Annotated in this window: 48 protein-coding genes and 2 rRNA genes (1 of these 50 running past the window's edge); 10 read left to right on the top strand and 40 right to left on the bottom strand. The window is 74.0% G+C overall.

All coding sequences use genetic code 11. From position 1 onward, the window contains the following. On the top strand, positions 1-346 hold the end of the coding sequence (locus tag ACH5AR_RS11135; RefSeq protein ID WP_396301093.1) for an amino acid permease. Its footprint begins 1,082 nt before the window's first position; the window shows 346 of its 1,428 coding nt (coding positions 1,083-1,428); the start codon falls outside the window, past its left edge; its stop codon occupies positions 344-346. A 228-nt stretch (positions 347-574) separates the two neighbouring features. On the opposite strand, the gene ACH5AR_RS11130 is transcribed toward ACH5AR_RS11135, so the two are convergent. After that, positions 575-1,207, bottom strand: a complete 633-nt coding sequence (locus tag ACH5AR_RS11130; protein ID WP_396301092.1) for a disulfide bond formation protein DsbA — start codon at positions 1,205-1,207, stop codon at positions 575-577. Positions 1,208-1,425: 218 nt separating this feature from the next. On the opposite strand from ACH5AR_RS11130, the gene pepN reads away from it, so the two are divergent. Then, positions 1,426-3,990 (top strand): aminopeptidase N, encoded by a 2,565-nt coding sequence (gene pepN, locus ACH5AR_RS11125; protein ID WP_396301091.1) that lies wholly within the window; start codon positions 1,426-1,428, stop codon positions 3,988-3,990. 84 nt (positions 3,991-4,074) lie between these two features. Here the strand turns inward: pepN and ACH5AR_RS11120 are convergent, their stop codons facing one another. From ACH5AR_RS11120 to ACH5AR_RS11055, 14 genes are all read right to left on the bottom strand, one after another. Continuing rightward, positions 4,075-4,374 carry a putative quinol monooxygenase gene (locus ACH5AR_RS11120; protein ID WP_396301090.1) on the bottom strand — a complete coding sequence of 100 codons (300 nt, stop codon included), beginning with the start codon at positions 4,372-4,374 and terminating at the stop codon, positions 4,075-4,077. Next, entirely contained in the window at positions 4,374-5,339 is a 966-nt protein-coding gene (locus ACH5AR_RS11115) for an NAD-dependent epimerase/dehydratase family protein (protein ID WP_396301089.1), read from the bottom strand. The genes ACH5AR_RS11120 and ACH5AR_RS11115 overlap by 1 nt, the downstream gene beginning before the upstream one ends. A gap of 71 nt (positions 5,340-5,410) precedes the next feature. Next, on the bottom strand, positions 5,411-6,655 hold the full coding sequence (locus ACH5AR_RS11110; protein WP_396301088.1) for an MFS transporter: 1,245 nt from the start codon (positions 6,653-6,655) through the stop codon (positions 5,411-5,413). Further along, a complete protein-coding gene (locus ACH5AR_RS11105; RefSeq protein WP_396301087.1) occupies positions 6,652-8,001 on the bottom strand; it encodes a hydrolase in 1,350 nt (449 codons plus the stop codon). The genes ACH5AR_RS11110 and ACH5AR_RS11105 overlap by 4 nt, the downstream gene beginning before the upstream one ends. After that, complete coding sequence (locus ACH5AR_RS11100) at positions 7,998-9,251, bottom strand: ATP-grasp domain-containing protein (RefSeq protein ID WP_396301086.1); 1,254 nt, start codon at positions 9,249-9,251, stop codon at positions 7,998-8,000. Before ACH5AR_RS11100 ends, ACH5AR_RS11105 begins: the two co-directional genes overlap by 4 nt. A gap of 55 nt (positions 9,252-9,306) precedes the next feature. Then, positions 9,307-10,257 (bottom strand): transketolase, encoded by a 951-nt coding sequence (locus ACH5AR_RS11095; RefSeq protein ID WP_396301085.1) that lies wholly within the window; start codon positions 10,255-10,257, stop codon positions 9,307-9,309. Beyond that, positions 10,254-11,081, bottom strand: a complete 828-nt coding sequence (locus ACH5AR_RS11090) for a transketolase (RefSeq protein ID WP_396301084.1) — start codon at positions 11,079-11,081, stop codon at positions 10,254-10,256. The genes ACH5AR_RS11095 and ACH5AR_RS11090 overlap by 4 nt, the downstream gene beginning before the upstream one ends. Continuing rightward, a complete protein-coding gene (locus ACH5AR_RS11085; protein WP_396301083.1) occupies positions 11,078-12,931 on the bottom strand; it encodes a M20/M25/M40 family metallo-hydrolase in 1,854 nt (617 codons plus the stop codon). Before ACH5AR_RS11085 ends, ACH5AR_RS11090 begins: the two co-directional genes overlap by 4 nt. Then, positions 12,928-13,980 (bottom strand): N-acetyl-gamma-glutamyl-phosphate reductase, encoded by a 1,053-nt coding sequence (gene argC / locus ACH5AR_RS11080; RefSeq protein ID WP_396301082.1) that lies wholly within the window; start codon positions 13,978-13,980, stop codon positions 12,928-12,930. Before argC ends, ACH5AR_RS11085 begins: the two co-directional genes overlap by 4 nt. Further along, positions 13,973-15,292 (bottom strand): DegT/DnrJ/EryC1/StrS family aminotransferase, encoded by a 1,320-nt coding sequence (locus ACH5AR_RS11075; RefSeq protein WP_396301081.1) that lies wholly within the window; start codon positions 15,290-15,292, stop codon positions 13,973-13,975. Before ACH5AR_RS11075 ends, argC begins: the two co-directional genes overlap by 8 nt. Continuing rightward, a complete protein-coding gene (locus tag ACH5AR_RS11070; RefSeq protein WP_396301080.1) occupies positions 15,292-15,921 on the bottom strand; it encodes a degT/DnrJ/EryC1/StrS aminotransferase in 630 nt (209 codons plus the stop codon). The genes ACH5AR_RS11075 and ACH5AR_RS11070 overlap by 1 nt, the downstream gene beginning before the upstream one ends. A 14-nt stretch (positions 15,922-15,935) precedes the next feature. Further along, complete coding sequence (locus ACH5AR_RS11065) at positions 15,936-16,805, bottom strand: RimK family alpha-L-glutamate ligase (protein WP_396301079.1); 870 nt, start codon at positions 16,803-16,805, stop codon at positions 15,936-15,938. Then, positions 16,802-16,990: a lysine biosynthesis protein LysW gene (locus ACH5AR_RS11060; RefSeq protein ID WP_396301078.1), complete on the bottom strand. Its 189-nt coding sequence runs from the start codon at positions 16,988-16,990 to the stop codon at positions 16,802-16,804. The genes ACH5AR_RS11065 and ACH5AR_RS11060 overlap by 4 nt, the downstream gene beginning before the upstream one ends. 114 nt (positions 16,991-17,104) lie before the next feature. Continuing rightward, positions 17,105-17,263, bottom strand: a complete 159-nt coding sequence (locus ACH5AR_RS11055; RefSeq protein ID WP_396301077.1) for a hypothetical protein — start codon at positions 17,261-17,263, stop codon at positions 17,105-17,107. Between the two features lie 138 nt (positions 17,264-17,401). Between ACH5AR_RS11055 and ACH5AR_RS11050 the strand changes: the two genes are divergently transcribed. Next, positions 17,402-18,475, top strand: coding sequence for a LuxR C-terminal-related transcriptional regulator (locus tag ACH5AR_RS11050; protein ID WP_396301076.1), 1,074 nt, complete (start codon positions 17,402-17,404; stop codon positions 18,473-18,475). A gap of 85 nt (positions 18,476-18,560) precedes the next feature. On the opposite strand, the gene ACH5AR_RS11045 is transcribed toward ACH5AR_RS11050, so the two are convergent. Continuing rightward, positions 18,561-19,868, bottom strand: coding sequence for a glycoside hydrolase family 18 protein (locus ACH5AR_RS11045; protein WP_396301075.1), 1,308 nt, complete (start codon positions 19,866-19,868; stop codon positions 18,561-18,563). 222 nt (positions 19,869-20,090) lie between these two features. Next, positions 20,091-22,736: an aconitate hydratase AcnA gene (gene acnA, locus ACH5AR_RS11040; RefSeq protein WP_396301074.1), complete on the bottom strand. Its 2,646-nt coding sequence runs from the start codon at positions 22,734-22,736 to the stop codon at positions 20,091-20,093. 530 nt (positions 22,737-23,266) lie between these two features. Here acnA and ACH5AR_RS11035 point away from each other — a divergent pair. Beyond that, on the top strand, positions 23,267-23,800 hold the full coding sequence (locus ACH5AR_RS11035; protein ID WP_396301073.1) for a superoxide dismutase family protein: 534 nt from the start codon (positions 23,267-23,269) through the stop codon (positions 23,798-23,800). A gap of 104 nt (positions 23,801-23,904) precedes the next feature. On the opposite strand, the gene argF is transcribed toward ACH5AR_RS11035, so the two are convergent. The 3 genes from argF to ACH5AR_RS11020 all read right to left on the bottom strand — a co-directional run bounded on the left by argF (position 23,905) and on the right by ACH5AR_RS11020 (position 29,169). Further along, positions 23,905-24,906 (bottom strand): ornithine carbamoyltransferase, encoded by a 1,002-nt coding sequence (gene argF / locus ACH5AR_RS11030; RefSeq protein ID WP_396301072.1) that lies wholly within the window; start codon positions 24,904-24,906, stop codon positions 23,905-23,907. A 142-nt stretch (positions 24,907-25,048) separates the two neighbouring features. Further along, positions 25,049-27,763 (bottom strand): polynucleotide kinase-phosphatase, encoded by a 2,715-nt coding sequence (locus ACH5AR_RS11025; protein WP_396301071.1) that lies wholly within the window; start codon positions 27,761-27,763, stop codon positions 25,049-25,051. Then, positions 27,760-29,169, bottom strand: a complete 1,410-nt coding sequence (locus ACH5AR_RS11020) for a 3' terminal RNA ribose 2'-O-methyltransferase Hen1 (RefSeq protein WP_396301070.1) — start codon at positions 29,167-29,169, stop codon at positions 27,760-27,762. The genes ACH5AR_RS11025 and ACH5AR_RS11020 overlap by 4 nt, the downstream gene beginning before the upstream one ends. 140 nt (positions 29,170-29,309) lie before the next feature. On the opposite strand from ACH5AR_RS11020, the gene dapD reads away from it, so the two are divergent. Next, positions 29,310-30,314: a 2,3,4,5-tetrahydropyridine-2,6-dicarboxylate N-succinyltransferase gene (dapD, locus tag ACH5AR_RS11015; protein ID WP_396301069.1), complete on the top strand. Its 1,005-nt coding sequence runs from the start codon at positions 29,310-29,312 to the stop codon at positions 30,312-30,314. Positions 30,315-30,376: 62 nt separating this feature from the next. On the opposite strand, the gene ACH5AR_RS11010 is transcribed toward dapD, so the two are convergent. Next, complete coding sequence (locus ACH5AR_RS11010; RefSeq protein ID WP_396301068.1) at positions 30,377-30,676, bottom strand: DUF6087 family protein; 300 nt, start codon at positions 30,674-30,676, stop codon at positions 30,377-30,379. A gap of 64 nt (positions 30,677-30,740) precedes the next feature. After that, a complete protein-coding gene (helR, locus tag ACH5AR_RS11005; protein WP_396301067.1) occupies positions 30,741-32,948 on the bottom strand; it encodes an RNA polymerase recycling motor ATPase HelR in 2,208 nt (735 codons plus the stop codon). Positions 32,949-33,323: 375 nt separating this feature from the next. Between helR and ACH5AR_RS11000 the strand changes: the two genes are divergently transcribed. Beyond that, positions 33,324-33,560: a hypothetical protein gene (locus tag ACH5AR_RS11000; protein WP_396301066.1), complete on the top strand. Its 237-nt coding sequence runs from the start codon at positions 33,324-33,326 to the stop codon at positions 33,558-33,560. On the opposite strand, the gene ACH5AR_RS10995 is transcribed toward ACH5AR_RS11000, so the two are convergent. The 6 genes from ACH5AR_RS10995 to ACH5AR_RS10970 all read right to left on the bottom strand — a co-directional run bounded on the left by ACH5AR_RS10995 (position 33,506) and on the right by ACH5AR_RS10970 (position 39,147). Continuing rightward, positions 33,506-34,219 (bottom strand): DUF6099 family protein, encoded by a 714-nt coding sequence (locus ACH5AR_RS10995; protein WP_396301065.1) that lies wholly within the window; start codon positions 34,217-34,219, stop codon positions 33,506-33,508. The two genes, ACH5AR_RS11000 and ACH5AR_RS10995, sit on opposite strands and share 55 nt — an antisense overlap. A 166-nt stretch (positions 34,220-34,385) precedes the next feature. After that, positions 34,386-34,808, bottom strand: coding sequence for a nucleotide pyrophosphohydrolase (locus ACH5AR_RS10990; protein ID WP_396301064.1), 423 nt, complete (start codon positions 34,806-34,808; stop codon positions 34,386-34,388). After that, positions 34,805-36,253 carry an AAA family ATPase gene (locus tag ACH5AR_RS10985; protein ID WP_396301063.1) on the bottom strand — a complete coding sequence of 483 codons (1,449 nt, stop codon included), beginning with the start codon at positions 36,251-36,253 and terminating at the stop codon, positions 34,805-34,807. The genes ACH5AR_RS10990 and ACH5AR_RS10985 overlap by 4 nt, the downstream gene beginning before the upstream one ends. Positions 36,254-36,398: 145 nt before the next feature. Next, positions 36,399-37,271: a putative RNA methyltransferase gene (locus tag ACH5AR_RS10980; RefSeq protein ID WP_396301062.1), complete on the bottom strand. Its 873-nt coding sequence runs from the start codon at positions 37,269-37,271 to the stop codon at positions 36,399-36,401. Positions 37,272-37,399: 128 nt separating this feature from the next. After that, the gene (locus ACH5AR_RS10975) at positions 37,400-38,245 is read right to left on the bottom strand and encodes a RimK family alpha-L-glutamate ligase (protein WP_396301061.1); all 846 of its coding nucleotides are present in this window, start codon (positions 38,243-38,245) and stop codon (positions 37,400-37,402) included. Next, on the bottom strand, positions 38,242-39,147 hold the full coding sequence (locus ACH5AR_RS10970; RefSeq protein WP_396301060.1) for a RimK family alpha-L-glutamate ligase: 906 nt from the start codon (positions 39,145-39,147) through the stop codon (positions 38,242-38,244). Before ACH5AR_RS10970 ends, ACH5AR_RS10975 begins: the two co-directional genes overlap by 4 nt. 271 nt (positions 39,148-39,418) lie before the next feature. On the opposite strand from ACH5AR_RS10970, the gene ACH5AR_RS10965 reads away from it, so the two are divergent. Further along, complete coding sequence (locus ACH5AR_RS10965) at positions 39,419-40,330, top strand: GNAT family N-acetyltransferase (RefSeq protein WP_396301059.1); 912 nt, start codon at positions 39,419-39,421, stop codon at positions 40,328-40,330. 29 nt (positions 40,331-40,359) lie between these two features. Here the strand turns inward: ACH5AR_RS10965 and ACH5AR_RS10960 are convergent, their stop codons facing one another. The 4 genes from ACH5AR_RS10960 to ACH5AR_RS10945 all read right to left on the bottom strand — a co-directional run bounded on the left by ACH5AR_RS10960 (position 40,360) and on the right by ACH5AR_RS10945 (position 45,045). Further along, positions 40,360-40,788: a fic family toxin-antitoxin system, toxin component gene (locus ACH5AR_RS10960; RefSeq protein WP_396301058.1), complete on the bottom strand. Its 429-nt coding sequence runs from the start codon at positions 40,786-40,788 to the stop codon at positions 40,360-40,362. After that, a complete protein-coding gene (locus ACH5AR_RS10955; RefSeq protein WP_049659744.1) occupies positions 40,785-41,021 on the bottom strand; it encodes a toxin-antitoxin system HicB family antitoxin in 237 nt (78 codons plus the stop codon). The genes ACH5AR_RS10960 and ACH5AR_RS10955 overlap by 4 nt, the downstream gene beginning before the upstream one ends. A gap of 232 nt (positions 41,022-41,253) precedes the next feature. Beyond that, a complete protein-coding gene (locus tag ACH5AR_RS10950; RefSeq protein ID WP_396301057.1) occupies positions 41,254-43,944 on the bottom strand; it encodes a collagenase in 2,691 nt (896 codons plus the stop codon). A gap of 150 nt (positions 43,945-44,094) precedes the next feature. Beyond that, complete coding sequence (locus ACH5AR_RS10945) at positions 44,095-45,045, bottom strand: LysR family transcriptional regulator (RefSeq protein ID WP_396301360.1); 951 nt, start codon at positions 45,043-45,045, stop codon at positions 44,095-44,097. Between the two features lie 328 nt (positions 45,046-45,373). Between ACH5AR_RS10945 and ACH5AR_RS10940 the strand changes: the two genes are divergently transcribed. Further along, a complete protein-coding gene (locus tag ACH5AR_RS10940) occupies positions 45,374-45,568 on the top strand; it encodes a hypothetical protein (RefSeq protein WP_396301056.1) in 195 nt (64 codons plus the stop codon). Positions 45,569-45,678: 110 nt separating this feature from the next. Here ACH5AR_RS10940 and ACH5AR_RS10935 read toward each other — a convergent pair whose 3' ends face one another. Together ACH5AR_RS10935 and ACH5AR_RS10930 are read right to left on the bottom strand one after the other, a co-directional pair. Further along, a complete protein-coding gene (locus ACH5AR_RS10935; RefSeq protein ID WP_396301359.1) occupies positions 45,679-47,028 on the bottom strand; it encodes a class I SAM-dependent RNA methyltransferase in 1,350 nt (449 codons plus the stop codon). A gap of 365 nt (positions 47,029-47,393) precedes the next feature. Beyond that, positions 47,394-49,469, bottom strand: a complete 2,076-nt coding sequence (locus ACH5AR_RS10930; protein WP_396301358.1) for an APC family permease — start codon at positions 49,467-49,469, stop codon at positions 47,394-47,396. Positions 49,470-49,717: 248 nt separating this feature from the next. Between ACH5AR_RS10930 and ACH5AR_RS10925 the strand changes: the two genes are divergently transcribed. Together ACH5AR_RS10925 and ACH5AR_RS10920 are read left to right on the top strand one after the other, a co-directional pair. Then, entirely contained in the window at positions 49,718-50,386 is a 669-nt protein-coding gene (locus ACH5AR_RS10925) for a potassium channel family protein (RefSeq protein WP_396301055.1), read from the top strand. Beyond that, a complete protein-coding gene (locus ACH5AR_RS10920; RefSeq protein WP_396301054.1) occupies positions 50,386-51,057 on the top strand; it encodes a potassium channel family protein in 672 nt (223 codons plus the stop codon). Before ACH5AR_RS10925 ends, ACH5AR_RS10920 begins: the two co-directional genes overlap by 1 nt. 104 nt (positions 51,058-51,161) lie before the next feature. On the opposite strand, the gene ACH5AR_RS10915 is transcribed toward ACH5AR_RS10920, so the two are convergent. From ACH5AR_RS10915 to ACH5AR_RS10890, 6 genes are all read right to left on the bottom strand, one after another. After that, on the bottom strand, positions 51,162-51,884 hold the full coding sequence (locus ACH5AR_RS10915; RefSeq protein ID WP_396301053.1) for a DUF3159 domain-containing protein: 723 nt from the start codon (positions 51,882-51,884) through the stop codon (positions 51,162-51,164). 2 nt (positions 51,885-51,886) lie between these two features. Next, the gene (locus ACH5AR_RS10910; RefSeq protein ID WP_396301052.1) at positions 51,887-52,294 is read right to left on the bottom strand and encodes an OB-fold nucleic acid binding domain-containing protein; all 408 of its coding nucleotides are present in this window, start codon (positions 52,292-52,294) and stop codon (positions 51,887-51,889) included. Between the two features lie 65 nt (positions 52,295-52,359). Next, positions 52,360-53,040: a response regulator gene (locus tag ACH5AR_RS10905; RefSeq protein ID WP_396301051.1), complete on the bottom strand. Its 681-nt coding sequence runs from the start codon at positions 53,038-53,040 to the stop codon at positions 52,360-52,362. A 120-nt stretch (positions 53,041-53,160) separates the two neighbouring features. Next, a complete protein-coding gene (locus tag ACH5AR_RS10900; protein ID WP_396301050.1) occupies positions 53,161-55,749 on the bottom strand; it encodes an ATP-binding protein in 2,589 nt (862 codons plus the stop codon). A gap of 262 nt (positions 55,750-56,011) precedes the next feature. Beyond that, positions 56,012-56,128: ribosomal RNA gene (rrf, locus tag ACH5AR_RS10895) — 5S ribosomal RNA — on the bottom strand. 79 nt (positions 56,129-56,207) lie between these two features. Beyond that, positions 56,208-56,300, bottom strand: a 23S ribosomal RNA gene (locus tag ACH5AR_RS10890); the annotation flags it as partial.

Raw genomic sequence — 56,300 nt, 5'->3', positions numbered from 1 at the left:
CGGCTTCGGCGCCGTGCTGGCCGCCAAGTTCTGGCCGGACACCGTGTTCACCTGGCTGATGAACACCACCGGCGTGGCCATCCTGGTGGTCTGGCTGTTCATCTGCCTCGTCCAGCTGCGGATGCGCCGCCGGCTGGAGCGCGAGGCGCCCGAGCTGCTCACCGTGAAGATGTGGGGCTACCCGTACCTGACCTGGGTCGCGATGGCCGCCGTGGCCGGCATCCTCGCCCTGATGACCACCACCGAGGGCAACCGCGAGCAGCTGTACGCGGCCGGCGTGCTGGTCGCGCTGCTGACCGCCGCCGGGCTGCTCAAGCAGCGCCGGAACGCCGCCGCCGCGCGCTGACCTCCCGGCACGCAAAGCGGCGGGGGGGCGGGGCCCGGCGGGGGCGGGGCCCCCCCCCCCCCCCCGGCCGCCCCCCGGGGGGCCGGGGCGCCCGGGGGGGGGGGGGGTTGAGGGAGGATCCCCCCGGGGGGGCCCCCCCCCCGGGCGGGGGGGGCCCCCCCCGCCCCCCCCGGGGGGGGGGGCGGGGGGGGGGGGGGGCCCCCCCCCCCCCGCCGCTCCCCGGGGCCGCTACTCGAAGGACGGGCCGGCCGTGCGGGTGCGCTTGATCTCGTAGAAGCCCGGCGTGGAGGCCACCAGCAGGGTGCCGTCCCACAGCCGGGCCGCGGCCTCGCCCTTCGGGGCGGGGGTGACCACCGGGCCGAAGAAGGCCACCCGCTCGCCGTCCGCGCCCTCGACCGCGATCACCGGGGTGCCGACGTCCTCGCCGACCAGGGTGATGCCCTCCAGGTGCGAGGCGCGCAGGGCCTCGTCGTGGGCGTCCGTGTCGGCCGCGTCGGCCAGCCCGACGGGCAGGCCCGCGGCCACCAGGGCGGCCTCGACCGTCTCCCGGTTCTGCGGCAGGCCCTGGTTGTGGAAGCGCACGCCCAGCTCGGTGTAGAGCCGGCCGAGCACCTGCGGCCCGTGCTGCTCGGCGGCCGCGATGCAGACCCGCACCGCGCCCCAGGCGTTGTCCAGCAGCTCCCGGTAGTTCTCCGGGAGGTCCCGGTGCTCGTTGAGCACCGACAGGCTCATCACGTGCCAGTTCACGTCGACCGGCCGCAGCCGCTGGACCTCGATCAGCCAGCGGGAGGTCATCCACGCCCACGGACAGGCCGGGTCGAACCAGAAGTCGGCGGTCTTGCGCTCGGCGGCAGTCGTCACTGCGAGGCCCTTCGTGAGGTGGTCCGGGAGGGGCGGTGCTCCGCCCCCGAACGCCAACACCCGCCCGACGGCACTGATTCCGGCGCATCGGCACGGTCTGTGCAATGGTACTGACCCGGCGTGGCGTGAAAGGATGGCCCCGCGCGGAACACACCCCGCGCCGAGACCGCACCACCCACAGGCGCACCACCGTGCGAGCCGGACAAAGGAGTACCGCCGTGCCGGGCAAGAACCTCAGCCGCGACGAGGCGCAGCAGCGGGCCAGCATCCTGGCCGTGGACGGCTACCGGGTCCGGCTGGACGTGACCTCGGCCCCGGACCGGGCGGCCGGCACCTTCCGTTCCACCACCACCGTCACCTTCCGCTGCTCCCAGCCCGGTGCGGCCACCTTCCTCGACCTGCTCGCCCCCGCCGTCCGCTCGGTCGTCCTCAACGGCCGCGCCCTCGACCCGGCCACCGCCTACGACGGCGCCCGGGTGCACGTCGACGGCCTGGCGGCCGAGAACGTGCTCACCGTCGAGGCGGACTGCGCCTACAGCCGCACCGGCGAGGGCCTGCACCGCTTCGTCGACCCGGTGGACGGCGAGACCTACCTCTACACCCACTACGAGCCGGCCGACGCCCGCCGGGTGTTCGCGAACTTCGAGCAGCCCGACCTGAAGGCCCCGTTCACCTTCACCGTGACCGCCCCGGCCGCCTGGGACGTGTGGTCCAACGCGCCGCACGAGGCCGTCACCGCCGAGGACGGCTCGCGCACCTGGGAGTTCGCGCCGACCCGGCCGATCTCCACCTACCTCACCGCCGTCGTCGCCGGCCCGTACCACGTCGCCCGCGACCACTACCGCCGCGAGCTGGCCGACGGCACCGCGCTGGAGATCCCGCTCTCCGCGATGTGCCGCAGGTCGCTGGCCCCGTACTTCGACGCGGACGAGATCCTCGGCGTCACCAAGCTCGGGCTCGACTTCTTCCACGAGGAGTTCGACTACCCGTACCCCTTCGGCAAGTACGACCAGGCCTTCGTCCCCGAGTACAACATCGGCGCGATGGAGAACCCCGGCTGCGTCACCTTCCGCGAGGAGTTCGTCTTCCGCTCGAAGGTCACCGACGCCGCGTACGAGGGCCGGGCCAACGTCATCCTGCACGAGATGGCCCACATGTGGTTCGGCGACCTGGTCACCATGCGCTGGTGGGACGACCTGTGGCTGAAGGAGTCCTTCGCCGACTTCATGGGCTCCTACGGCTTGATCGGCGCCCGCACCCGCTACTCCTCGGCCTGGGTCACCTTCGCCAACCAGCGCAAGGCCTGGGCCTACCGGCAGGACCAGTTCCCGACCACCCACCCGATCACCGCGGACATCCGGGACCTGGAGGACGCCAAGCTCAACTTCGACGGCATCACCTACGCCAAGGGCGCCTCCGTCCTCAAGCAGCTGGTGGCGTACGTCGGTTCGGAGGCCTTCTTCGAGGGCGCCCGCCGCTACTTCAAGCGCCACGCCTTCGGCAACACCGAGCTGGGCGACCTGCTGGAGGTGCTGGAGGAGACCAGCGGCCGGGACCTCGGGGCCTGGGCCGCCGCCTGGCTCCAGACCTCCGGCGTCAACGCGCTCACCCCGCAGGTCACCACCGACGCCGAGGGCCGGATCACCGAGCTGGCCGTGCTCCAGGACGGCGACGTGCTGCGCCCGCACCGGATCGCCGTCGGCCTGTACGACCGGGACGCCGACGGCGCCCTGGTGCGCACCGCGCGGATCGAGCTGGACGTCACCGGGGCCCGGACCGTCGTCACCGAGGCCGCCGGGCTGGCCCGCCCGGCCCTGGTGCTGCTCAACGACGACGACCTGACCTACTGCAAGGTCCGCTTCGACGAGGTGTCGCTGGAGACCCTGCGCACCGGCCTCGGCGACATCCGGGAGGAGCTGTCCCGCGCGCTGGCCTGGTCGGCGGTCTGGAACCTCACCCGGGACGGCCTGGTGCCGGCCCGCGACTACGTCGCCCTGGTGCTGCGCTTCGCCGGCCAGGAGGGCAACATCGGCGTGCTCCAGTCGCTGCACGCCCAGGCCAAGACCGCCGTCGACCTGTACGCCGACCCGGCCTGGCGCGGCGAGGGGGGCCGGCTGCTCGCCGACGGCGCCCTGCGCGAGCTGCGCGAGGCCGTCCCCGGCAGCGACCACCAGCTGGCCTGGGCCCGCTTCCTCGCCCAGACCGCGGGCGGCGCCGAGCACCTCGGGCTGGTCCGCGGCCTGCTGTCCGGCAGTGCCCGGATCGACGGCCTGGAGGTCGACCAGGACCTGCGCTGGGCGCTGTGGCTGGCCCTGGCCTCGGCCGGCCAGGCGGGCGACGAGGAGCTGGACGCCGAGCTGGCCGCCGACAACACCGCGAGCGGCAAGCGGCACCACACCCTGTGCCTGGCCGCCCGGCCCACCGCGGAGGCCAAGGCCGCCGCCTGGTCGGCGGTGATCGACTCGGACGAGCTGCCGAGCGCCCTGGTCGAGGCCAACACCGCGGGCTTCTCGATCCCCGCCCAGCGCGACCTGACGGCCCTCTACGCGGCGCCGTACTTCAAGCTGCTGGAGCGCGTCTGGGCCGACCGGACCATCGAGATCGCGATGCGGATCGTCGGCGGCCTCTTCCCGATCGCCCAGACCGACGAGCAGACCCTGGCCGAGGCCGACGCCTGGCTGTCCGGGCACCCGCAGGCCGCGCCGGCGCTGCGCCGCCTGGTGCTGGAGCGCCGCGACGACCTGGCCCGCGCACTGCGGGCGCAGGCCTGCGACCGGGTCTGACGGCCCGTACGCCGCGACGGCCGCGGGCCCCGTCGCTCCTGGATCCCAGGGGCGGACGGGGCCCGCGGCCGTCGTGCGGGGGGGTCAGCCGGCGGTCCCGGAGACCGGGACGCTGGGGTGCACCTCGCGCTCGACCCGCGGCAGGATGTCCGGGATGTAGACCTTCTGGATCGCGTCGCCGCCGTCGTGCGCCTCCCAGGCCTCGCGGCTCGCCCAGCGCTCCACCAGGACGAAGCGGCCCGGGTCGTCCTGCGAGTGGTAGGCCTCCCAGCTGACGCAGCCGTCCTCGGCGAGGCACAGCGGGCGCATCCGGGCCAGGGCGTCGGCGACCGCCGGGACGCCGTCCGGCTCGGTGACCCTGACGATGACGATGAGGTCGAACATCACTGCTCCTTGGCGGTGGTGGGAACGGTCCCGGCGGCCGCGGCCCGGCCGAGCGCGGGCAGCCACTCGGCGATGGGGGTGAACCGGTAGCCGAGCGAGGCGGCGCGGTCGGCCGACATCGCGAAGTCGGCCGGGCAGGAGAACGGGGACAGGTCGGGGTCGCCCGCCGGGTCCTCCTTCTCGATGACCTGGGCCGTCAGCCCGGTCGCCCCCTCCACCGAGGCAACCACATCGTAGACGGAGGCCGTGTCCGGGGAGGCCACGTTGACCGCGCCGGTCACCTCGTTCACGGCCGCCCAGGCGAGGAAGCCGGCCGCGTCCTCGGCCCGTACCAGCGAGGTCCGGCCCGGCCGGGCGTGGGCCACCACGGGGCGCCCCTCCCGGATCCGGTCGACGTGGAACCGGTAGCGGCCGGTGAAGTCGCCCTCCTCGGCCAGCACGTGGGCCACCCGGGCCAGCACCACCGGTACCAGGGCGCGGTCGGTCACCGCGGCCTCGGCCTGGCGCTTGCCCTCGCCGTAGTTGGCCTCCAGGTAGTCGTCGTCCTGCCAGGGCAGGGTGAGGTCGTACGGGTACCCCGCCGGGTCGAGCTCCTCCTCACGGGCGAGCGCGCCGAACTCCGGTGCGGCGACCGCCCCGCGGAAGGTGTCCTTGTTGTAGACCTCGATCGTGCTGGTCAGCACCAGCTTCCCGGCCCGGTCGCCGAAGGCCTCGCAGGCCTCGACGGCGGCGTTGGGCGTGTAGCACATCTGGTGCACCACGGCGTCGAACCGCTCCCCGGCGACCGCCCGGGCCAGCTCGCCGGGCCGGTTGACGTCGGCGCGCAGCCGTCGGACGGAGTCCCCGAACGGGTCCGGGGTCCGGCCCCGGGTGACGAGGGTGACCCGGTGGCCGGCCGCCAGCAGCCGGCGCACCAGCAGCTTGCCGAAGTAGCGGGTCCCGCCGATGACGCAAATGTCTGCCATCTGCTCTTTCCTGTCTCTTTCTCTCTCTCGTTCCGACCACGGCCCCGCGACGCGCGACCGCTCGGGTCCTGTCAGGCGGACGCCGCGCCCACGGCGTCGTCCGGGGTGTCCGCCGGGGCCGGGGCGGCCGCGCCCTCGGCCCGGCCCACCAGGCAGACCACCGCGCAGCCGGCGGCCACCACCGCGTCGACGTACCAGTTCGCGCCCGGCACCCCGGCGGAGCGCGACAGGTCGAACAGCACGCCGGCCAGCACCGAGCCGGCCATGTTCCCGGCGCTGCGGAAGAAGTGCATCGCCCCCATCGCCTTGGCGAGCTGACGCTCGGGGACCTTGCGAGCGATCCACATGTCGAAGGACGGCACGAAGAGGATCTCGCCCAGGACCACCGTCAGCGCCCCGACCACCACCCAGGGCGCGCCGCGCCCGGCGCCGAGGGCGGTGAACGCCACCGTCATGCCGGCGAGGCCGACCGCCATCACCACGGCCGGGCTGAACCGGCCGATCAGGAACCTGAACACCGGGTACTGGAGCACCAGGATGCTCAGGCCGGTGATCCAGAACGGCGCGGAGGGCGCCCACTGCGGCACGTACCGCTCCATGTGCAGCGGGATGCCGACGATGAAGCCGATCGACAGGAACCAGAACACCGCCGACAGCAGGAAGTAGCGGGTGGCGCCCCGGATGTCGATGCCCTTGAACACCGCGGTGGAGAACAGCGGCCCGCGCGCCGCCCCGGTGCCGGGCCCGGCCGGCTCCTGGGGCCGGAAGCCGTCCCGGGGGATGAAGGACGAGGCCGCCAGGCAGAACGCCAGGAAGATCGCGAACACCACCGAGAACAGCGTGCCCAGGTCGACGTCGGCCAGCACCGCGCCCAGCATGGCGCCGCCGAACACGCCCACCTGGCCGGCCATCTGGAAGGTCGAGAAGGCCTTGGGGCGCTCGTCGTCCGGGTAGGAGGCGAGGACGTTCTTCAGGCCGGGGAAGGAGGTGCCGGAGCCGAAGCCGATGAAGAAGGCGAGCACGGCGTAGACCAGCACCCCGCTGCCGAAGCCCATCAGGCCGAGCGCCACCGCCTCCAGGGCGGTACCGAGGAAGACCGCACCGCGGATGCCGATGCGCAGCGCCACGCCCTCGTAGAAGAAGGTGGCGAGCAGCCGTCCGACGTACGTCATGGCCATCACGACGCCGGCCCAGAAGCCGCTGTCCACCCCGCCGAGCGAGGCCACCAGCACGGGGAACCAGATGTAGCTGCCGGTGTTCGCGAGGAGGATGCCGGCGTTGACGCCGATCAGCGCCCGCCTGCGGTCGACGGTCACAGTGCGGCCCTCTCCTTCGTGTCGTCCGTCGTCGTCCCGGCCGCCGCGGCGGCGCGCAGCCCGGCGATGGTCCGGGCGATCCCGGCGCGGTCGACCGGCGTCCCCCGCACCACGGTGGCGGTGGGCAGCGCGGAGAGCGGCCGGCCAGGCGCGTGCAGGTTGTAGGTGGCCGGCTGCCCGACCGCGAGCGGGTGGGCGGCGCCGGAGCGGCCGCTCAGCTCGTCGAAGTAGCGCCGGCCGCCGACGGTGGCCTGGTGGCGCAGCGCCCCGGCGAGCGAGGGGTCGTCCCCGCACAGCAGGTCGAGCTCGCCGAGGAGGGAGTAGCCGTGGTACGCCCCGGTGTTGCCCGAGTCGGTGCCCACCAGGAGGTTGCCCTCGCGCAGGGCGGCCAGCGCGTTGCGGCGCATGTCGCCCAGCGCGCCGGTGCGGGTCTCCTGGAGGCCGTAGGTGATCCCGAAGGGCTGCTCCAGGTTGCGGACGGCGTCCAGGTTGCGGACGTCCTGGGTCTCCGCGAAGCCCTCCCGGCCGTAGGCGGCGAGGAAGTCGTCGGCGGTCATGATCATCGGACGCAGCCCGGACAGGGTGGAGACGAACCGGGCGCCCGCGAGGTCCTTCCACTCGGCGTCGGACAGGGTGCGGTCGCGGACGGTGTGGGCGAAGAGCCGGAAGCCGCACTCGTAGGCCCAGCGGGTCTCCTGGAGGGTGTTGCAGTCGATCACCGCGGTGATGCCGCGCTCGGCGGCGATCCTGGCGGTGAACCGCAGCACCCGCTCGGACAGCCGGGAGAAGCGCACCTTGGAGCCGGGCTGCTCGGTGCCGTCGGTGAACATGACCTTGAGGAAGGTCCCGCCCCGCTCGGCGTTGTTGCGCAGCGCCTGGTCGAGGTCGGCCTCGACGGCGAGCATGTAGACCGGGGTCGGGAACTCCACGCCGTGGCCGGAGAGGCCGGCCGCGTTGGTCATCGCCGTCACCGCGTAGCCGCAGTGGACCAGTTCGGGGTACGGCAGGGGCGAGGCGTCCCGGCCGGCCTCCCAGGCGTCGGCCACCATCGGGTAGCCGAACATGTCCACCACGTGGGTGACGCCGTGGTACAGGTACTGGAGGGCGATGATCCGCGGGTCCTCGGCGGTGTCGTCGAAGTTGGCGGGCAGCGCGATGTGGGCGTGGGTCTCGGTGTAGCCGGGCCACAGCTCCGGCTCGTCGCCCCGGCGGGTGCCCGAGGGCTCGATCCGGCTGAAGACCCCGTCCTCGACCGTCACGTCGAACAGCGCCTCGGCGTCCAGGGCGGGGACGGCCACGCCCGACAGTACGGCGGGCCGCCGCTGCTCGGGGGTGGCCGCGCTCACCGGGCCACCTCGACCGACAGGCGCAGGTCGATGCGGTCCAGGCCGTCGCTGCAGCGCTTGGCGGCCTCGTCCCGGTCGCCGCCGGTGAAGATCACGTGGCCGATCCAGTCGAAGTTGCTGCGGGACAGCCGGTTGATGGCCGTACCGGGCTTCTTGTACCCGAGGGCGCTGTGGAAGCCGGGCAGGTCGGTGAGGGCGTCGAAGCCGATCGCCTCGACCGTCCCGGCGACCGGGGAGCCGAACCAGTGGCCGCTGGCCGTGGTCTCGCGGGGGAAGGGCAGCTCGGGCCGCTCGCCGAGGGCCTGCCGGATGACCTCCAGGTACGGGTCCACGCCGGAGGTGATCTCCATCAGGGTCGGCACGATCCCGCCGGCCAGGCGGCCGTTGACCTCGCACAGCACCGGGCCGTCCGGGCCGAGCAGCCACTCGGTGTGGATGAAGCCGAAGTCCACGCCGAGCTCGTTCAGCACGGTGGTGGTGGCGGCGAACAGCTCGTCCTGGAGCGGGTGGCCGCTGAAGTAGGTCAGGCCCATCTCGATGAAGTACGGGAACCCGCTGAGCGAGCGGTCGGTCAGGCCGAGGTTGACGACCTCTCCCCCGGCGAGCACGCAGGACTCGACGGAGATCAGCTCGCCGGTGACGAACTCCTCGATGACGATCTCCGGGATGCGCACCACGCCGCGGCCGTAGTCGGCGACCTGGGCCAGCTCGGCGAGGTAGTCGCGCAGGTCCGACTCGTCCTTGAGGTGCAGGACGTGGAGGCTGGCGGTGCCGTCGGAGGGCTTGGCCACGCAGGGGAAGCCGACCTCGCGGACGGCGGCCTCCACCTCGGCCGGGTCGGTGGCCACCGCGAAGCGCGGCTGGCGCACGCCGGTGCCGTCCAGGGTGAGGCGGGTGAGGTGCTTGTGGCGGGCGTTGCGGGCGCCGTCCACGCTCATGCCCGGCAGGCCGAGCGCCTCGGCGACGGCGGCGGTGTGCACGGTGTGGTACTCGCTGTAGGTGGTGACGCCGTCGATCGGCTTGTCGGCGTGCAGCTGCTGCGCCAGGTCGGTCAGCTCGTCGATGGAGAAGGCCTGCTCGCTCTTGACGACCTGGCAGTTCGGGTGGGCGTAGGCCGCCTCGGTCAGCGGCGAGACGCTGAGGTAGAAGTCGGGGTCGACCGAGACCAGGGTGACGTCGTGCCCCAGCTCCAGGGCGTTGGCGATGCCGGCGATGCCGTTGGGGTTGCACTCGATCATGAGGATGTGCATGGCTGTGCTCCTTGTCAGGCTTGGCTGTGGGGGGGTGACGGGGGCGGGCGCCGGGTCAGCGGACGCAGGCTCCGGCGGCGGCCGGCGTGCGGACGGCGCCGCCGGCCCGGGCCACCGCGGAGAGCACGGCGGGCAGCGAGAGCCCGACGGCGGCCATGACCTCCTCGTGGTCGCCGCCGGTGGAGGGCCAGGTCAGGTCCGCGCTCGCCGCGGTGACCTCGCACCCGGGCATCAGCAGGGCGAGCGCCTCGGCCGCGCCGCCCTGGGCGCGGTGCTCCTCGACCACCACGAACCGCCGGTGGTGGCGGGAGAGTTCGGCCGCGGCGCCGGCCAGGTGCCCGTGGTCCAGGTAGACCAGGTGGGCGTGGGCGGGGCCGGGGCGGGCCTCCCGCGCGGCGAGTGCCAGGCGGGTGCCCTCCTCCCCCACCGACACCAGGCAGACCTCGTCCGGAGCGGCCCGGTGCTCCCAGTTGACCAGCGGCGGCTGCGCGCCCTCCCAGTCCAGCGAGCGGTACTGGGCGTTGCGCCCGGTGCGGATGTAGTGCGGGCGCCCGGAGCGCACGGCCTCGCGGACCACCGCGCGCATCTCCGCCTCCCCGTGCGGCGCGGCGATGACCACGCCGGGGATGCTGCGCAGGACGGCGAGGTCCTCCAGGCAGTGGTGGGTGGTGCCGAACCAGGCGCCGGAGACGCCCGCGTAGGGCGCCACCACGGTGACCCCGGCGTTCAGGTAGCCCAGCGTCAGCTTGAGGCTCTCCGCCGCGCGCAGCGCTGCGAAGGGTGCGAAGGTGCTGACGAAGGGCTTGTAGCCGCCCGCGGCGAGGCCCGCCGCCATGTCGACCATCGCCCCCTCGGCGATGCCGAGGTTGAAGAAGCGGTCGGGGTGGGCGGCCTGGAACGGGTGCCCCTTGCCGCCGAGGTCCGCCTCCAGGCAGACGATGGTGTCGTCCTCGGCGGCGAGCGCGGTGAGCTCGTCGCGGTAGGCGTCACGGCCCGAGAGGGTCATCGGATCGCTCGCTTCCACTTGGCGGCGCGGGTGGCGTCGATGGTCACGTAGTGGGAGCCGGCCTTGCCCTCGACCGCGGGCACGCCCTTCCCCTTGACGGTGTCGGCGATGACGGCCAGCGGCCTGCGGGCCCCGGCGCGGTCCCCGGCGAACAGCGCGGTGAGCGCCGCCAGGTCGTGCCCGTCGGTCTCGGCGACCTCGAACCCGAAGGCGGCGAACCGCTCGGCGAGCCGGGGCAGCGGCGAGATGTCGGCCACCATGCCGTCGTTCTGGCCGCCGTTGCGGTCGACCACCAGGACGAAGTTGCCCAGCTCCTGGGCCACGGCGACCTGGCAGGTCTCCCAGACCAGGCCCTCCTGGAGCTCGCCGTCGCCCGCGACGGCGATGCCGAGCCCGCTCCTGCCGCCGAGCTTGCGGGCCATCGCCCAGCCGGCGGCGTACGGGACGCCGTGGCCGAGGCTCCCGGTGGGGAACCGCACGCCCGGGACCTTGGGTCCGGGGTGGCCGGTGAACGGCTCGCCCGCCAGGCCGTAGCGCGGGGTCGGGTCCTCCGGGAGGACGCCGCTGACGTGCAGGGCCGCGTAGAGGCCGGCGGCGGCGTGGCCCTTGCTGAGCACCACCTCCGTGCCGTCCCCGGCCGAGGCCCGGTGCAGCGCGGCGATCAGGATGTCCAGGACGGACAGGCTGCCGCCGAGGTGGCAGCCGCGCGGCCCGGCGGCCATGTCGACCACCAGCCGGCGGGCCCGGACGGCCCGCTCGGCCAGGGTGGCCAGGGTGGCCGCCAGGTCCTCCCCGCTCTGCGGCGGGGCGAGCAGCGTGCTCATCGACGGCTCCCCTCGGGCAGCGCGAACCAGCGGTTGACGGTGTCGGCCAGCAGCGAGCGGGCGGTGCGGTACTCCATGGCGCCGATCCGCTCCTCGTCGGTGTGGTCCAGCGAGGAGTCGCCGGGGCCGTACGCGACCATGGGCACGTCGCGCCAGGTGGTGGCCAGCGTGTTCATGTCCGAGGTGCCCTTCTTCACGACGAAGCGGGGCCGGATGCCGGCGTCCGCGAAGGCGCGGGTGAAGACCTTGACCAGCGAGCTGGAGCGGCCGCCCACGTAGCCGGGGGTGGCCCGCAGCACCTCGATGCGCACCCCCGGCCCGACCTGGCCGAGCGCGGCCGAGCGCAGCGCCTCCAGGTCGGCGGTGGGCGGCACCCGGAAGTTGAGGATCCCGGTGGCGTGGTGGTGCTCGCGCCCGGTGCGGCTGCTGATCTCGATGACCGCGCTCAGCGCGTCGGTCGCCTCGGCCAGCACCGCCGTCCGGATCCTGCCGAGCGCCTCGATCAGGAGGTCGGGGGCGGAGACGGCGTCCTGCGCGGCCGAGTGGCCGCTGGACACCGAGGCGGTCACTTCGAGCTTGAAGAGCCCGAAGTAGCCCAGCGTCAGCTTCTGCGAGCCACTGGGCTCGCCGATGACGACCGCGTCGGCCGGGTAGTGGTCGCGGACGTGGAAGGCGCCCTTGGAGGAGGAGATCTCCTCCTCGACCGCGCCGACCACGCACAGCTGGCCGTCCTCGGGGATGTCCGCGTGCGCGAGCACCTCCAGGAAGTTGGCCAGGCTGCCCTTGGCGTCGACGCTGCCGCGGCCCCACAGCTCGCCCTCGCGCCACTCGGCCGGCCAGCGGTGCGGCACGGTGTCGAGGTGGCCGAGGAGCAGCAGCCGGCGGGGTCCGACGCCGCGGCTGGCGACGAGGTTGCCCACCTCGTCGACGGTGGCGTCCATGCCGCGCTCGCGGCACCACTCGGCCAGCAGGCCGGCGAGTTCGGCCTCGTCGCCGGAGACGGACGGCACCGAGACCACCCGGGTCAGCAGGCTCAGGTCGGCGGAGGGCTCGCGCACCCGCCAGAACCTGGTCCAGTTCGCCGGCTCGGACATGGTGTGCGGCCCGGTGATGGCCACGTCCGCGCTGCCCTCCAGGGCGATCTCGGCGGCGCGGACCTTCTGCCGCATCCGACCCGCGGCGTACCGCGCTCCGTCGCCCGGGTAGGCGTCGGCCAGCGTGGAGCGCGGATCGTCCTTGTCGGTCAGCAGTCCGGCGGTGCCGGTGACCAACCGCAGGTGGTCGGCGTCGAGCGCGTTGGCGAGCACCGCCGCCAGCACGTCGGCGTCCACGTTGAGCGGGGCGCCGCCGTCCGGGTCGGCGACCGGCGCGGACAGGCAGACCAGGTCGTAGGTGTCCAGCAGGGCGAGCAGCCGCTCGGCGTCCACCCGGGCGGGCACCCCGGCCCGGTGGTCGCGGATGACGACCGGCCGGCCCTCGGCGGACAGCGCCTTGAGCGGCCGGTTGGCCCGGCCGGTCACCAGGGCGCCGCGGGCGGCGACGGCGGTGAAGACGCCGAGCCCCAGGGCCCGGGCCTCACGCTCCACAGCGGGCAGGGTGACCCGCTCGTAGGCGTCGACCAGGTGGGCCATCTCCTCGGGCGGGCAGTAGCGCACCTCGTCGCCGTTGGCGAGCCGCAGCTGCGGCATCGGACGGCCGATCGCCCGGTAGTGGGCCTCGATGCCGGTGGCACCGCCGGCGACCAGGAGCACCCGGGCGCCGCGGGCCACCAGCTCGGCCAGCTCCTTGTGGATCGTCCCGTGGTCGAGCGTGGCACTGCCGACCTTGACCACGTACAGCGGGCGGCTCACGGGGACACCGCCGTGGTGGGCAGTCCGGCCGTCTCGTCCAGGCCGAAGAGCAGGTTCATCGCCTGGATCGCCTGTCCGGCGGCACCCTTGATCAGGTTGTCCAGGGCCGCCACCGCGACGCACTGGTCGCCGCGCACCGCGACGGCCACCTCGGCGACGTTCGAGCCGACGACCGCCTTGAGCATCGGGAAGTCCTGCGCGGCCTTGGGGGCCGGCCGGACCCTGACGAAGGGCTTGCCGAGGTACGCCTTGGCGTAGGCCCGCTTGACGTCCAACGCGGTGACGCCGTCCCGCAGTTCGGTGTACGCGGTGACCATGATGCCGCGCGACACGTCGAGGCTGTGGGTGGAGAAGCGCAGGTCCACCGCGGCACCGGTGAGGTCGGCGATCGCCTGCTGGACCTCCGGGGCGTGCCGGTGCCCGTGCAGCTTGTGCACCCGGATGTTGCCGCTGCGCTCGGCGTGCGGCTCACCGCCGCCGCGCCCGCTCCCGGTGGAGCCGGTCTTGGCGTCGACCACGACCCGGTCGGTCGCCAGCGAGGCGGCGAACATCGGGTAGAGCGCGTAGATGGTGGTGACGGCCATGCAGCCGGGCAGGCTGATGAACCGCGCCTGCGGCACCTCGGGGCTCAGCTCGGGGACGAAGTAGGCGAACTCCTCGCTCGGCGGGTTCGCGGCCGTCTTCGGGTAGTGGGTGCGGATGTCGTCGCCGTCCCGCAGCCGGAAGTCGCCGCCCAGGTTGAGCACCCGCTTGGCGTTGTCGGCGATCAGCGGCAGCTGCTCCGGCAGGGTGCCGGTCGGCAGGCAGCCGAAGGCGACGTCGACGGGGCCGACCTCGGCGAGCTGCGCCAGCGGCCGCAGGGTGAGCGAGCCCGCCCTGGGGTGGTTGCGCAGCCACGGGTGGACGCTGCCGACGGTGGCGCCGGCGTTGCGCTCCGAGGAGAGGAACGCCAGCTCCACACCGGGGTGTTCGAGCAGCAGCCGGATCACCTCCCCGCCGGTGTAGCCGCTCGCGCCGACGACGGCGACGCGGATCTTCTCGTCAGCCAAGGCGGGCCGCCTTCTCCCACGGGCGGCGGTAGTCGCCGCTCTCGACGAGCTTGCGGATGGCGTCCGGGCGCCGGGCGACCTTGCGGAAGGCGTCCGCGTAGCGCAGGATCCGCTCGTACTCGACCGGGGAGCGCAGCTCGCGGCAGAGCACCAGGGTGCTGTCGAGCATGCCCAGGGTGACCGGGAAGTCCTCCGGCCGGTGGTCGCGCACGGCGTCCGGGTTGAGCGAGAACGGGTAGCCGTTGCCGAAGCCGTCGCGGTGCCGGAACGGCAGGTGGCACGGGATCGGGGTGTTCTGCCACTCGCGGGCCGGTACGCCCTCGGCGACCAGCAGCTCGTGCACCGCCTCCTTGACGGCGTGCACCGGCAGGTCCTCCAGGCCGACGGCCTCCGGGTGCAGGGTCGTCCGGTACATGTTGTACGCGTGCACGTGCCCGGCCGGGACGTGCGGCGGCGTGAACAGGCCGGTGCCCGACAGGGCCTCGCCGAGCAGGGCGGCGTTGCGGGCCCGGATCTCGTCGTAGTACGGCAGGCGGGCCAGCTGGCTGGTGCCGAAGGCGGCGGCCACCCAGGACATGCCGTAGTCGATGGCGTGGCGCTCCAGGTAGGCGAGCGCCCGGTCGTACGCCTCCCCGGTGGCGTAGAAGGCGATGCCGCCCTCGCCGCCGAGCGGGAAGTTCTTGTCGGCCATCAGGCTCTGGCCGGCGGCGTCGCCGAGGGAGCCGGCCACCCGGTCGCCGATCTTCGCGGAGTGGGCGTGCGAGGCGTCCTCGACGAGGGCGATGCCGTGCCGGTCGGCCAGGGCGCGCAGGGCGGGCACGTCGGCGGGCAGGCCGTGGACGTGCACCGGCATGAGCGCCTTGGTGCGGGGGGTGATCGCGGCGGCCGCGGCCTGCGGGTCCATGCAGTAGGTGGCCGGGTCGATGTCGACGAACACCGGGATCGCGTGGGCGGCCACCACGGCCTGCGCGGTGGCGATGAAGGTGAACGCCGGGACGATCACCTCGTCGCCGGGCTGCACGCCGGCGCCGACCAGCGCCATGTGCAGGCTGGAGGTGCCGCTGGCGGTGGGCAGGGCGTACTCGGCGCCGACGTAGGCGCGGTACGCCTCGGCGAAGTCGGCCACGACCTTGTCGGGCGACTGCCGCTGGGCGAGCATCAGGTTGAAGACGTCTTCCTTGGTGATGATCGGGAAGAGCGTGCGGCGCTGCGCCTTGGGGATCATCGCCCCGCCGCCGAGGGCGGCGAGCTCGTCGAGGAGGTCGGCGTCGCTGGGCAGGGGCAGTGGGGAGTTCGGGAAGTCGGTGATCATCAGCGGGCTCCGGAGCTTGCGGCGGCGGGGCGTGCCGCGTGGGTGAGGGCCATCCGTACGCAACCGGCCACCAGGGGGCTGAGCCGGTAGTTGAACTGGACCCCGGGCACCAGGTCCTCGTCGGCCTCCTGCTGCGTCCACATCGTGCGCAGGTCGTAGGCGCCGAAGATCTTCAGCCGCTCGGCCCGGGCCCAGGTCCGCTCGTCGTCGGTGAGCACGGCGGCGGCGGGGCCGAAGCCGAGCCCGCTCAGGTCCACTACCAGCGCGGGGGCGGTGGCGGCGGCGGCCAGCTCGTCCAGGCGGCCGGCGTTCTCGGGGGTCAGGGTGACGACGTCGAAGGCGGCCGGGGCCTGCCCCTCGACGGTGACGCCGAGCCAGGCCAGGAAGGCCACGGTGGCCTCGTCCGGCTCGGCCAGGGCCACGGTGTCGCCGTGGCCGATGCCCTGGCCGGCCAGGGCCGCGTGCAGGGCGCCGGTCCGGCTGTTCAGCAGGACGGCCTTGGCCCGGCCGGTGCGCTTGGTCAGCAGCCGCTCCAGGGCGGGCAGTTCACGGTCGCTCTTCTCGATGCTCATGACCACGCCCGAGGTGAGTACGCGGGTGAGCACCGTCGCGGTGTCGAACAGTTCCATGGTTCCTCTCCGGTTCACACGGCCGCGGCCGTCAGCTGCCCCGCGACGAAGGCCGCGAGGTGGCCGGCGACGTTCACTCCGTGGAGGGCGGAGGAGCGGGCGAATTCGGGATTGGCGTTCACTTCCAGGACGAGCAGTTCACCGGTGCTCCGGTCCTCCACCAGGTCCACCCCGTAGAAGCCGGGCCCCAGGACGTCGACGACCTGGCAGCAGAGCTTCTCGATCTCCGGGGTGACCTCGACGCGCCGCACCTCGGCGCCGAGGTGGGTGTTGGTGCGCCAGTCGTCGGAGACCCGTTGGATGGCCACGACCGGCGTGCTCCCGACGACGACCACGCGCAGGTCGTGGCCGGGCTTGTCGATGTACTGCTGCACGATGACGGGGAAGAGCTTCCCCGCGGCGTCGACGGACTCGCGCCCGGCGGCCCAGGCCTCCAGGCACGCGGTGTCCGCGAGCTTGGTGACGCCGCGTCCCCAGGAGCCGCTGACCGGCTTGACCACGGCGGGCATGCCCAGCTCGCCGACGATCGCGCGGACCTGGTCGTAGCTGAAGGCGTGCCGGGTGAGCGGGTGGGGGATGCCGTGCCGGGCGAAGAGCAGGGCCTGCAGACCCTTGTCGTTGCAGGTCTCGATGGTCGACGCGCGGTTGAGAGTGGTGATCCCGGCGTGTTCCAGGCGGCACGAGACGCTGATCGCGTCCCGGTGCGAGAGGTTGCGGATCAGGGCCAGGCCCGGCGGGTCGGTGTGACCCGCCACGACCTCGGCCAGATCCTCCATCAGCAGAGGGGTCGCCGTCAGGCCCTCCCCACGCAACGCCCCGAGGAGGAGCTTCTCCTCGGGGCGGAGCATGGTGGCCGACAGCAGGACGCGGCCGGAGGAGGTCACTCGCCCCAGTCCTCTTCCACCTCGGGGGCGAGGTCGAGGCGCACGCCCGCCTCGGACTTCTCGATGACCTCGTGCTCCTGGCCGCAGGCCGCGCACTCGGTCACCTCACCGCGCTCCCAGGCCTCGTCGACCTCGAAGTCGGTGTCGCACACCAGGCATTTCGGTACGGCAATCGCAGCGGTCATTTCTCTCTCCTTCTCGAATGTCGGCATGCCGGAATAAGCGAAACGTGATTCGCAGCACTCCCGCAGGCCCGGCTCGGCGCTACTGTCCAGGGGTGGCGGATTCCCACCGGTCGATCAGGCCCAGCCGGGGTCGCCCGGCAGGAGCGTCACGGCGCTGGCGGCAGCGTTGGGGGCGCTGCTGGGGGCGTCCGGCGCGGCGGAAACGACGATCACCGCGACGGCGGCCATAACGAAGGACGCAAGGATTCGACCCGGGAAGCGCATGATCTTCATTTCCACCCCTAGATAGATCTCTCCGTTTGTGCCGGGGGGTTTCCCCGCACACAGAGAGAATGCCTGGGAAAGGGTCCTTGCCAGAAGAGATCCGATGGCTCAGGATCGTGCACTGCAAGATTCCGAAGGGGGTGGCACATGTGCGACATATCAGACGCCGACGGCCCGGAGGCCCACCCCGGGCCCTGTGACGCGGGGATCACGTTCTACCGCAAGGCCGTTCTGCTGGGGAGGGCTCCGACCACGGAACCCCCCTCGTGCCTGACCGAGCTGGGGCTGCTGACGGCCGCACTGGGCGATCCCTCCGTCCTCGTCCCGGTCCCGCCCGAGGTCGCCACCACGGCCCTGCTGCACCCGTTGGAGCAGCAGATCCTCGAACAGCAGCAGCAGGTGGCCGCGATCCGGACCGCGATGTCCCAGGTCGAGAGCGTCTACCGGACGCTGCGCCGGGAGGGCGGGGACATCGTCCAGCGGCTGAGCGGCGCGGCGGTGATCGCCGCCGCGGTGGCCGAGACGACCCAGGCGACCGAGCGGGAGCTGCTCACCGCGCACCCGGGCGGCAGCCGGCCCACCGACGTCCTCGCCCGGTCGCTGGTCCTGGCCCTGGACGCGCAGAAGCGGGGCGTCAGCCAGCGCACGCTCTACCAGCACTCCGTCCGGGCGCACTACCCGACGCTGGACTACATCAAGGCCGTCACCGACGCGGGCATCGAGGTGCGCACCGTCGACGAGGTCTTCGACCGGCTCATCATCTGCGACCGCTCGGTGGCGTTCATCCCGGACAAGGAGCTCGAACACCACAACCACGCGCTCAAGATCACCGATCCCGGGGTGGTGCACTTCCTGGCCTCGGTCTTCGAGCACGCCTGGGAGCGGGCCGCCCCGGTCGTCTACGAGAGCGACCACCAGCGCCCGCCGCTGCTCACCGACGAGACCCGGCTGCGGGTGCTCCAGCTCATGGTGGACGGCTACACCGACGCGGCGATCGCCAGCCGGCTCGGCATCAGCTCGCGGACCGTGGCGAGCCACCTCAAGAAGGTGTCGGAGATCCTCGGCAGCAACAGCCGGGCCCAGCTCGCCTACCTGACGGCGCAGAGCGGCATCCTGGACGGCTCCCTGCCGCCGGCCCGCCAGCCCCGGGGGCCGCGCGAGCCGTCGGCGCAGCCCGCGACGCAGCCGGCGGCGCAGACCGCGGCACAGCCTGCGACGTGACCGGGCCCGCCGCGGATGCGTCCGCGGCGGGCCCGGGGTTCGGGGCGGCCCGGGAGCCCTTCCGGCTCCGGGCGAGGGGGAACGGTCAGTCGCGGCGCAGGCCGCGGTCCAGCGCGGCGATGGCGCTGCCCTGGGCGTCGTCGCCGTCCAGCGACCAGACCATCACACCGGCCAGGTCGTTCCAGCGCGTGTACCGCGCCTTCTGGGTGAGCACCTCGGCGGTGTCGTAGCTGTAGAACGTGGTGCCGTCGTACTTCCAGGACGCGCCGTGGTCGCGGTCCAGGTAGACCTTGCCGGGCAGCGCGTTGATCTCCTGGTACGAGCGGTCGGCCGCGGCCGCGGTGGCGCTCTGGAACAGGCCGCCGCGCCTGCCGGGGGCGACGCCGCTCCAGCCGTGGCCGTACAGCGGGGCGCCGAGGACCAGCTGCTCGGAGGGCATGCCGCGGTCCTGGTAGTGGGTGACGGCCGTGTCGGCGCTGCGTCGGCGCGGGTCCGGGTCGGCCGGGTCGGCGTACAGGTTGGCCTGGTGGTTGGCCGGGCCCTTGCCCTCCCACGGGCCGTGCAGGTCGTAGGTCATCACGTTCAGCCAGTCCACCGACCGGCTCAGCTGCGGCAGTTCGAGCCGGTCGGCGACGGTCTCGTTGGCGGCCACGGCGGCGGTCAGCAGGTAGCGCTTGCCCTTCTTCCCGCTCAGCGCGTCCAGCTGGTCGCGGAACTCCTGCATCAGCAGGGTGAAGTTGTGCCCGTCCTCGGGGCGGACCACGTTGCCCGCGTCCCCGCCGCCGCCCGGGTACTCCCAGTCGATGTCGATGCCGTCGAAGACGCCCGCGGCCGCGCCCTTGCCGCCCTCCGGGGAGTCCGCCAGGACCGGCAGGTCGCCCTTGACGTAGAGGTCGATGCAGGAGGAGACGAACTTCTTGCGGGCCTCGGCGGTGGCGGCCGCGTCGGAGAAGTACTTGGACCAGGTCCAGCCGCCCAGCGAGATGACCGTGCGCAGCTGGGGGTTCTTCGCCTTGAGCTTGCGCAGCTGGTTGAAGTGGCCCTTCAGCCGCTGGCCCGGGGCGTCGGCCACGCCGTCCACCGACTCGGCGGCGGAGAAGGGGCGCTGGTAGTCGTCGCGGGCGTCGCCCTGGCCGGCCTCGTTGGTCTCGAAGCAGGTGCCGTCGGCGGAGACGTTGCCGAAGGCGTAGTTGACGACGGTGAGCCTGGCCGCCTGGCCGGACTCCTGGACCCGCTTGGCGGAGCTGTCGGCGCCCCACTGGGTGAAGTAGCCGACCCGCTGGCCCTTCAGCTTCGGGCCGTGCCGTCCGTCGTCGGCGTGGGCGGTGGCGGGGGCGGCGAGCAGCGCGGCGACGGTGGCGGCGGCGAGCAGGGCTGAGGCGCGAGTGGGCATACCGGACCTGTTCTCTGAAGCGGCGTCAAATGGTCTGGACCAGATGGCACAGAGGTTTAGTCCATCCGCCGTTCACCGCACAAGGGGGCGGGGGCAACCGGCGCAGCATGCAAAAGGAGGGGCGCCCGGGACGGGACGGCACGCAGGAGGCGGGGCCGGAGCGGGAAAGCGCAGGGGCCGGACCGCGGTGCGGTCCGGCCCCTCTCAGGCCTGTGCCGTGGCTCAGCCGATCAGCGAGCGCAGCACGTACTGCAGGATGCCGCCGTTGCGGTAGTAGTCCGCCTCACCGGGGGTGTCGATGCGCACGACCGCGTCGAACTCCTTGTCACCCGCCGTGACCTTGACGGTCTTCGGGGTGCGGCCCTCGTTGAGCTCGGTCACACCGGTGATGGAGAAGGTCTCCTCGCCGGTCAGGCCGAGGGACTCGGCGTTCTCGCCCTCCGGGAACTGCAGCGGCAGGACGCCCATGCCGATCAGGTTCGAGCGGTGGATGCGCTCGTACGACTCGGCGATGACGGCCTTGACGCCCAGCAGCGCGGTGCCCTTGGCGGCCCAGTCGCGGGACGAGCCGGAGCCGTACTCCTTGCCGGCCAGGACGACCAGCGGGATGCCGGCGGCCTGGTAGTTCTGCGAGGCGTCGTAGATGAACGACACCGGCGCGTCGGCCTGGGTGAAGTCGCGGGTGTAGCCGCCCTCGGTGCCCGGCGCGATCTGGTTGCGCAGGCGGATGTTGGCGAACGTGCCGCGGATCATCACCTCGTGGTTGCCGCGACGGGAACCGTAGGAGTTGAAGTCGCGCTTCTCGACACCGTTGGCGGTCAGGTACTGCGCCGCCGGGGTGCCCGGCTTGATGTTGCCGGCCGGGGAGATGTGGTCGGTGGTGACCGAGTCGCCCAGCTTGGCCAGGACGCGGGCGCCGGCGATGTCGGTCACCGGGCTCGGGGTCTTGGCCATGCCCTCGAAGTACGGGGGCTTGCGGACGTAGGTGGACTGGGCGTCCCACTCGAAGGTGTTGCCGGTCGGGACGGGGAGCGACTGCCAGCGGTGGTCGCCGGCGAAGACGTCCTGGTAGCCCTTGTCGAACATGGCCTCGTCGATGGAGCCGGCGACGACGTCGGCGACCTCCTGCTCCGACGGCCAGATGTCGGCGAGGAACACGTCGTTGCCGTCGGCGTCCTGGCCCAGGGCGTCCTTGGTGATGTCGACGTTCATGTTGCCGGCGAGGGCGTAGGCGACCACCAGCGGCGGGGAGGCCAGGTAGTTCATCTTGACGTCGGGGTTGATCCGGCCCTCGAAGTTGCGGTTGCCGGAGAGCACCGAGACGACCGCGAGGTCGGACTCGTTGACGGCGGCCGAGACCTCCTCGGGCAGCGGGCCCGAGTTGCCGATGCAGGTGACGCAGCCGTAGCCGACCAGGTTGAAGCCCAGCTTCTCCATGTACGGGAGCAGGCCGGCCTTCTCGTAGTAGTCCATGACGACCTTGGAGCCGGGCGCCAGGGTGGTCTTGACCCAGGGCTTGACGTGCAGGCCCTTCTCCACGGCCTTCTTCGCCAGCAGGGCGGCGCCCAGCATGACGGAGGGGTTGGAGGTGTTGGTGCAGGAGGTGATCGAGGCGATCACGACGGCGCCGTTGTCGATCTCGTAGGTCGAGCCGTCGGGGGCGGTGACGGCGGTCGGCTTCGAGGCCTCGGCGGAGTAGGCCGGCAGCGCCTCGGCGAACTTCTCGGCGGCCTCGGCCAGGACCACGCGGTCCTGCGGGCGCTTCGGGCCGGAGATCGACGGGACGACGGTGGAGACGTCCAGCTCCAGGTACTCGGAGTAGACCGGCTCGTGGGCCGGGTCGTGCCAGAGGCCCTGCTCCTTGGCGTACGCCTCGACCAGGGCGAGCTGCTGCTCGTCACGGCCGGTGAGCTTCAGGTAGTTGATGGTCTCGGCGTCGATCGGGAAGATCGCGCAGGTCGAGCCGAACTCCGGCGACATGTTGCCGATGGTGGCGCGGTTGGCCAGCGGGATGGAGCCGATGCCGTCGCCGTAGAACTCGACGAACTTGCCGACCACGCCGTGCTTGCGCAGCATCTCGGTGATGGTGAGCACCAGGTCGGTGGCGGTGGTGCCGGCCGGCAGCTCGCCGGTCAGCTTGAAGCCGACCACGCGCGGGATCAGCATGGAGACCGGCTGGCCGAGCATCGCGGCCTCGGCCTCGATGCCGCCGACGCCCCAGCCCAGCACGCCCAGGCCGTTGACCATGGTGGTGTGCGAGTCGGTGCCGACGCAGGTGTCGGGGTAGGCCTGGCCGCCGCGGACCATCACGGTGCGGGCCAGGTGCTCGATGTTCACCTGGTGGACGATGCCGGTGCCCGGCGGGACGACCTTGAACTCGTCGAAGGCGGTCTGGCCCCAGCGCAGGAACTGGTAGCGCTCCTTGTTGCGGCCGTACTCGATCTCGACGTTCTGGGTGAACGCGTCCTTGGTGCCGAACTTGTCGGCGATGACCGAGTGGTCGATGACCAGCTCGGCCGGGGCCAGCGGGTTGATCTTGGCCGGGTCGCCGCCCAGCTCCTTGACGGCCTCGCGCATGGTGGCGAGGTCGACCACGCACGGCACGCCGGTGAAGTCCTGCATGATCACGCGGGCCGGGGTGAACTGGATCTCCTGGCTCGGCTGGGCGTTCTCGTCCCAGTTGCCGAGGGCGCGGATGTGGTCGGCGGTGATGTTCGCGCCGTCCTCCGTGCGGAGCAGGTTCTCCAGCAGCACCTTGAGGCTGTACGGCAGCCGCTCGGAACCCTCGACGGCGGAGAGCTTGAAGATCTCGTACGACTCGTCGCCCACCTGCAGCGAGCTGCGGGCGTCGAAGCTGTTCGCGGACACGACTGACTCCTTCTGGGTGCTTCGTGCGGTATCCGGCCGTCACGCGGTGGTAAGGTCAGCCTTACTTAGGCTTGCCTTGCCCGCATCGCCGGCGAGCGCCTCTCGGCAAGTATCTTGATGTCGAGATATATCGTAAGGGGCAGTTATCTCGATGTCGAGATAAACCATAGTGCATGCCGTGGCTGACCGGTCGTCCGGGCCACACCGCCTGCGCTCCGGCCCGTTCGGCCGGACCGCACCGGCCGCGACGCCGGCCGCCGACAGCAGCGCACCACCACAAGCTCACCACCGGAACCGCCGGTCGGCGAGGGGGCGGTGCCGGCCGGGAGGGCCGTTGCCGCTCTTCCTCCGCCGTTCGCCCCCGGTTCGCCCCTGGTTCGCCCCTCGGCGGGCGCGGGCGCCGGGCGGGATGGGGCCGGGCACGGCGGGCGGGGTGGGGCCGGGCGCGGCGGGCGGGGGCGGGGTGTCCTCGGCGGCCCGGCGGCGTTAGCAGGGGGACCGTCGCCCCGCCCGTGGAAGGCCCCGCCCCGATGACCGCTCCGCTCGCCGCCGCCCTGCTGCCGCTGGCCCTGCTCGCCCCCGCCGCCTCGCCGGTCTCCGTCGTCGAGGCCGACTTCGACCCGGCCACCGCCTTCGTCCCGCCGGCCGCGATCAGCTACGCGAGCGACCTGGTGCCGTACGGCTCGCACGTCCGGGTCGTCGTCGACCGCTCACTGCCCGGGCGGACGGTGCTCACCCTGAGGGCCTCCGGGCTCGCCCCCGACCACGAGTTCCCCGTGCACCTGCACACCGGCCGCTGCGGGGCCGACCCGGCCTCCTCCGGGCCGCACTACCAGCACGAGGTCGACCCGGTGCAGCCCTCCACCGACCCGGCGTACGCCAACGAGCGCAACGAGCTGCGGCTGGTGCTGCGCACCGACGGGCGCGGCGCGGGCAGCGCCACCACCGCGGTGGGCTGGCAGGCCCGGCCAGGCGGGGCGCGGTCGCTGGTGCTGCACGCGGGCACCCCGGCCGGCCCGCACGCGGCGGGCGACCGGGTGGCCTGCGTCGGACTGGACGACTGAGACCGGACGGCCGGGGCGCGTCCTGCGGCCCTCCGCCGGCTCCTGACCGGCGGGGCCAGGGCCTCACCGGCGGGGCCCACTGGCAGGGCGGGCGGCCCCGCCGGTCAGGAGCCGAGGGTGGCGACCAGCACCGCCTTGATGGTGTGCAGCCGGTTCTCGGCCTGGTCGAACACGATGGAGTGGGCCGACTCGAACAGCTCGTCGGTGCACTCCAGCTCGGTCATGCCGGTCGCCTCGTACATCTGCCGCCCGACCGCCGTGCCGAGGTCGTGGAAGGCGGGCAGGCAGTGCAGGAACTTCACCTGCGGGTTGCCGGTGGCCCGGACGGTGTCCATGGAGACCTGGTACGGCTTGAGCAGCTCGATCCGCTCGGCCCAGACCTCCTTGGGCTCGCCCATCGAGACCCAGACGTCGGTGTAGAGGAAGTCGGCGCCGGCCACCCCCTCGGCCACGTCCTCGGTCAGGGTGATCCGGGCGCCGGTCGTCACGGCCAGGTCCTGCGCCGACTTCCGGACCTCCTCGGTCGGCCAGAGCGCGCGCGGGGCGACGATCCGGATGTCCATGCCGAGCAGGGCCCCGGTGACCAGCAGCGAGTTGCCCATGTTGGAGCGGGCGTCGCCGAGGTAGGCGAGGGCGACCTCCGGGAGCGGCTTGGCGGTGTGCTCGGTGACGGTGAGCAGGTCGGCGAGCATCTGGGTGGGGTGCCACTCGTCGGTCAGGCCGTTCCAGACCGGGACGCCGGCGTGCTCGGCCAGCTCCTCGACGATCTCCTGGCCGTGGCCCCGGTACTCGATGCCGTCGAACATCCGGCCGAGCACCCGGGCGGTGTCCTTGACGGACTCCTTGTGGCCCATCTGCGAGCCCGCCGGGTCCAGGTAGGTGGTGGTGGCACCCTGGTCGTGGGCGGCGACCTCGAAGGCGCAGCGGGTGCGGGTGGAGGTCTTCTCGAAGATCAGCGCGATGTTCTTGCCGCGCAGCCGGGGCTGCTCGGTGCCCGCGTACTTCGCCGCCTTGAGCGCGGCGGCGAGGTCCACCAGGAAGCGGAACTCCTGGGGCGTGAAGTCGAGCTCCTTGAGGAAGTGCCTGTTCCGGAGGTTGAAGGCCATGCCGGGCTCCTGGGGTGACGGGACTGCGGGACAGCGGGAAGAAGCAGCAAGTCTATACGATGCTCGGAATTTCTATACAGAGCGGGCCGGAGGAGGGGCTCCCGGGCGTCCCCACGGGCCCGTCCTCCCCCCGCACCCGCCGTCACAGCCGCGGGTCGACCGGCTCCGACTCCAGCGCCAGCACCGCGAAGACCGGCTCGTGCACCCGCCACAGCGGCTCCCCCGCCGCCAGCCGGTCCAGCGCCTCCAGGCCGAGCGCGTACTCGCGCAGCGCCAGCGAGCGCTTGTGGCCCAGCGCGCGCAGGCGCAGCCGGTCCAGGTGCTCGGTGTAGTCCGGTCCGTAGACCAGCCGCAGGTGCTCCCGGCCGCGCACCTTCAGCCCGGGCTGCACCAGACCGCCCGGGCGGCCGCCACCGCGCGGCGTGCGCGTCGGCGAGACCAGCGGCTTGACCACCATGCCCGCGCCGCCCGCCGCGGTCAGCTCGTCCCACCAGGCGGTGGCGGCGGCCCTCGACGCCTCGTCCTCGGTGTCCACGGGCACCCGGCGGGTACGGCGCAGCAGCGGCTCGCTCCGGGGCTCCGGGGCCGCGGTCGGGTCGGCGAAGGTGGCGGCGGTGGCGGCGGTGGCGGCGCTCTCGCCGGTCTCACCGGCTCCGTCGGCCCCGTCGGCGGCCGCCAGGCGGTCGGTCCAGGCCAGGTGCTCGTCGCGCGGGCGCACCGCGAGGTTCGCCCCCTCGGCCGCGAGCAGCTGGAACGGTGCGAGCCGGACGCCCGACAGGCCCTCGGTCGGCCAGCAGTAGCGCCGGTACGCCTCGGTGAAGGCCCGGGCGTCGGCCGCGCGCTGCCGCTGGCGGGCGGTCAGGCGGGCCAGGTCCAGGCCGCGGCCGGCCGCCCGCTCCAGCGCGGACAGCACCTCCGGGAGGGCGGCACCCGCCGCCGCCCCGACCGCCGCGTACTGACGGCGCAGCAGGTCCACCGCCTTGAGCGACCAGGGCATCAGCTCCGCGTCCAGCAGCAGCCAGCCGGTGGCCAGCTCCTCGAACAGCCCGGCGCGCTCGGCGGCCGCCCGGACCCGGCCGAGCACGGCTCCGGTCAGCTCCTCGTCGGCGAGGAAGGCGCGGCCGGTCCTGGTCCAGACCGCGCCGGGGCCGGCCACGCCGAAGCGCCGCTCCAGCGCGGCCCCGTCCCGGGCGACCAGCAGCACGGCGCGCGAGCCCGTGTGCTTCTCCTCGCAGACCAGGTGCCGCACGCCGTCCGCCCGGTAGCCGGCGAAGGCCTCCTCCGGGTGTTCCAGGTAGCCGTCCCGGCGGGAGGTGGCACTCGGCGCCATGGTCGGCGGCAGGTAGGCGAGCAACCGCGGGTCCAGCGCGAAGCGGCTCATCACCTCCAGCGCGGCGGCCGCGTTCTCCTCCCGGACGGCCACCCGTCCGAGCAGGCCGGTCTCGACCGTCCGGCGCCCGGCCACGTCGCCGAGGTCCAGCGGGCGGCCCTCCCGGGCGCCCGGCGCGTCGGTGATCAGCGGCCGCGCCGGGGCGTACCACTCGCGTTCGGCCTCGACGACCACCAGTTCGCGCTCCGGGTAGCGCAGCGCGGTCAGGCTGCCGCCGAAGACGCAGCCGGTGTCCAGGCAGACGGTGTTGTTGACGAAGCTCGCGGCCGGCACCGGGGTGTGGCCGTAGACCACCAGCGCCCGGCCCCGGTACTCCTCCGCCCACGGGTGGCGCACCGGCAGGCCGTACTCGTCGGTCTCGCCGGTGGTCGCCCCGTACAGCGCGTGCGAGCGGACCCGGCCGGAGTCGCGGCCGTGGTAGCGCTCCGGCAGGCCGGCGTGGCAGACCACCAGGGCGCCGCCGTCCAGCAGGTAGTGGCTGCCCAGGCCGCGCATGAACGCGCGGGCCCCGGCCCGGAACTCCTCGCTCTCCCCCGCCAGCTGGTCCAGTGACTCCCGCAGGCCGTAGGCGACGGTGACCTTCCTGCCGTCCAGCGCCCGGCCGAGCTTGCTCTCGTGGTTGCCCGACACGCAGAGCGCGTGGCCGGCCGCCACCATGCCCGTCACCAGGCGCAGCACGCCCGGGGTGTCGGGGCCGCGGTCGACCAGGTCGCCGACGAAGACGGCGGTCCGGCCTGCAGGGTGCACGGCGTCCACCGGGCGGCCCTCGGCGTCCCGGGCCAGGGCGTAGCCGAGCCGGGTCAGCAAGGTCTCCAGCTCGGAGCGGCAGCCGTGGACGTCGCCGACGATGTCGAACGGGCCGGTGAGGTGGCGCAGGTCGCTGTCGCGCCTCTCCAGCGCGATCCCCGCGGCCGCCACCGCGGCCTCGCCGCGCAGGACGTGCACCGTGCGGAAGCCCTCGCGCTCCAGGCCGGGCAGCGAGCCGCGCAGCTCCCGGTGCTGGCGGGGGATCACCTGGGCCGGCAGCCGCCGGTCCGGGCGGGAGCGGTTGCGCTCGGCGCACACCCCCGGCGGGACGTCCAGCACGATCGCGATCGGCGGCACGTCGTGCTCGCGGGCGATCGCGACCAGCCGGCGGCGGGCCTCGGGCTGGACGTTGGTGGCGTCCACGACGGTCAGCCGGCCGGCCGCCAGACGCTTGGCGACGATGTGGTGCAGGAGGTCGAAGGCCTCCGCGGAGGCGGACTGGTCGTTCTCGTCGTCGGCGACCAGACCCCGGCAGAAGTCGGAGGAGACCACCTGGGTGGGGCGGAAGTGGCGTCGGGCGAAGGTGGACTTGCCCGCGCCGCTGGTGCCGACCAGGACGACGAGGGAGACGTCCGGGACGGGGAGGCGGTGGGCGGCGGCGCTCCCGGCCGCTCCGGCCGTCGCTTCCTCGGCCGCTTCCTCGGCCGCTTCGTCGGTCATCGGGGCTCGTCTCCTTCGGGCGTCGCGGTCGCGGTGAACAGGGCCAGCTGGGTCGGGGCGCCGACCTCCTCGTCCTCCGGGCCGACCGGGCGCAGCTCCACGGTGTAGCCGTACGCGGCCGCGACGTTCCCGGCCCAGGCGCGGAACTCGGCCCGGGACCACTCGAAGCGGTGGTCGGCGTGCCGGGCGACGCCCGTCGGCAGGCCCTCCCGGCGGGTGTCGTACTCGGCGTTCGGCGTGGTGACCACGACCGTCCTCGGCCGGGCCGCACCGAACACCGCGTACTCCAGGGCGGGCAGCCGCGGCAGGTCCAGGTGCTCGACCACCTCGCACAGCACCGCCGCGTCGTAGCCCTTGAGCCGGGCGTCGGTGTAGGTGAGCGCTCCCTGCACCAGCGCCACCCGGGCCGCCTGACGCTCCGACAACCGCTCCAGGCCCAGCTTACGGCCCGCCGCCCGCAGTGCCCTGGTGGAGACGTCCACGCCGAGGATCCCGGTGAACCGGGCGTCCTTGAGCAGGTCGAGGATCAACTCGCCCTCACCGCAGCCGAGATCGGCGACCCGGGCGGCGCCGGCCTCGCGCAGTGCGGCGAGGACCGCGGCGCGGCGCTGCTCGGCGGGCGAGGGCTGCCCGGGCTCCGGCTGCTGGCGGGTCTCCTCGTCGGGCCACCGGAGCCGGGCCGGGTGGCGGCGGGTGATCAGGGCGCGCTCCGGGTGGGCGGCCAACCAGCCCTGACCGGCCGCGAGCAGCTCGTCCGCCTCCGCCGGGGCGCCCCCGTCCTGCTCAGCGCCGTCCAGCACCGGCAGCAGCACGGACAGCTGCCGGAGCGCGACGGCCGGCCGGACCGCCCGGGAGGAGAGCGCGACCCGCACGCAGCGGGAGACGCCCCACTCGGGGAACGAGGCGTCCAACGGGATCGCCGTCGCCTCGACCTGCCAGCCCAGCGGCTCGAACAGCCGGACCACCAGGGCCGGGCCGCCGCCCTCGCCGGCACCGTTCACGGACACGGCGGGCAGCTCGATCCGCAGCGGGCGGGCCCGGTCGGCCGGCTCGGGGCGGGCCGGGCGGTCGCCCTCCATGGCGGACCGGAACGCCGCCCGCAGCGCCCCCGCGAGCAGCGAGGAGGAGGCGTACGGGCGGTCGTCGACGTACCGGGCGAGCGCGGCGTCGGGCGGGCCGCCGCGCCCCCGGCCGTCGCCCCGGTCCTTGCGGGCCAGGGCGACCGGGTCGACCTCCAGCAGCAGTGCCGCCGTGCAGGCCTCGTCCCCCGCCTCGGGGTAGAAGACGTGGGCCTCGCCGTGCGCCGTGGCGACCCGCCGCACCTCGTCGGGGCGCCGGTGCAGCAGGGACGCGAGGTCCGTGGCCGGGGCCGCGGCGGTGCCGGTGGTGGAGATCGACATGAACACCCACCGGAGTATCGCCCAGCGCCCGAGCGCCGGCACCGGGTTTTCCGGCGCCGCGGGCCGCCGACCAGCAGGTCCTCGGGGCGCGTCCGCCCGGTGGGCGTGTTCGGCACCGCGGCGCCGCATTGGCTAACGTGCACGGTGTGACTGCTGAATCCACCTCGCCCGAATCCACCTCCCCGGCGACCGGCGCCGTGGCCGCCGGTCTGGCCACCCTCGCCGCCGACGGCACCGTCCTCGACACCTGGTTCCCCGCCCCCGCCCTGGCCGCCGAGCCCGGCCCGGCCGGCACCGTCCGCCTGACCGCCGAGCAGGCCGAGGCCGAGCTCGGCGCCGGCGCGGCCGAGGCGCTGCGCGCCGACGCCCGCCGTGGCGTCGAGGTGGTCGCCGTGCGCACCACCATCGCCTCGCTCGACGAGAAGCCGCTCGACACCCACGACGTGTACCTGCGCCTGCACCTGCTCAGCCACCGCCTGGTCAGGCCGCACGGCCAGAACCTGGACGGCATCTTCGGCCTGCTGGCCAACGTCGCGTGGACCAGCATCGGCCCCGTCCCGGTGGACAAGGTCGAGCAGGCCCGCCTCGCGGTGCGCGCCCAGGGCGGCCAGCTGGCCGTGTACGGGATCGACAAGTTCCCGCGGATGACCGACTACGTCGCCCCGACCGGCGTGCGCATCGCCCACGCCGACCGCGTCCGGCTCGGCGCCCACCTGGCCGTCGGCACCACCGTGATGCACGAGGGCTTCGTCAACTTCAACGCCGGCACCCTGGGCACCTCCATGGTCGAGGGCCGGATCAGCGCGGGCGTCGTCGTCGGCGACCACAGCGACGTCGGCGGCGGCGCCTCGATCATGGGCACCCTGTCCGGCGGCGGCAAGCAGGTCGTCTCGGTCGGCGAGCGCTGCCTGCTCGGCGCCAACGCGGGCATCGGCATCTCGCTCGGCAGCGACTGCGTCGTCGAGGCCGGCCTGTACGTGACCGCCGGCACCCGGGTCACCACGCCGGACGGCACGGTGGCCAAGGCCGTCGAGCTGTCCGGCCAGGACAACCTGCTGTTCCGCCGCAACTCGCAGAGCGGCGCGGTCGAGGTCATCGCCCGCTCCGGCTCCTGGGGCGGCCTGAACGCCGACCTGCACGCCCACAACTGACCCTCGGGCCGTGGCTGTCGGGGCCGGCGCCCGGGTGGTGCCGGCCCCCGACGGCCTGGGCCTCAGGGCTTGCGGTGGCGCCCCGGCGCCTTCCTCGCCCGGCGCGCGGCGCGCCCGGGCCGCGGTGCCCCCGCTCCCTCCGTGCCGTACAGGATCCGCTGGGCGGCGGCGTAGTCCTCGGCGACCGTCTCCGGCAGCCACTGGTAGCCGTCCCAGCGCACGATCAGCCGCGGTTCGCCCGGCGCCACATGGGCGCCCCGCTGCCGCCCGCCGGTGAGCCGTACGGCCCGCAACTGACCGACCGGCCGCAGCCGTTGCTCCCGCCTGGCTGCCCACGACGCCAGGGTTTCCTCCTCGTCCATCGCCCCAGTCTGGCCTCCCGACTCCGCCGCCCGACACCCGCGTCACCCGACCGGGCGAGGCGCGTTACGGCTGCTCCGCTCCCTCCTTTCGCACCGCGCTCCCCTCGTCACCTCCGCACGGGCTCCTGAGCACCACCAGCCGCTGGGTCGCCCTGGTCATCGCGACGTAGCGGTCGACCGCTCCCTCGACGCCCCCGCCGAAGGCCTCCGGATCGACCAGGACGACGAGGTCGAACTCGAGCCCCTTGGACAGCTCCGGGGTCAGCGACCGGACCCGTGGCCGCTCCTCGAAGCCGGGGGCGCCGATCACGCAGGCGATCCCCTCGGCGTGCTCGGCGAGCCAGCCGTCCAGGACGGCGTCCAGCTCCGCCACCGACCCGTGCGCGACGGGGATGCCGCTGCTGCGGACGGAGGTCGGCACGTTGGCGTCCGGCAGCGCGGCCCGGATCACGGGCTCGGCCTCGGCCATGACCTCCTCCGGCGTCCGGTAGTTGATGCTCAGTGAGGCCACCGTGACCCGGTCGAGCCCGATCCGCTCCAACCGCTCCGGCCAGGACTCCGCGAACCCGTGCCGGGCCTGCGCCCGGTCCCCGACGATGGTGAAGCTCCGGGACGGGCAGCGCAGCAGCAGCATCTGCCACTGCGCGTCGGTCAGCTCCTGGGCCTCGTCCACCACGATGTGCGCGAACGGGCCGGCCAGAACGTCCCGGTCGGCGTCGGGCAGGGCCGTCTCGTCGACCAGGGTGTCCTGGAGGTCCCGCCCGCGCAGCATCGTCACCGCGCCCTCTCCGTCGTCGTCGGCCCGCAGCAGGTCCCCGATGACGTCGGCCATCCGCGCGCGTTCGGCCGTGGCCGCGGCCTCCCAGCGGCGCCGGCGCCCGTCCGCCCGCGGATCGCCGAGCCGTTGCCGGGCCGCGTCCAGCAGCGGCAGGTCGGGCACCGTCCAGGCCTGCGGCGCGTCCTTGCGCTGGAGCCTGCGGACCTCCTCGGGCGCCAGCCAGGGCGCGCACATCCGCAGGTAGGCGGGCACCGACCAGAGGTCGCCGACGAGGTCGGCCGGGTCGAGCAGCGGCCAGGCCCTGTTCAGCGTCTCGACCAGCTCCCGGTCCTGCCGCAGCGACCGGCGGAACAGGTCGAGCGGGACTCCCTCCTCCTCGTCCAGCTTGTCGATCAGGATCGTGGCCAGCTCCTCCCAGATCTGCTCGCGGGCCTCGTTGTGGGGGGTGCCCGGGTCCGGTGCGGCGAACGCGTCGGACCAGTCCTCGGCGCTGAGCCAGAGGTCGGCCCAGGGGGTGGTGACCTCCATGCCCTCGGCCGGCGGCTCCTCGTAGAACCGGACGGCCGTCTCGATCGCCCGCACCATGTCGGCCGAGGACTTCAGGCGGGCCGCCTCCGGATCCGGCTCGGCCCCGGCCCGTGCCCCCTCGGCGACGAGGTCCCGCAGGGTGCAGGTGCGCACCCCCTCCTCGCCGAGGCTGGGCAGGACGTCGGCGACGTAGGCCAGGTAGGGCTGGTGCGGGCCGACGAACAGCACCCCGCCGCGCCGGTGGCCGAGCCTCGGGTCGGCGTAGAGCAGGTACGCGGAGCGGTGCAGCGCCACGACCGTCTTCCCGGTGCCCGGGCCGCCGTCCACCACCAGGGCACCCCGGGACCCCGCCCGGATGACGGCGTCCTGGTCCGCCTGGATGGTGGCCAGCACGTCCCGCATCCGGGCCGAGCGGTTGCCGCCCAGGCTGGCGATGAACGCGGACTGGTCGTCCAGCGCGGCGTGCCCCGCCAGGGCCTCGGCGGTGAACACCTCGTCCCAGTAGTCGCCGATCCGGCCGCCCGTCCAGCGGTACCGGCGCCGGCTCACCAGGCCCATCGGGTCGGCGTGGGTGGCCGCGAAGAACGGCTCGGCCGCCGGCGAGCGCCAGTCGACGAGCAGCCGGCGCCCCTCGCTGTCGGTGAGCCCGAGCCGCCCGACGTACACCGGCTCCGGGTCGTCCGCACGGACGACCCGGCCGAGGCAGAGGTCCAGGCCGAAGCGGCGCAGGGCGCGCAGCCGGCTGGTCAGCCCGTGCACCTCGACGTCCCGGTCCATCGCCGCCCGGCCGAGGCCGCCCGGCTCGCGGCGCAGCGCGTCGAGGCGGTCGGACAGCTCGGCGACCGACTGCTCCAGGCTCTCCGCGACGGCCGCGAAGTGCCGCTCGTCCTCACCGATCAACGCAGGGTCGGCCTTGGCGGCGAGGCGGGCGGGAAGGTCGAAAGCGCTGGTGGTGCGGCTGTTCATGGCATCAGCTCCGATCTGAGGCCTGCGATTGTGCGCCACCACGGGGGCCTTGCCGCAAGACCCCCCGTGCGCTATACCTTGAGAGTGGCGAGGGGTGTGTTTCCCCCTCCTTCTCCTTCCTCCACCTCTCGGCCCCCGCGACCGCGCCTAGCCGAGGCGGCGCCGTGACGGCAACCCCGGCTCACCCGGGAGGCTTACCGCACAGCGGAGTTGGACCGCATCGGGTGGTGTCCGGGTGACGGCGTCCGGAGCGGTTCGTTGGGTGCTACGGCGGCGGTGGGTGCCCCGGTGGCGGGCGACTGCCGCCTCCCGCCGTGCGGTCCGAGCCACCATCGGCCGCTCCACGCCGCACCACCGATCCGAAGAGGTCCCGCAATGTCCGAACCATCTGCCACGCCGCAGTTCCCGAGCGACCCGACGGGCTCGGCCGACGGCACCTCGGCCGGACCCGCCACCCCCAAGAGCCTGCTGGAGCAGATGCAGGAACTCCTCGCCTCCGTCACCGCGGACCTCGCCGAGCTCCAGGGCTCCGTCCCCGGGAGCACCGGTGCCACCGCCTACCCGACCGGCACGGACACCTCCGAGACCTCGGACGCGCCGGGCAGCCGGTAGCCCGCCGCCCGTTCCTCCTCGGCCGGCCCGTCCGCACCGGGCGGGCCGCCGCCCTCCGCGGGCCCGGCGCCGCCCGGAGGCCCGGCGTCGCCCGTGCCGGGCGGAGGGCCGGCGTCACCCGGCGGCCCGAGCCGGACCACCAGTAACGGCGCCCCGCCGGCCGCCCGCTCCCGCGCCGCCCCGCCGAGCGCCACCGGCTCCGCCTCCTCGGAGCGGCCCGCCGCCGCGCGCAGCAGCAGCACCGTCAGGTCCTTGCACTCCGACACCGCGTCCACGCCGTCGATGCACGTCCAGTAGAGGCTCTCGGTGTCCGCACCGCAGGCCAGCACCACCAGCGTCTCGCCGACCTCCTGGAGCAGCCCGTCCAAGGCCCCCAGGGCCGGCGCCAGCTCCCCGAGCCCGGTGAGCCGCGCGGCCCGGCCGCCGCTCACCAGAGCGGCCCGGACGACCGAGCGGTCCAGGCAGACCGCCGCGTGCGCCCCGGCCTCGGACAGCTGCTGCCCCAGCCCGCTGAACTCCTCGTCCTCCGCCTCTGCCAGCCTGGCCCCCACCGCCTCGGTGAGCAGCGCGGCCTGCCGCGCCTCGGCCAGCACGTCCGGTACGTGCCTGGCCTGCGCCAGGGCGTGCCGGGCCGTCTTGATCAGTCGCAGCGCCTCCATGGCCACCGCTCCTCCCGCTCGCTGTCGCCGTCGCCACGGACCGCCGGGAGTGGCGGCCGCGCGGTGACGGCTGGTCACGGCGAAAGCGTGCGAGGAAGAGCGCGAGCGCGCATCCGCGTTGTCAGAAGCTGTGGAAAAGTCGGGGGCTGTGGATAACTTCCGTCCCTCACACGGGTTGGTCGTCCACGTCCGGGTTGACGGAGGCCGCGTCCAGGCGCTCCCGGGCCTCGGCACCGGCCGCGTCCGTCGGCACCGGGAAGCGCCGCTCGTTCCGCTCGATCTTGGCCGCCAGTGCCGCCAGCGGATCCACCCCGACCACCGTGCAGAACTGGAGCAGGTACGCGAGCACGTCCGCGACCTCGTCGTGCACCCGGTGCGCGCGCTCCGGGTCGGACATCACCGCCGCCGCCTGCTCGGGCGTCAGCCACTGGAAGATCTCCAGCAGTTCCCCCGCCTCCACGCTCAGCGCCGCCGCCAGGTTCTTCGGGGTGTGGAAGGGCTCCCACCGCCGGGCCGCCGCGAAGTCCGCCAACCGCTGCCGCAACCCGTCCACCGTGGGCCCCACCGGCCCCGTCGCTCGTTCGTTCACCCCTCCAGGTCTACCGCATCCCGGCCCGCGGCCCCACCGGCCCCACCGGCTCCCGCGGCCCCACCGGCCAGCACGGCTCCACCGGCTCCCGCGGCCCCACCGGCCGGCACGGCTCCACCGACTGCCGAGGACCCACCGGCCGGCACGGCCCTGGTCCCCGCCGAAGAGCCGCCCCCCGCAGACCTGCCACCCGCCCCGGCCCCGGCCGCCTCCCCGCGCCCGCCCTGGACCGGCACCCGCGGCACCTGCGGCCGAAGCACGGTGAACCCCGAGTCCGGATCCCGCCGGCACTCGACGAGCACCGCCCCGCCCCCGGAGGCCCCGGCCAGCGCCTCCCGCGCCGCCGCCGGCTCCTGGAGGGCCGCGACCACCCGCAGCTGGCTGCGCTCCGCCATCTCCCGCGCCAGCCGCAGCAGCGCGGCGGCCTGTTCGACGGAGAGCCCCGCCCCCAGGTCCTCGGCCAGCACGGTGAGCTGCCGGTGCGCCCAGGGCACCTCGGTGGCCACGTCGAGGTCGAGCACCCCGGCCCCGGTCAGCAGCACCGCGGCGAAGGCGAGGTGGCGCAGCATGCCGTCGGAGGCCTGGTCGGCCCCGGTGCGCCCGAGGACCCCCTCGTCGAACACGGCGAGGACCCGCTGCACGCCCGCGGTCTCGCGCTCGGCCAGGGCGAGGCCGAGCAGCGGGTGCGGCGCGACGGCCTGCACGGCGCGCAGCAGCTGCCCGTACCGGCGCTGGCACTCGTTGCTCAGCCGGGCGACGACGGCGGAGATGTTGGCGGCGTTGCTGCGCAGCCGGGCCTGCGGGTCGGCCCGGGCCCAGCCGCGCATCAGCGCGGGGACGGGGTGCAGCGGGAAGACCTCGCGCAGCGCGGTGAGCAGGTCCTCGCTGGCGGCGAGGACCAGGCACTCCCCGGCCGACGACCCGGCGACCCGCAGCGGCAGCTGCGCGGTGATCATCGTGCCACTGGGGAACGGCGCCCGGATGTCGCCCTGGCGGGTGTCGTTGTGCCAGCAGACGTTGACCCGCCGGTTGCGGACGTCCTGCTCGCCGGTGTCCATCAGGGTCCGGCCGTCGAGGGTGAGCGACTCCCGGGCGATCCGGACCGGCCCGTCGGTGCGGATCACCGCGTCGAGCCGGATCAGGCCGTGCGGCGAACGGACGGTGCAGCCGAGGATGATCGCGTCCCGCCCGTGCGGGACACAGCCGGCCAGGCCGCCGCGGACGGGCCCGGCCAGCGGGCCGGTGCGCTCCGGCAGCCCGTCCAGCGAGCCGGCGATCTCCTCGCCGAGGGCGAGCCGGGAGAGCACGGCCAGCGCGTCGAGGGCGTTGGACTTGCCGACCCCGGCGGGCCCGTGCAGCACGGTGAGGGGCGCGAGCGGCAGCACCGCGCGCCGGTAGGACTTGAACGAGGTGAGCCGGAGCTCCTCGACGGTGGGGCGGGGCACGGGCGGCCGGTCGGGCCCCGGGGCTCCGGGGCGGAGGCGGGACGGCCCTGCGGGTCCGGTAGCGTCGCGGTTCACCCGTGGGACGTTAGCCGCAGGCCGACCGGCAGAAACGTGCCTGCGCGGCAGATTCATCCCAACGTGGCGGTCAGCGCCGGTACGCCGCCACCGTCACCGAGGCCGTCACCTCGACCGGCTCCGGCAGTTCCGCGAGCGCGGCACCGAGCCGCTCCGGATCGGTGTGCCAGGCGCTCGGCCCCATGCCCACGACGGTGCGCACGTCCTGCGGGCCGAGCCGCAGGACGAACTCGACCTCCCGCCGCCCCACGGGCTCCAGGTACGGCCCGAGCTTCTCGTCGATCCGCCGCTGCTTCTCCTCGTCCACCGACAACAGCCCCAGCGCGTCGACGAGTTCGCGCAGGTGCCGGGCGGTCGGCGAGACCAGCAGCAGGGTCCCGCCGGGGCGCAGCACCCGGCGGATCTCGGGCCCGTTGCGCGGCGCGAAGACGTTGAGCACCAGGGCGGCCGAGGCGTCCCGCAGCGGCAGCGGGCGCCAGGCGTCGCACACCACGGCGCCGATCCGGGGGTGCGCCCTGGCAGCGCGGCGCAGCGCGAACTTGGAGATGTCCAGGGCCGCGCCGACCGCACCGGGCAGGGCGTCCAGGACGTGCGCCAGGTAGTGGCCGGTCCCGGCGCCGAGGTCGGCGACCAGGCCGTCGCCCTCCCCGGCGGCCCCGAGGGCAGCCGGGCCGGCCGGGTCGGCGAAGGCGGCGGAGGCGGCCTCGGCGAGCGCCTCGGCGATCGGCCGGTAGTGCCCGGCGGCGAGGAAGTCCGCCCGGGCCGCGACCATTCCGGCGGTGTCCCCGGTACCGGTGTGGGCGTCGCCGGGGAGGAGGCTGACGTAGCCCTGCTTGGCGAGGTCGAAGCTGTGCCCGGCCGGGCAGCGCAGGCTGCGGTCGTGCCGGGTGAGGGCCTGCGCGCAGTGCGGGCAGGCCAGGTAGCGCTCGATGTCCTGGAGCAAGGTTCCGTCTTCTCTCGCCGTGCGCCCCGGCCGGTCGGGGCGCCAGCCAGCCTAACCACCCCGGCGGGCCCGCCGCCCCGGCCACGCCCCGGCTGCCCCGCCGCCCCGGCCGACCGCCCCGACCGGCCCTACCGCGCGCGCCCGCCTCCGACTCCGCCCCCGGCCCCACGCCCCGCGAGCGCCCGCCCCTGCTCCGCCCCGGAGCGTTCCGCCCCGACCCGCAGCGCCAGCGCCACCAGTGCCTCCGGCGCGCCGGCCCGGCCGCGGACCCCGGGGAAGGCGTTGACGTCCACGATGACCGGGTCGGCCGGCCCGTCGAGCAGGTCGACCCCGTACACGTCGAGACCGAACACCTCGCCGACCCGCAGGGCGAGCGCGGCCCGCCCGGCGGGCGGCTCCCAGTCCTCCGCCCGCCCCGACTCCCCCGTGCCGGTGGCGAGTTCGGACCGCCTCCGGGCCGCGAACACCTGCCCGTCGACCACCCACAGCTTCTGGTCCCAGCCCGTCCCGGGCACGAACGGCTGCGTGACGACCGGCTCCTCGGGCCAGCGCCGGGCCAGTTCCCGCAGCCGGGCCGGTCCGTCCACCCGGGCGACCAGGTCGTGCCGCCGACTGTGCCGGCTCTTCACCACGAACGGGTAGGCCGGGTCGGTGAGTTCGCCCAGCTGTCCGGCCGCCTCGGTGGCCGCGAACGGCAGCCCGGCGGCGCGGGCGAGGCCGGCCATCCGCACCCGGTCCTGGCACAGCCCGGTGGCCGCCGCCGAGTTGACCACCGGTGCGCCGCGCCGCTCCAGCTCCGCGGCCAGGGCCAGCGCCTCCGGCGTACGGGCCTTGAGCAGGTAGACGTCCGCGAGCCCGGCCACCGGCCCCGCGGGCGGGACGGCCTCGACCCGGTGCCCCCGGCGCGCCAGCAGCTCGGCGGCCGCCGCCAGCACCGGGTGCCCCGGATCGCCGGTGATCAGTCCGATCCTCACAGCAACTCACCCTCGCCGAAACCCACTTGCCCGTACGGGTCGCGGCCCGCGGGCACCAGTTCGGCGGGCCCGCCGGGCAGCGACACGGCCGTGCCGCTGCGGGCGAGCCGCAGCACCGCCCGGGCGACCCGGGCGACCGCGTCCGGCACCTGCCGGAAGCTCGGGAAGTCGTTGACGTCCACCACCACCGGCCCGTCCGGCCCCAGCAGCACGTCCACCCCGTACAGGTCCAGCCCGAACACCTCGCCCACCTGCGCCACGATCCGGGCGACGCTCCCCGGCAGCGGCACCTGCCGCTCGCGCACGCCCTGCCCGGGGTGCAGCGGGGAGGAACGCTCCGTCGCGAAGAACTCGCCGTCGACGCAGTACACCTTGAGGTCGGTCCCCGAGTTGGGCACGTACGGCTGGGCGATCAGCAGCCCCTCCCCCGCCAGCTCCGGCCCGATCTCCAGCAGCCGGTCGGGGGTGCGCACCAGCCGCACGGCGCGCCCGGAGCTGCCGTCGGCGGGCTTGACCACCAGCGGGTACTCGGCGGCCGGGATCTCCGCCAGCCGCTCCCAGCGGGCGGCCGCGTACGTCACCGGGACGGGCAGCCCGCGGGTGCGGCCGATGACCGCGGCGAGCGCCTTGTCCCGGACCCCGCGGATCGAGCGCACGTCGTTCACCGTGGTGAGGCCGACGGCGGCGGCCGACTCCAGCAGGGTCAGCCCGGGGCCGCCGGACACGGTCTTCAGCACCCAGGCGTCATGGCTGCCGGCCCGGACCTCCTCGGAGATCGCCAGCAGCGAGTCCCCGGGGCGCAGCACGTCCACCCGGTGCCCCCACGCCGTGAGTCGGCGTGCCACGTCGAGCGGCATGCCGTCGTACCGGTAGTGCTCCTCCACCAGAAAGCAGAGCCTCATCGGCCTGTCTTCCCCCTCGCCTCGCCGACCGCAGACTCCGCCGTCCCCCGCGGCGGAGCTGTAAAGGCTTCAGCATGCACGCCGTAGCCGCACAAGATCGCTCCGAGCGGGTAAGCGTTCGGCAACAATCGACCCCGGAACGTCACTACCGACTCCCCGCACCCGCACTCGCGGCACCGGCGCCGACACCCCGGAACGGCCCGCACCGGCCCCGCGAGGCCCGCGGCCCGCCCCGACAAACCGGTGGCGGCCCCCCGGCGGCCCTGCTTGGATGCACGCCGTGACCCCTGTCGATCATGATTCCGACCGCGCCCTGCTCGACGAGATCGAGCGCTACTACGACGCCGTGCCGCGCAGCGCCGCCCACACCGAGGACTTCGGACCGCTGACCCTCTTCGTCCGCCGGGACGACGCCGGCTGGCCCTACTACGCCCGTCCGACCCTCGGCCACGACGGCGCCGCCGCCACCGCCGAGGACGTCCGCCGGGTGCTGGAGCGGCAGCGGGAGCTGGGCGCACCGGAGGCCTTCGAATGGGTGGCCGAGCAGAACCCGGAGCTGCGGGCCGCGGTCGAGGCCGCGGGCCTGACGGTGCACGAGCACCCGCTGCTGGTGCTCGGTCCGCAGGACGGCGCGGCGCCGGCGCCCGAGCTGCCGGAGCGGCTGGAGGTCCGGGTGCTGGCGTCGGACGCGCCGGAGCTGGCCGCCGCCGTGGCCGTCCCGCACGTGGCCTTCGGCGCCCCCGGCACCGCCGTCGGGGCGGCCGGGTCGAGCGAGCTGGCCGAGGTCGCGGCGGCGTCGGCGGCCGACGGCAGTGCCGAGCGGACCGCCCGACGGATCGCCGAGGGCACCACCGTGCTGGCCGCGGCCTTCGAGGACGGCGCACCGCTGTGCGCGGGCCAGCACAACCCGGTGGGCGCGGTCACCGAGGTGGTCGGGGTGGGTACGCTCCCGTCCGCACGCCGCCGCGGGCTGGGCCTGGCGGTCACCGCGGCCCTGGTCGCGCACGCCCGGGCGACCGGGGTGCGGACGGTGTTCCTGTCGGCCTCCGACGAGGACGTCGCCCGGATCTACCGCCGGGCCGGCTTCCGCTCCTTCGCGACGGCCCTGATCGCGGAGCGCGCCGACACGCAGGGGAGCGGCGCCGAGCAGGAGCCCGCCGACGACCGGCCCGCCACCGCCTGACGCCCGGCCCCCGACGGGGGCGGCGCCGGTCAGTCGTCGTCCTCGTCCTCGTCGTCCGCCCCGGCGACCCCCTCACCCTCCGCCTCGTCGACCACCCAGGCCGCCAGCCGCTCGGCGACGCCGGACACCCCGAGCCGCCCCTCGCGGATGGCCCGGGAGAGGCTGCGCACCTCGCGGGCCGTGGTGGCCACGGTGCAGCCGCTGGCGACCAGGTACGCGTAGGCGACGGCGGTCGCGAAGAGCTCGTTGGTCTTCTCCAGCGCGGGCACCCGGATCAGCTGGTGCATCAGCGCGGCGGCGCGGTCCTGCGGTTCGGGGTAGACGGCGATGTCGAATATCTCGGCCTGGTGGCGGGTGACCGCCGCGAGCAGCGAGCCGTAGTCGGTGACCGGCGGATCACCGGGCGTGTACTGCTCGGCGGTCATGAGCAGCCATGAGAGGTCGACCTCCAGCTTCAACGGCGCACGTCCTGGAGGTCTCCCGGCTCCCCGAACTCGGCGAGGAAGGCCGACTCGTACTCCTTCATGAACTGCGCGGCCGCGTCCACGAAGGCCCGCCCGGACTCGCCCATATCCTGTTGGACCAGGCGCTCGATGTACTGGTTCATGGAGATCCCCTGCTGCTCCGCCCGTTCCCGGGCCATCTCGGCGGTCGTGGCGTCGACCCGCACGTTCAGCTGCTTCTTACCCATGCCGTTCAAGCTAGCGCTCAAGTGCTAGCACAACAAGGGCGCGCGCTCACCGCCCGCACACCTCCCGCACGCCCTCGCGCAACCTCGGCGTCACCGGAACGCCGCACCGCCGGACGGCCGCACCAGTCCCGGAACGCCGGAGGCCGGGCCCGCGGCGGCTGCCACGGACCCGACCTGCGCCCGGCCCGGGCCGGCCCGGGCCGGGCCCGACCCCGCCGGGACGGGAGGAGGATCAGAACCGGGTGCTGACGGTCACCCCGCTGAAGTCCGTCTTCGCGTAGAGGCTCACGTAGCGGTAGCCCGCCGTCGGGTTGGTCACCGTGATGCTCTGGGTGGTCCCCGGGTCGGTGGACGAGGCGGTGTAGGCGCTCGGCGAGGCCCAGGTGCCGTCGTTGTAGTAGAGGTACGCGGTGCCGGTGCCCCCGGAGGCGGTGACCTTCAGGGTGCTGGTGCCGGCCGGCAGGTAGACGTACAGGTAGTCCAGGTCGCCCGCGGTCGCCGACAGGCCCGTCCGCGAGCAGTTCCGGCCGAGCGCGTCGGTGCGCGGGTCGGTGCAGGCCGGCGGGGTGGTGCCGCCGCTGCCCGTGGTGACGGTGACGGAGGCCGGGGTGCTGGCGGTCCGGCCGGTGTCGTCGGTGGCGGTCAGCGCGACGGTGTAGGTACCGGCGGCCGCGTAGGTGTGGGTCGGGTTCTGCTGGTCGGACGAGCCGCCGTCACCGAAGGTCCAGTGCCAGGCGGTGATCCGGCCGGGCCCGGTCTGGACGGACCGGTCGGTCAGGGTGACGGTCGCGCCGGACACCGACTGGCCGAACAGCGCGGTCGGGCCGGCCGCGTAGCAGGCGCCGCCGGCGCAGGCGTCGAGCCAGGCGTCGAAGTCGGCGTCGTAGCGGGTGCCGAGGCCGTCGTAGACCGCGTAGCCGCCCTGGTAGTCGCCGACGCGGAAGCGCGCGAGCATGGCGTCGATGTCCGCCGGGTGCTTCTCGACCATGTACCGGACGGCCAGGTAGCCCCACGGGTAGGTGCGCACGGTGTCCGAGTTGCCGTACGTGTTCTGGAAGAGGGTGCTCAGCTTGTAGGTGTGCTTGGCCGCCTCGGCCATCGCCTGGGTGTCGGTGGTGCCGCGGTAGGCGTAGGACTGGTACTCGGCGACGCCCTCGATCCACCAGATGTCCGGGACGGAGATCTCGGTGGAGAAGTTGCCCTTGAGGTCGTAGATGTTGTCCAGGTAGTGCGTGTACTCGTGGTTGAGGTTCCACACGTTGGCGGTGAATCCGTCGTTCCAGGACTTCTGGTACATCACGCACACGGCCCGGTTGTTCGGGTCGGTCGGGTCCATGACGGTCTGTCCGCCGTTGTCGGTGGAGTTGCCGAAGATCGCCCAGGAGTACGTCAGGTAGTCCGCCTGGTTGGCGAAGACGGCGAGCGTGAGCTCCTTGTCGTACTGGCCGGGGATCGGGCCGTCGTCCTTCACCAGCTTGTGGAAGAAAACGTCCTCGCCGCGCAGGCTGGAGCAGACCGCGGCCAGGTCGGCGGGCGACAACGCCTCCGTGAGGATGGTGCGGTTGTCGCAGACCAGCCGGTTCGGCAGCACCGCGGCGGTCAGCTTGGCCGGCAGGTCGCAGGTGCCGTAGTACGAGCACTGGCCGGGGTCGAAGCTGTTGGCCTGGTAGGCGGTGTGGACGTACAGCGGGCCGGTGGCGCCGGTGATCTGCGCACCGTCGAGGACGGCCTTGACCTTGCCCTTGAGCGCCGCCTCGACGGCCGGGCCGTCGCCGACCATCCGGCCGAGGTCGTTGCCCGCGTTGACGTCCAGGTAGGCGTTGGCCGTGCCGAGCAGGTCCTTGTGGTTCAGCGCGAAGTCGCCCAGCGTGGTGCCGATGCTCGGGTCGGCGCTGACCGCGGCGACGAAGTCCGGGTTCCAGTTGCCCCGCCACAGCGGCGCGGAGAGCACCGCGTTGACCGCCTTGAGCATCTTCGGGTACGCGTGGTACGAGCTGTCGTACGACGTCAGCACCTGCTTGTAGACGCCCAGGTAGTCGCCCTGGAGGTCGGCGCTGTCGGTGAGCACGAGCACCTCGTTGAGCACGGCGCCGTTGGCGTCGCTGACGTCGGTGCGGTGCGGGGCGGCGAAGAACGCGTCGAGGGCCGCCTTGGAGGCGCGGGCCAGGGCCGCGTCGTACGGGCCCACCGCGTCCGCGTTGTTCGACTGCACGTACCAGCCGGCCCGCTGGAAGAGCACCAGCTGCAGGATGGCCGTCGAGTTGTCGCCGGTGTAGCCGCCCGCCATGGCCCGGAAGGCGTCGGCCACGGTGAGCATCTTCGATTCCTTGAAGACGGCGCCCGCGTCGGTGCCGGTGAGGTTGAACAGCGTGTTGACGCAGTCGGTGGTCGAGCCCTCGATGAAGGAGACCAGGTCGGCCCCGCTGCGGCTGCCGAAGTCGGCCGCGGTGCAGCTCTGCGCGGCGGTGGCCGCCCCGGTGGCGCCGCGGGCAGCGGGGGCCTGCCCGGCCGCCGGCGCCTTCGGCTCGGCCGGGCGGGACGCGCTCTGCACGGCGGTGCCGGCCGGCTGGCCCATCACGAGCTGGCCGAGCAGCGCCGGGGGCAGCGGCTCGGCGGCCAGGGCGGGGGCCTCCTCGGCACGGGCCCGGGCGGCCGGGTCGACGGCGAGGAAGGCGCCGAGCGGCTTCGGCACCGCGGCGCCCGGGTCGGCCGCCGGGGCACCGGCCAGGGGCCGGGCGGCCGTCCCGGCGCCGGACGAGGCGCCGGACGAGGCGCCGGACGAAGCGGCGGACGCGCCGGACGAGAAGGCGGACGGGGCAGCGGACGGGACGGCGGACGCCGCGGCCGGCAGCAGGGTGGCGGCCGCGCAGCAGCCGGCGACGAGGCCGGCCAACAGGGTGGGGAGGGGTATCCGTGGGCGCACTGGTGGGGTCCTTCTCCGTGTGGGGGAGGCGCTGGGAGGGCTGCCGAGCGTCGGGGGAACGCGTCATGATCCTGCCAGCGCCGGAGGAGTGGAACAATGTCACAGGTCATATGACATAGAGTGAGTCGCCCATAACACCGGCGCGGCCCCCTACTGCCGGTAGGTCCGCGCGGCCCACGCCTGGAAGCTCGGTGCCGCCGCGATCAGGTCCCGGTACGCCGCGACGGCCGCCCCGAACAGCGTCTCCACCAGCTCCCCGCCCACCGCGGCCGGCCGCCAGACCAGCAGCTGCCGCACCCAGATCGGCGTCCCCGCCAGCGGCTTGACCACCACCTCGGCGAGCGGCCTGGTGGTGGCCTGCACGAGGGAGACGCCGAGCCCGGCGGCGACCATCTCCTGGAGCTCCAGCCGGCCGCCGAGGAACTCGTGGACGGTCGCCGGGGCGAACCCCGCCGAGGCGCAGGCCCCGTGGAAGACCGGGTGCCAGCCCGCCCCGTCGTCGGGGGTCAGGAACCACTCCTCCTCCGCGAGGTCCGCGAGGGCCACCTCGGCACGGTGGCGCAGCCGGTGGCCGGCCGGCAGCGCGACGAAGACGGGCTCCGTGACGATGCCGCGGTGCGCGACGGACGGCGGGTGGCGCAGCTCCCGGCCCGGGTAGTCCACGGCCACCGCGGCGTCCGCCCCGTCCCGCTCCAGCAGTTCGACGATGTCCGAGGAGCGGTAGACCGACGTCACGGTGAGGCGCTGCCCGGGCCGCTGGTGCCGGGCCCGGGCGACCAGTCCGGGCAGGATCGGGGCGTTGGTCGCCGCCAGTCGCAGCTCGCGCGGGGCGGGCCCGGCCGGGGCCCCGGGGCGGCGGCCCAGGCGGTCGGCGCGGGCGAGCAGCTCCCGGGCGGCGGCCAGCACCTCCGCCCCGAAGCCGGTCGGCGCGACCCCGGCCGCGGTGCGTTCGAACAGCTGGGCGCCGAGGTGGCGCTCGATCCGGCGCAGCTGGGTGCTGGTCGCCGGCTGCGAGGCGCCGAGCAGGGCGGCGGCCCGGCCGACGCTCCCGGTGTCGGCGATGGCGCACAGCACCCGCAGGTGCCGCAACTCCAACTCCATGGCGCTCCCCCTCACGCACCGGCCCTCCCGGACCGGCGGCGCGGGCGGCTGCCACCCAGGGCGGTGCAACGGCACACATCACATGTCAGCGGCTCACCTTCGCCCCGGCGCATCGGCTCGTCAAGCCCCCGCCCGGGGCCCGGCGGCACTCCGCGCCGGACCTTTTACCAAGACATTGCCCCCGCCTGACCCCGCGCCGCCGGGCCCGTCCGCGGCCGCCGTGCCCCCACCGGGAGGAGCGGGACTTGAAGACCGCCGCACCGTCCGGGACGCTGATAGACCCGCTGCGTTCCCCCGGGCGGGCGCCGACCGCTGCGGAGGCCGACCGATGACAGCCCTGTTCGACGATGAGCTGCGCGAGCAGCTCACCCGAGCCCGCCGGGAGCTCGCGGCGGCCCGGGCCGAAGGGGACGCCGACGGCGTCCAGGCGTACGAGGGCCGGGTGGCCGCGCTCCTGCGGCTCGCGGCCCAGCACGGGATCGAGCTCCCGCACAGCGCCGACGAGGAGGAGCACGAGGGGTAGCCGGCCCGGGGTCCCGCGAGCCGGGCCCCGGGACGACGCGCCGGAGGCGGCCACCCCCACGGGTGACCGCCTCCTGCCGCGCCTCCACGGCGCCCGGGATCACCCCGGGATCACTCCCCGGCCGGCTCCAGGATCGCCACGCACTCGAAGTGGTGCGTCATCGGGAACAGGTCGAAGGCCCGCAGCGACACCGGCCGGTAGCCGCCCTCGCGGAAGAACTTCAGGTCCCGGGCGAGCGCCGCCGGGTCGCAGGCCACGTACGCGATCCGGCGCGCCTCCAGGCCGACCAGGTGGGCGACGGTCTCGCGGCCGGCGCCCGAGCGCGGCGGGTCCAGCACGATCAGGTCGGTCGCGGTGATGCCGGTGCGCGGCAGCAGCGTCTCGACCCGGTCGCACTCGATCCGCACGTTGTCCAGCGCGGCCAGGTTGTGCCGGGCGTCGACCACGGCCTGCTTGGCCGACTCGATGCCGAGCACCGCGCCGTCCTCGCCGACCCGGTCGGCCAGCGCTCCCGCGAACAGGCCCACGCCGCAGTACAGGTCGAGCGCGTTCTCGCCCCACTGCGGGTCCAGGCCGTCCAGCACCGCGTCGACCAGGGTGTCCGGCGCCTCCGGGTGGATCTGCCAGAAGCCGCCGTTGCTGACCCGCCAGGTCCGCCCGGCCGCGCGCTCGCGCACGAAGCTCCGCCCGTGCACCTTGTGCACGTCGCCCTGGTCGTCCACCCGGGCGATCGACACCGGCTTGTCCAGCTCGACCAGCGGCAGCTGGGCGCCGTCGCGCGGGGTCAGCACCACCTGGCGGTCGGAGGAGCCGGTCGCGGCGACCGCCTCGACGCTCGCCACCCCCGGCCAGTCCCGGGCCTCGATGCCCAGTTCGGTGACGCCCTCGGCGGCGATCAGGCAGCGGTCGATCACCTGCACGTCGTGCGAGCGGTGCTTGCGCAGGCCGACCTTCCCGGTCTCCGCGTCCACCGCGTACTGCACCCGGGTGCGCCAGGCCGGCACCTGCCCGGCCGGCAGCTTGCCGCCGACCGGCTCGACGCTGCCGTCCCAGCCCGCCTCGGCCGGGGTGAGCCCGGCCAGCTTGGCCAGCTGCTCGGTCAGCACCGCCGCCTTGAGCTTGCGCTGGCCGCCCGGCGTGACGTGCTGCCAGTCGCAGCCGCCGCACCGGCCCGGCCCGGCGAACGGGCAGGGCGCCTCGATCCGGTCCTTGGCGGGCTCCAGCACCTCCACCGCGTCGGCCCGCAGGAACCGCGAGGTGGTCGTCCCGTCGGTCACCAGCGCGACGACCCTCTCCCCGGGCAGCGCGTGCCGCACGAACAGCACCCGCCCCTCGTGCCGGGCCACGCAGTGCCCGCCACCGTGCGCGACCGGGCCGACCTCGACCTCGTAGCGCTGCCCGGCCAGCGGCTCCCCGGACGGCGCCTCGGGCCGGCCGGGCCGCGCGGCGGCGGTGCGCAGCGCCTTGGGCGGGCGCACCGCCTGCTTGCGCGGCGCCTTCCGGCCGGCCCCGGCCGCGCCCTTCGGCGCGTCCTGGGCGGCGGCCTTCGAACCGCCCCTGCCCGCGGCGCCCCTGCCCGTCGAGGCCCGGCCGGCGCCCTTGGCGGCGCCCTTCCCGGCCTCCGGCCCCGTCGGCTCGCGGTCCGCCCGCTCGCCCGGAACGATCGGCGCGGTGCGTGCGGTGAGGCCGTCGCGGTCGGTGGCCTCCGGGCGGGCCGGCCGGCCCCAGCGCGGCCGGGAGACCTGGCCGGGCTGGGAGCCGCCCCGGCGGGCGCCCTTGCCGGAGGCGCCGGAGGAACCCGAGGAGCGGGGCGGATTGTTGCGGGTCACTGGGAGGAGTCCTTGCTGCGGTCGGAGGTGTCACCGGCGTTCGTACCGGTGGAGACGGAATCCTTCGACTTTACGGCCTTCGGCGCCCGCGGCTCGCCACGCCGGACGGCGCCCGGGGCCGACCAGGCCTTCTGCGGCCTGCGCCGCTCCGAGGACTCCAACTGCCACGGTACCGAGGTGACCATCACTCCGGGCTTGAACAGCAGCCGCCCCTTGAGCCGCAGCGCGCTCTGGTTGTGCAGCAGGTGCTCGTACCAGTGGCCGACCACGTACTCCGGGATGTAGACCGAGACCACGTCCCGCGGGCTGCTGCGCCGCAGGTTCTTCACGTAGTCCAGGACCGGGCCGGTGATCTCGCGGTACGGCGAGTCCAGCACCTTGAGCGGCACCTCGATGCCCCGCTCGTCCCACTCCCGCCGCAGCGCCGCCGTGTCCGCCGGGTCGACGTTGACCGTGACCGCCTCCAGCGTGTGGGCCCGGGCCAGCCGGGCGTACGCCAGGGCGCGCAGCGCCGGCTTGTGCAGCTTGGAGACCAGCACGATGGCGTGCACCCGGGTGGGCAGCACCACGTCGTCCGGCTCCTCGGCGGCGATGAGCTCGTCGGAGACCCGGTCGTAGTGGCGCCGGATGCCCTTCATCATCACGAACAGCACGGCCATCGCGGCGATCGCGATCCAGGCGTGGCCGATCTTGGTGACCAGCACGACGATCAGTACGGCCATGGTCATCACCAGGCCGAAGGCGTTGATCGCCCGGCTGCGCTGCATGTGGCGGCGCTTGGCCGGGTCGGTCTCGGTGCGCAGCAGCCTGGTCCAGTGCCGGATCATGCCGGACTGGCTCATGTTGAAGGCGACGAAGACGCCGACGATGTACAGCTGGATCAGCCGGGTCGGGTCGGCGTCGAAGGCCAGGATCAGCAGGATCGCGGCGATCGCCAGCAGGATGATGCCGTTGGAGAAGGCCAGCCGGTCGCCGCGGGTGTGCAGCTGGCGCGGCAGGTAGCGGTCCTGGGCCAGGATCGAGCCGAGCACCGGGAAGCCGTTGAAGGCGGTGTTGGCGGCGAGCACCAGGATCAGGCCGGTGACGCCGGCGACGAAGTAGAAGCCGGGCGTGAAGTTGTTGAACACCGCCTCGCTGATCTGCGCCAGCGCGGTCTTCTGGTGGTAGCCCGACGAGGCGCCGACGAGCTGCTCGCTGGGGTTCTCGGCCATCTGGACGCCGGTCAGCCGGGCCAGCCAGATGATGCCCATGAACATCACGACGGCGATGCTGGCCATCATCAGCAGCGTGGTGGCGGCGTTCTTGCTCTTCGGCTTGCGGAAGGCCGGCACGCCGTTGGAGATCGCCTCCACCCCGGTCAGCGCGGCACAGCCGGAGGAGAAGGCCTTCAGCAGCAGGAACACCATCGCGAAACCGGCCAGCGAGTCGTTCCCGGGGGTGGCGGCGAGGTGGAAGCCGGAGCTCTCGGCGGGCATGTCCTGGCCGAGCGCGAAGTGCCGGAAGACGCCGTAGCCCACCATCCCGATCACGCCGATCATGAAGGCGTAGGTCGGGACGGCGAAGGCGCTGCCGGACTCGCGCACCCCGCGCAGGTTCATGCCCATCAGCAGCACGACCACGACCACGGACAGGACCGCCTCGTGACCGCGCAGCGCGGGCACCGCGGAGACGACGTTGGCGACGCCCGAGGTGGTCGACACGGCCACGGTGAGCACGTAGTCGACCATCAGGGCGCTGGCGACCACCAGGCCGGCGGCCGGCCCGTGGTTGACGGTCGCGACCTCGTAGTCGCCGCCACCGCTCGGGTAGGCGTGGACGTTCTGCCGGTACGAGGCGACCACGGCGAGCATCACGATCGCCACCACGACGCCGATCTGCCAGGAGAAGTGGATCGCCGAGGCGCCCGCGAGGGAGAGGGTGAGCAGGATCTCCTCGGGGGCGTACGCGACCGAGGAGAGCGCGTCCGAGGCGAACACGGGCAGCGCGATCCGCTTGGGCAGAAGCGTCTCGCCCAGCTTGTCGCTGCGCAGGGCGCGCCCGATCAGGATGCGTTTCGGAAGGTCAGTCGGCATAGGCACGTTAAGGAATCGTAGGGGCTCCCCGGCCGGGCCTGCGCCCTTTGTCCCCCCCTTCGTCGCGACTGCGTTCGGTGGACCGGCTAGCGTGTCGGATACGAGTCGGCGGGCAACACTCAGGTTGTCGAGCGTTGCCGGGCCGGCGCCCCCACGAGGAAACTCGCCCCGGAAGGCCGGGCGGGAAACGGAGCTGAACGGTGTTTGCGCAGGTCAAGACCCCTTCGGGACGGGTGAGGTAAGCGCCGGTGCACATCGTCATCATGGGCTGCGGCCGCGTGGGTTCCGCCCTCGCCAGAGCACTCGAGAAACAGGGCCACTCGGTCGCCGTGGTCGACCAGGACCCGACCGCCTTCCGTCGCCTGGGCGCCGGCTTCAACGGGCGCCGGGTGACCGGCGTCGGCTTCGACCAGGACACCCTGCGCGAGGCGGGCATCGAGGAGGCCGGCGCCTTCGCCGCCGTCTCCAGCGGTGACAACTCCAACATCATCGCCGCGCGGGTGGCCCGGGAGAACTTCGGCGTCGAGAACGTCGCCGCCCGGATCTACGACCCCCGCCGCGCCGAGGTGTACCAGCGCCTGGGCATCCCGACCGTGGCGACGGTCCGCTGGACGGCCGACCAGATGCTGCGCCGGCTGCTGCCCAGCGGCGCCGAGCCGCTGTGGCAGGACCCGAGCGGTGGCGTCCAGCTCGCCGAGGTCGCGTACGACCCGCGCTGGATCGGCCACCGGATCAGCAGCCTGGAGGAGGCCTCCGGCGCCCGGGTGGCGTTCGTCACCCGGCTCGGCGAGGGTGTGCTCCCCTCGCCCCAGATGGTGGTGCAGGAGGGCGACCTGGTGCACGTGATGCTGCGCCGGTCCGACCTGACGGCCGTCGAGGCCGCGTTCGCGCAGGGGCCGAAGGAGGAGGGTCACTGATGCGGGTCGCCATTGCCGGGGCCGGTGCCGTGGGCCGCTCGATCGCGGGCGAGCTGCTGGAGAACGGCCACGAGGTCCTGCTGATAGACAAGAACCCCAACTCCATCTCGGTGGAGCGGGTCCCGATGGCGGAGTGGCTGCTGGCCGACGCCTGCGAGATCACCTCGCTGGACGAGGCCGCGCTCCAGCGCTGCCACGTGGTGATCGCCGCGACCGGGGACGACAAGGTCAACCTGGTCGTCTCGCTGCTCGCCAAGACCGAGTACGCGGTGCCGCGGGTGGTCGCCCGGGTGAACAACCCGAAGAACGAGTGGCTCTTCAACGAGTCCTGGGGCGTGGACGTGGCCGTCTCCACCCCGCGCCTGATGTCCGCGCTGGTCGAGGAGGCCGTCAGCGTCGGCGACCTGGTCCGCCTGATGCGCTTCAGCCAGGGCAACGCCAACCTGGTCGAGCTGACCCTCGCCTCCGACACCGAGCTGGTCGGCACCCGGGTCGGCGACGTGGCCTGGCCCCAGGACACCGCGCTGGTGACCATCATCCGCGAGGGCCGGGTGCTGGTGCCGGGCAAGGACGACACCCTGGAGGGCGGCGACGAGCTGCTCTTCGTCGCCGCGCAGGAGCGCGAGGAGGAGCTCGAGGAGCTGCTCTCGGCCACCACGGGCGCCCAGTAGGCCCCGCGGACACGGCGGAAGGGCCCGCACCCCTCGTCGGGGGTGCGGGCCCTTCGCCGTCGCCCGGGTCTCCGCCAGCCTTCGACGGGCCCGGGCGGGAGCGGCTACTTCGCCGGCTCCTCCTCGTCCAGCTGCGCCTTGATCGGCGGCGGCGCCTTCAGCAGGATCTGCCAGGTCACGTACATCGCCAGCAGCAGCGGCGGGATGCCGAGGGCGACCTTCAGCCAGCCCAGCAGGTTGACGTTGTGGGTGAAGTACAGCGGGAAGAGGATCACCGGCTTGGCGCCCATGATCACCACCCAGGCCCAGGTCGCCTTGGTGTAGGCGGCCAGACGGCCCGGGTTCTCCTTGCGCCAGGTGAACATCTCGCCGGTGATCGGGCCGAGCATCACCCCGATCATCGGCCAGCGCGCCAGGGCGGAGGCCGCCAGGGCGATGCAGTAGCCGACGTTCCAGAGCAGGCCGGGCAGGTAGAAGTCCTCGGCCTTGCCGCTCTTCATCGAGATCCAGGCGCCGAGGGCGACACCGAACACGCCGCTGAAGGCGTGCTGGATGGTCTGCCGCTGCGCCAGCCGGACCACCACGAACAGGCCGCTCAGGGCCAGCGCGGCCCAGGCCGAGGTGCTGACCTGGTGGGTCAGGTTGTACGTGACGATGAAGACCAGGCCGGGCAGCGTCATGTCGATCATGCCGCGCACGCCGCCGAAGGCCTGGAGCACGGTGTCGGCCGCCTCCTTGGAAGCGGCCTTGCGGGCCGCCTCGGCGTCCACCGGGTCGACGGACGGGTGGAGCTGGGCGGCGGCCTCGCCGCCGGGGTGGTTGCTCACGCTCATTCGCTCCCGTGTCCGACCGGACGCAGCTCGTAGCGGGGGTTGAACAGCACGCGGCGCCCGCGTGCCTGGCCGATCCGGCCGCTGGCGACCAGCCGGCGGCCGGGCTCTATCCCGGCGATCGAGCGGCGGCCGAGCCAGACCACGTCCAGCGCGTCGGTGCCGTCGAAGAGTTCGGCCTCCAGGGCGGGCACGCCCGCCCGCGGCCGGAGCGTCACCGTGCGCAGCGTGCCCGCGACGGTGACCAGCTCGCGGTCGCCGCATCCGGCGATCGGCGTGCAGCCGGTCTCGGCGGCGCTCTCCTGGCGCAGCTCCTCGGCGTCCAGCTCCTCCGCCGAAGAGGTCAGCCGACTGAGCATGCGGCGGAACCGCCCCTGCGGCTGGCCGCTGCTGTTGTCACCACTCATGCCGGAAGGGTACCGGGTTCGGGCCCCCCGGCGGCAGGCCGTTCGGCCGCCGGGGGCAGTCACCGTCAGCTCTCGAACCGGTATCCCATGCCCGGTTCGGTGATGAAGTGGCGCGGGTGCGAGGGGTCGCGCTCCAGCTTGCGGCGCAGCTGTGCGAGGTAGACCCGCAGGTAGTTGGTCTCGGTGCGGTAGGCCGGGCCCCAGACCTCCTGGAGCAGCTGGGTCTGGCTGACCAGCCGGCCGGCGTTGCGGACGAGGACCTCCAGCAGGTGCCACTCCGTCGGCGTGAGGCGTACGTCGGTGCCGTCCCGGTTGACCTTCTTGGCCGCGAGGTCGACGGTGAAGGACTCGGTGACGACCAGCGAGTCGGCCTCCCCGGCCACCGGCTCGGCCCGCCGCACGGCGGCCCGCATCCGGGCGAGCAGCTCGTCCATGCCGAACGGCTTGGTGACGTAGTCGTCCGCGCCGGCGTCCAGCGCCTCGACCTTCTCGTCCGAGGCGTGCCGGGCCGACAGCACGATGATCGGCACCCTGGTCCAGCCGCGCAGGCCCCGGATCACCTCGACGCCGTCCATGTCGGGCAGGCCCAGGTCGAGGACGACCACGTCCGGATGGCGGGCCGCGGCGAGCTCCAGGGCGCTCGCCCCGTCATGGGCCGCGTCCACCTCGTACTTGCGGGCCTTGAGGTTGATCACCAGCGCGCGGACGATCTGCGGTTCGTCGTCCACGACGAGGACCCGGGTCATTTACGGGCTCCGCCTTTCGGGGCTGTCTGAGGTACGGACTGGGGCTTGGGGACTGGCTCTACTGACCTTCGGTGCGGCGCGCGCCCCCGGGCGAGGGGCCGGCCGGCGCGTCGGCGGTTCTCAGCCGACCGGCTCCGGCAGCGCGCCGCCCGCCTCGCCGCCCGGCTCCGCCAGTTCGGGCGGACGTTCGACGACGGGCAGGCTGACGACCATGGTGAGGCCTCCACCGGGGGTGTCCTCGGCGGTGACGGTACCGTCCATCGCCTCGACGAAGCCGCGCGCCACCGCGAGCCCGAGGCCCACCCCGGCGCCGCGCGGCGCGTCCCCGTAGCGCTGGAACGGGGCGAAGATCTTCTCCTTGGCGTCCTCGGGCACGCCCGGGCCGCGGTCCACGATCCGCAGCTCGACCCGGGCCGGCCGCCCCGGCCGGCGCAGCTCGTCGGCCTTGACCAGCACCCGGACGCCATCCGGGCTGTACTTGACCGCGTTCTCCACCAGGTTGGCCAGCGAGCGCTCCAGCAGCCCGCCGTCGGCCCGGACCATCGGCAGCGTCTCCGGCACGTCCAACCGGACGGACTCCAGCGGCACCCCGCCCAGGGCGAAGGGCACCACCTCGTCCAGGTCGGTCTCCTGGATCAGCGGGGTGACGGTCCCGGTCTGGAGGCGGCTCATGTCGAGCAGGTTGTTGATCAGGTGGTCCAGCCGGTCGGCCCCGGCCTCGATGCCGGCCAGCAGCTCGGCCTCGTCCTCCGGGTCCCAGTCGACGTCGGCCGAGCGCAGCGAGCTCACCGAGGCCTTGATGCCCGCCAGCGGGGTGCGCAGGTCGTGCGAGACGGCGGCCAGCAGAGCCGTCCGGATCCGGTTGCCCTCGGCCTCCCGGCGCGCCTCGGCGGCCTCCCGGGCCAGTCGGCGGCGCTCCAGCACCACGGCGGACTGCGCGGCGAACGCGCCGAGCAGGCGCCGGTCCGCCCCGGGCAGCACCCGACCGCGCAGCACCAGCGCCAGGCTGTCGCCGACCGGGACGTCCACGTCGGCCTCCTCCGGGCGCTCCGGCGGGTGCGGCCCGGCGGCGGCCACCGGCGCCCACGGGGAGAGCGGGTCGGGCCGCTCCAGCAGCGCGGCGCTCTCCTGCCCGAAGGTCTCCCGGACCTGCTCCATCAGCGCGGTCAGCACCCCGTCGCCGTTGGGCGCGCCGCGCAGCACCGTCCCGGCCAGCGCGCTGAGCGTCTGCGCCTCGGTCTGGCTGCGGGCCGCCTGCTGGGTGCGCCGGGCGGCGAGGTCCACCACCGAGGCCACCGATATGCCGACGATGGTGAATATCGCCACCGCCGTGATGTTCTGCGGCTCGTTGATGGTGAAGGTGTGCAGCGGCGGGGTGAAGTAGTAGTTCAGGACCGAGGAGGCGACCAGCGCCGAGCCGATCGCCGGCAGCAGCCCGCCGACCAGCGCCGCGCACACCGTCAGCGACAGGAACAGCAGCATGTCGGTGGAGAGCCCCAGGCCGCCGATCGCGGTCAGCACGACCGCCAGCAGCGGCGGGCCGACCAGCCCGATCAGCCAGCCGGCGACCGTCCTGGTCCGCCCCAGGTCGGTGATCCGGCGGACCGGTATCCGGCCGCGCCCGTGCCCGGCGTGCTCGTGGGTGACCATGTGGACGTCGATGTCCCCGGCCTCCCGGGTCACCGTGGTGCCGACGCCCGGCCCGTACACGTACTGCCAGGCAGGCCGGCGGCTGGTGCCCAGCACGATCTGGGTGGCGTTCACGCCCCGGGCGAAGTCCAGCAGCCCGAGGGCCGGGTCGTCCCCGAGGACGGCGTGGAAGGAACCGCCGAGGCTCTCCACCAGCGCGCGCTGCTCGATCAGCGTCTGCGGCGAGCCGGCGCCCACCAGCCCGTCGGAGCGGGAGATGTGCACGGCGAGCAGCTCGCCGCCGGAGACCCTGGCGGCGATCCGGGCCGCCCGGCGGATCAGCGTCGCGCCCTCCGGCCCGCCGGTCAGCCCCACCACGATCCGCTCCCGGGCCTGCCAGGTGCCCTCGATGCCCTGCTCGGCCCGGTACTTCTGGAGGTACTCGTCCACCCGGTCGGCGGTCCACAGCAGCGCCAGCTCGCGCAGCGCGGTCAGGTTGCCCGGGCGGAAGTAGTTGGCGAGGGCCGCGTCGATCTTCTCCGGCGCGTACACGTTGCCGTGCGCCAGCCGTCGCCGCAGCGCCTGCGGGGACATGTCCACCAGCTCGATCTGGTCCGCCCGCCGGACCACCTCGTCCGGGACGGTCTCGCGCTGGCGCACCCCGGTGATGCCCTCGACGGCGTCGCCGAGCGATTCCAGGTGCTGCACGTTGACGGTGGAGATCACGTCGATCCCGGCCGCCAGCAGCTCCTCGACATCCTGCCAGCGCTTCTCGTTGCGGCAGCCGGGGACGTTGGTGTGGGCCAGCTCGTCCACCAGGGCCACCTGCGGCCGGCGGGCGAGGACGGCGTCCAGGTCCATCTCGGAGAACCGGGCGCCGCGGTGCACCACCTGCTGCCGCAGCACCACCTCCAGGCCCGCGACCATGTCCGCGGTCCGCCGGCGGCCGTGGTCCTCCACGAAGGCGACCACGACGTCCGTACCGCGTTCCTGCCGCCGGTGCGCCTCGGCGAGCATGGCGTACGTCTTGCCGACCCCGGGGGCCGCCCCGAGGTAGATGCGCAGCCTGCCTCGTCCCATGAGCACCATTCTTGATCCGACCCGGCCCGGGAGACATCCCGGACGCCTGTTCCCCTCGCCTTCGAGACTACGGCGTGCGTCGCGATATTCCGCTGATCGGTGCGCTGATCAGGCGGTTTTAGCGGCATATTGACGGTGCACCAGTCACTCGGCGGGGGTCGTTCGGGAGGGGCCGGCGGTCTCCGGAGAGCCGGTGGGATGCTCCGGAAACGCGAAGAACCCCCGGCCGGGTCTCCCCGGCCGGGGGTTCTTCACAAGAATTGTTCGGCGGCGTCCTACTCTCCCACAGGGTCCCCCCTGCAGTACCATCGGCGCTGTAAGGCTTAGCTTCCGGGTTCGGAATGTAACCGGGCGTTTCCCTCACGCTATGACCACCGAAACACTATGAAACTGTCACCGCACACCCCTCACACGGGGCGGGTCGTTGTTTCAGAACAACACAGTGGACGCGAGCAACTGAGGACAAGCCCTCGGCCTATTAGTACCGGTCAACTCCACCCCTCACAGGGCTTCCATATCCGGCCTATCAACCCAGTCGTCTACTGGGAGCC

Origin of the sequence: Kitasatospora sp. NPDC018619 (assembly GCF_044391605.1) — a bacterium.
Classification (GTDB): Bacteria; Actinomycetota; Actinomycetes; order Streptomycetales; family Streptomycetaceae; genus Kitasatospora.
Note: the sequence above shows the minus strand (reverse complement) of the source record. Positions and strands in the feature narration are given on the sequence as shown.

Excerpts from the sequence above, each read along its gene's own strand:
- ACH5AR_RS10930 (WP_396301358.1), bottom strand. The coding sequence starts at position 49,469 with ATGCCGACTGACCTTCCGAAACGCATCCTGATCGGGCGCGCCCTGCGC.
- ACH5AR_RS10995 (WP_396301065.1), bottom strand. The coding sequence starts at position 34,219 with ATGGAGGCGCTGCGACTGATCAAGACGGCCCGGCACGCCCTGGCGCAG.
- ACH5AR_RS11050 (WP_396301076.1), top strand. The coding sequence starts at position 17,402 with ATGTGCGACATATCAGACGCCGACGGCCCGGAGGCCCACCCCGGGCCC.
- ACH5AR_RS11095 (WP_396301085.1), bottom strand. The coding sequence starts at position 10,257 with ATGACCCTCTCGGGCCGTGACGCCTACCGCGACGAGCTCACCGCGCTC.
- ACH5AR_RS10905 (WP_396301051.1), bottom strand. The coding sequence starts at position 53,040 with ATGACCCGGGTCCTCGTCGTGGACGACGAACCGCAGATCGTCCGCGCG.
- ACH5AR_RS10970 (WP_396301060.1), bottom strand. The coding sequence starts at position 39,147 with ATGAGGCTCTGCTTTCTGGTGGAGGAGCACTACCGGTACGACGGCATG.
- ACH5AR_RS10945 (WP_396301360.1), bottom strand. The coding sequence starts at position 45,045 with ATGGAGTTGGAGTTGCGGCACCTGCGGGTGCTGTGCGCCATCGCCGAC.
- ACH5AR_RS10920 (WP_396301054.1), top strand. The coding sequence starts at position 50,386 with ATGCGGGTCGCCATTGCCGGGGCCGGTGCCGTGGGCCGCTCGATCGCG.
- ACH5AR_RS10940 (WP_396301056.1), top strand. The coding sequence starts at position 45,374 with ATGACAGCCCTGTTCGACGATGAGCTGCGCGAGCAGCTCACCCGAGCC.
- ACH5AR_RS10900 (WP_396301050.1), bottom strand. The coding sequence starts at position 55,749 with ATGGGACGAGGCAGGCTGCGCATCTACCTCGGGGCGGCCCCCGGGGTC.
- ACH5AR_RS11055 (WP_396301077.1), bottom strand. The coding sequence starts at position 17,263 with ATGAAGATCATGCGCTTCCCGGGTCGAATCCTTGCGTCCTTCGTTATG.
- ACH5AR_RS11035 (WP_396301073.1), top strand. The coding sequence starts at position 23,267 with ATGACCGCTCCGCTCGCCGCCGCCCTGCTGCCGCTGGCCCTGCTCGCC.
- ACH5AR_RS11115 (WP_396301089.1), bottom strand. The coding sequence starts at position 5,339 with ATGGCAGACATTTGCGTCATCGGCGGGACCCGCTACTTCGGCAAGCTG.
- argF (WP_396301072.1), bottom strand. The coding sequence starts at position 24,906 with ATGGCCTTCAACCTCCGGAACAGGCACTTCCTCAAGGAGCTCGACTTC.
- ACH5AR_RS11060 (WP_396301078.1), bottom strand. The coding sequence starts at position 16,990 with ATGACCGCTGCGATTGCCGTACCGAAATGCCTGGTGTGCGACACCGAC.
- ACH5AR_RS11120 (WP_396301090.1), bottom strand. The coding sequence starts at position 4,374 with ATGTTCGACCTCATCGTCATCGTCAGGGTCACCGAGCCGGACGGCGTC.
- ACH5AR_RS10910 (WP_396301052.1), bottom strand. The coding sequence starts at position 52,294 with ATGAGTGGTGACAACAGCAGCGGCCAGCCGCAGGGGCGGTTCCGCCGC.
- ACH5AR_RS11070 (WP_396301080.1), bottom strand. The coding sequence starts at position 15,921 with ATGGAACTGTTCGACACCGCGACGGTGCTCACCCGCGTACTCACCTCG.
- ACH5AR_RS11045 (WP_396301075.1), bottom strand. The coding sequence starts at position 19,868 with ATGCCCACTCGCGCCTCAGCCCTGCTCGCCGCCGCCACCGTCGCCGCG.
- ACH5AR_RS10955 (WP_049659744.1), bottom strand. The coding sequence starts at position 41,021 with ATGGGTAAGAAGCAGCTGAACGTGCGGGTCGACGCCACGACCGCCGAG.
- ACH5AR_RS11010 (WP_396301068.1), bottom strand. The coding sequence starts at position 30,676 with ATGGACGAGGAGGAAACCCTGGCGTCGTGGGCAGCCAGGCGGGAGCAA.
- helR (WP_396301067.1), bottom strand. The coding sequence starts at position 32,948 with ATGAACAGCCGCACCACCAGCGCTTTCGACCTTCCCGCCCGCCTCGCC.
- ACH5AR_RS10965 (WP_396301059.1), top strand. The coding sequence starts at position 39,419 with ATGCACGCCGTGACCCCTGTCGATCATGATTCCGACCGCGCCCTGCTC.
- ACH5AR_RS11000 (WP_396301066.1), top strand. The coding sequence starts at position 33,324 with ATGTCCGAACCATCTGCCACGCCGCAGTTCCCGAGCGACCCGACGGGC.
- ACH5AR_RS11075 (WP_396301081.1), bottom strand. The coding sequence starts at position 15,292 with ATGATCACCGACTTCCCGAACTCCCCACTGCCCCTGCCCAGCGACGCC.
- ACH5AR_RS11100 (WP_396301086.1), bottom strand. The coding sequence starts at position 9,251 with ATGCACATCCTCATGATCGAGTGCAACCCCAACGGCATCGCCGGCATC.
- ACH5AR_RS11090 (WP_396301084.1), bottom strand. The coding sequence starts at position 11,081 with ATGAGCACGCTGCTCGCCCCGCCGCAGAGCGGGGAGGACCTGGCGGCC.
- ACH5AR_RS11025 (WP_396301071.1), bottom strand. The coding sequence starts at position 27,763 with ATGACCGACGAAGCGGCCGAGGAAGCGGCCGAGGAAGCGACGGCCGGA.